This is a genomic window from Saccharopolyspora elongata (genome assembly GCF_004348985.1).
Taxonomy (GTDB): domain Bacteria; phylum Actinomycetota; class Actinomycetes; order Mycobacteriales; family Pseudonocardiaceae; genus Saccharopolyspora; species Saccharopolyspora elongata.
In genome coordinates this window covers 1-57,128 of the sequence record NZ_SMKW01000024.1, presented here as the reverse complement: position 1 = coordinate 57,128, position 57,128 = coordinate 1, and the positions used below count along the sequence as shown (strand labels likewise).

The window sequence follows — 57,128 nt, the reverse complement described above, 5'->3', positions numbered from 1 at the left end:
GCGCAGCGCATCAATCCCGAGGCGCGGGTGGTCTACTTCGACATCGACCCGTCGGTCGTCGCGCACGGCCGGGCGCTGCTGGTCGACAACGAGTACACGCATTTCGAGTTCGGGGACATGCGAAATCCGGCGGAGATCCTCGAAAACCCGGTGGTGACCAAGTACCTGGACCTGAGCCGCCCGGTGGCGCTGATCCAGGGCAACACCCTGCACCACGTGGCGGCCGACCGGGACCCGGTCGGCATCATGTCGACCTACGTCGACGCCCTGGCCCCGGGCTCGTTCCTCGCGATCTCGCACCTCTACGACCCGGACGACGGCACGTCCCGGGCCAAGCTGGCGGAGGAGGCGCAAGCGGCGTTCAAAGAGACGATGGGCACCTGCTACTACCGGAAGCGCCACGAGATCCAGGCGCTGTTCGACGGCATGGAAATGATCGAACCAGGCCTTACGTACCTCTTCGACTGGTGGCCGGACGGCCCCCGCCTGACGGAACCCTCCGACGCGGAGCGCAACCTCCTCGGCGGAGTAGCCCGCAAGCGCTGACCTGATCGGGGGCGTCGGTTGTTCCCGGCCGATGTCACGTGCGGGTAGACGCATCGTGGACGGATCGGCCTCGGCTCAGCCGGATCATCCACAATGGATTTGCAGGCGACTTCGGCTGCTCCCGGCATGGGATGCGCGTCGCTACAGCAGCCAGGTGGCGAGCCCGAGCACGATCGCCACCGCGAGCAGGACCAGGCCGATGACCAGGACCGTCCGGCTCGGCGTCGGCCCCGGAACGCGCGTTTGCCGCATCGGCGGGTAGCCGAAGCCCTGGTCCATTCCCGAGAACTGTCCGGACGGCAGGTATTCCGACGAGGGCACCCAGGCGGAGCGGGCCGGGACCTCCAACCGGGTCGGATCGGTCGGCGCCGGGGGAGGCGGGGGAGCGGTCGGCCGCGTCGCGCGGCGTTGCAGCCGAAGCCCGTACACGGTCAGGCCCAGCCCGAGGAGCCCGATCAGGGCCGAGAGCACCGAGCCCAGCTTGTCCGCGATCTCCAGCACCCGGACAGATTGCCAGACCGGTGCGCGGAAAAGCGCTAGGCGAGCCGGATCCCGGGCCACTCACCGGCGGCGGCCATCTGCCGCGTCACCACCGTGATGCCTTCCTGCACCGCCGCCACCGCGTCCCGGGACGGGTAGTACTCGACGGCGTTGCAGACCGCGACGCTGCGCGAGATGACCGGGTTGCGGATTCGCCGAACGCCGAGCTCCCGGTGGTTCTCCTGGTCCGCGACGCTCGACAGCGGCAGGATCGTGCACGCCTCGCCGCCGGCCGCGATGCGGATCATCGAGCCCAGCGAGTCCACGTCCGCGACGATCGACGGCACCAGGCCCTGCGCGGCGAACGCCCGGTCGATCAGCGCCCGCAGGTTGCTGCGACCGCCGGGCACCACCAGCGGCGTGTCGTGCAGGTCTACGAGCCGGATCTCGTCCTCGTCGGCCGCGGGCGGTTTCGGCTGCCCGATGAGGAAGAGGTCTTCCGAGTACAGCGGGGTTTCGGCCGGCCGGACGGTGTCGTCGTCGCGGTAGAGCACCGCCAGGTCGAGGCGGCCGAGGGTGAGCAGTTCCTGGATGTAGCCGCTCATCGACTCGAACAGCTGGAGGTGGATGCCGGGGTGGTGCGCCTTCGTCCAGGAGAACAGCGCCGGCGCCAGGCGCACCGAGACGGTCGTCGGCAGCCCGACGGCGACCGGGCCGTGGATCTGGTCGCCGCTGAGCACGTCGCCGGCGATCCGGTCGAACTGCCGCACCAGCCGCTGCGCGTCGCGGTAGAGGGCGCGGCCGGCGGCGGTGGGCGTCACGCCGCGCGGCCCGCGCTCCAGCAACCGGACGCCGAGCTCGGCCTCCAGGTGGGCGATCCGCTGGCTCAGCGCCGGTTGCGAGACGTAGAGCCGGCCGGCGGCGCGGGTGAGGCTGCCGGAGTCAACGACGGTGATGAAGTCGCGCAGGTGAGCGATGTCCACGTCGCCCCCGTTCCAGCTGCCTGTCCACTCGTCCGGGATTCAACCACGCATCGCCCGCCCCGTCCCAGGACGCCGGTTTCGCGCGAAACCGCCACTCGTACTCACGGGGGACGCCGGTTTCGCGCGAAACCGGCGAACCGATCTCCGCTCGGCTACTCCGCCGCGCGCAGCAACCGCCGGGCGCGCTCGACCACGGGCCGGTCGATCATCGCGCCGTCCAGCGACACCGCCGCGCCGTTCGCCTGCTCGTCCGCGTCGACCACGCGTCGCGCCCACGCGATCTCCTCGGCGCTCGGGCGCATGGCCTCGCGGACGATCGGCAGCTGCGCGGGGTGGATGCACAGCTTTCCGCCGAAGCCCCATTCCTTGGCGCGGCGCGAATCCCGCTCGACGGCATCGGTGTCGCTGATCGACGGCGTGACACCGTCGACCGGCGCGGGCAGCCCGCTCGCCGCGGACCAGCGGACCAGGTCCGCCCGCGAGGCGTCCAGCGCCGCGTCGGCCGTCACGCCGAGGTCCAGCGCCAGGTCGATGCTCCCGAACACCAGCCTGGTCAGGCCGGGAGCCGCGCAGATCTCGCCGAGGTTCACGAATCCACGCGCGGTTTCCACGAGGCCGAGCACCGGCCGGCCGGTGGCCTCGGCCGTCACCCGCACGTCCTCCGCGCTCTCGGTTTTCGGCAGGACGACCGCGTCGGGACCGAGCTCCCGGCAGAGCTGCACGTCGGCGTCGAATTCCGGGCTGCTGCGTGCATTGATGCGCACCGCCACGCCGGAGCCGATCGGCCACGCGGCGCGCAGGTTCTCCCGCGCCGATGCCTTGGCGTCCGCCGGGACCGCGTCCTCCAGGTCGACGATGACGGCATCCGCCCCCGCACCGACGGCCTTGGTGAACCGCTCCGGACGCGACCCGGGCACGAACAGCCAGGTGACCGCGTTCTCCATCACACCACCCCATCTCGAACGAGTTCGTCCACATCGGACTCACCATGGCCGAGCTCGGCCAAGATCTTCCTGGTGTGCTCGCCGACGTCCGGGATCGGATCCATCCGCGGCGCGGGATCGACCGGCCCGGGGGGCGCCAGCGCGGGCACCGGGCCGCGCGGCGTCTGCACCTCGTGCCACCGGCCGCGCGCCGCCAGCTGCGGGTGCTCCCACACGTCGGCGAGGGTGTTGACGCGTGCGCAGGCCACCGGCACGGCGGTCAGCAGCGCGGTCGCCTCGTCGCCGGTCAGGGCCGCGAAGCGGGCGGCGATGATCCGGCCCAGCTCCTCGCGGTTGGCGTTGCGGTTGGCGTTGCCCGCGTAGTCGGGATCCTCGGCGAGCTCCGGCCTGCCGAGGAACCGGTCGCAGAACGCCCGCCATTCCCGCTCGTTCTGGATGCTCATCATGATGACCTTGCCGTCGCCCGCGGTGAACGGGCCGTAGGGGTAGATCGTGGCGTGCGCCGCGCCGGCGCGCGGCGGCGGCTGGGCGCCGTCGTAGGTGTAGTAGAGCGGGAAACCCATCCACTCGACCGTGGATTCCAGCATCGACACGTCGATGTGCGCGCCCCTGCCGGTGTTCGCGCGTTCCAGCAGCGCCGCGAGGATCGAGCTGTAGGCGTACATCCCGGCGGAGATGTCGGAGACGGAGATGCCGACCTTGGCCATGTCCTCGCCGGAACCGGTCACCGACAGCAGCCCGGCCTCGCTCTGCACCATCAGGTCGTAGGCCTTCATCGACTCGTACGGGCCGCCGCCGCCGTAGCCGGAGATGTCGCACACGACCAGCCCGGGGTTGCCGGCCTGCAGCTCGTCGGCGCCGAGGCCCATGCGGGCCGCCGCGCCCGGGGCGAGGTTCTGGATGAACACGTCCGCGGTGCCGAGCAGCTGCCGCAGCACCGCCATGCCGCGCGGGTCCTTGATGTCGAGCGTCAGCGATTCCTTGCTGCGGTTGACCCACACGAAGTGCGAGCTCAACCCGTTGACGCGGGAGTCGTACTGGCGCGCGAAGTCGCCGGCCCCCGGCCGCTCGACCTTGATCACCCGCGCGCCGAGGTCCGCGAGCTGCCTGCTGGCATAAGGCGCGGCGATGGCCTGTTCGAGGGCCACCACGGTCACGCCGCGGAGGGGTTGCACTGGCTTTCCACCTCTCAGGACAGGTTGGCGTGCGCGATGAGCGCGATGGTCACCGTGATCGCGCCGCCGATGCGCGTCGCGATCTGCGCGAACGGCATCAGGGCCATCCGGCGGGTGGCGCTGAGGATCGCGACGTCGCCGGTGCCGCCCATGCCGGTGTGGGTGCCGACGACGATCGCGGTGTCCACCGGGTACATGCCGATCCAGCGGCCCACCAGGAATGCCGTGGCCATCATGGTGATCACGGTGGCGACGATGGTGACCACGGTGCCGACGGTGAACGCCTTGAGCAGCTCGTTCCACGGCGTGGACGACACCCCGATGGCGAACAGCAGCGGGTAGGTCACGGCGGTCGACATGAAGCCGTAGACCAGGCCCGAGTGGTGCTCCAGGCTGCGCGGCAGCCAGCGGGTCAGCTTCAGCGCGACCGCGGCGACCAGCATCACGATCGGCGCCGGCCAGTCGAACAGCGCGTGCGTGGCCTCGCCGAGCAGGTACAGCGCGAGGGCCATGAACCCGGCGGCCGCCAGCTGCCGGATGTCGAACGCGGGCTGCTCGCTCGCGGCGATGTCGAGCCCGTCGCCCTCCGCGGGCTGGATCTTGCCGAAGCCGGTGGTCCGCGGGAAGCGCTGCCCGATCATGGACAGCACGCTGGAGAAGACGATCGCGCAGACGTTGGCCAGCAGCACCACCGGAAGCACCTGCGCCAGCAGTGTTTCCGCCGGTCCCGCGCCGGATTGCGAGTAGCCGAGGGTCAGCGGGATGGCGCCCTCGCCGAGGCCGCCGCCCATCACCGGCACGACGATGAAGAAGACGGTGCGGTGCAGGTCGCCGGTGATCGCCCAGCCGACCAGCGAACCGACCACCAGCGCGGCCACCGAGCCCGCGGCCAGCGGCACGAAGATCTTGAGGAAGCCCCTGATCAGCACGGTGCGGTTCATGCTCAGGATGGAGCCGACGATGATCCCGGCGATGAACACGTACAGGAAGTTCGTGGACTTGTAGAACGTCGAGATGCTCTTGGCCAGGTCGGCGGGGATCCACTCCGCGGCGACGAGGAAGGCGGGCAGGAAGGTCACCAGGATGACGGGCCCGCCGATCGAGCGGAAGCCGGGAATGCGCCTGCCGACCTCGTAGCAGGTGTAGCTGCAGACGCCGAGCAGCGCGGCCATCGTCGGGATGTCGGCCTTCAGGTCGTCCTGCCAGGCGAGCACCGCGAGCACGACGACCAGCAGCGCGTAGAACGGCAGCGGGATGACGCCGATCCGGACCGACCAGATGGACCGGTGCCGCTCGGCGGGAACCACGTGCTCCGCCGTGTCCGGGGGTGATGCCATCGCGCTACCTCCTCGTAGGGATAGCAGGCATCAAACCTCCGGCCGCCGGGCCCGAGTAGGGGCCGAATCCCGAGGTGGGCATAAGCCGCGCTTATGGCCCGGAGCCGGTTCAGGGCTCCTGCGGCGGGTCCGGGGCGAGGGTTCCGTCCGGGGCGATGTGGTCGAAGATCTGGTCCACCAGCGCCACGACGTGCGGGTCGTCGACGGTGTAGAGGTGGCGGCGGCCGTCGCGGCGGGCCGTGATGACACCCGCCAGCCGGAGCTTGCTCAGGTGCTGGCTGACCGTCGCGATGCTGATGCCGACCCGCTTCGCCAGCGTGCCGACGTCGTACGAGCCGTGTGTGATCAACCACACGAGGTGGAGCCGCGGCGGGCTGGCGAGCAGGGCGAACGTCGCCGCTGCGGCGGCCAGCTGGGCCTCGGTCGGTTCGGCTTCCTGCCTGGGCAGGCCGGGTTCTGCGGTGGGCAGCGCGGGATTTTTCGGCATGGCGAGTTCGATTCTTCCGCATCGCACAACCCCGGGGTGGCCGCCGCGCAAACACTTCGTTGGTTGCGAAAACTACGAAATGACTGCGAGGGTGGTCCTCGTTCCGAAGGGGAGTAGTCCGCAAGACCACCGTCGACACGCTGAGATCCGTCTCCGGCGGTGGCGCCCGCGATGCGGGTGGACGAGACCTTCGGCCAGCTGATCTGTGCCTGGCCGAGACCCCTGGACGTCCCGGCCGAGGCAGACCGTGGCCCGGGAAGGTGCTCGATGTCCACCAAGTTGCTGCGTCCGCTCGCGCTCTGCGGAGCCCTGGCGGTGCCCGCGTTGATCATCCGGTTCGCCGGGCTGCCGGTGACCCCGGTGCTCGGCCTGCTGCTGTTCGGCATGGCCGTCGTCGCCTCGTCGTTCGTCCTGGCCTGGGCCGCGGAGGCGGCGCAGGTCGACATCTCCGGCGGCCTGGCGATCGCCATCCTCGCCGTGATCGCCGTGCTGCCCGAGTACGCGGTCGACCTCTTCTTCGCCTACACCGCGGGCAGCGATCCCACCTACGTCGCCTACGCCGCGGCGAACATGACCGGCTCCAACCGGCTGCTGCTCGGCCTGGGGTGGTCGCTGGTGGTGATCGTCACGCTGGCGCTGGCCAAGCGGCGCACCGGCAAGACCGTGCGGGAGCTGACCCTGGAGTCCGGCAACCGGGTGGAGCTCGGGTTCCTCGCGATCGCCTCGGTGGTCGCCTTCGTGGTGCCCGTGACCGGGCAGATCTCCCTGCTGCTCGGGTTCGCACTGCTCGGTTTCTTCGTGTTCTACCTGTGGAAGGTCTCGCGCGCGGAGGCGGCGGAACCTGACCTGGTCGGCACCGCGGCCACCATCGGCGGGCTGCCCAAGCACGTCCGCCGGCCGCTGGTGATCGCGCTGTTCGTGTTCTCCGCCGCGGTGATCGTCGCCTGCGCCGAGCCCTTCGCCCACTCGCTGATCGAAACCGGCACCCAACTGGGCATCGACGAGTTCCTGCTGGTGCAGTGGCTCGCGCCGCTGGCCTCGGAGGCGCCCGAGTTCATCGTGGCGATCCTGTTCGCGGTCCGCGGCAAGGGCGCCGACGCCATCGGGACGCTGATCTCCAGCAAGGTCAACCAGTGGACGCTGCTGGTGGGCAGCCTGCCGGTGGCCTACCTGCTCGGCGGCGGCGGAACGGCGCTGCACCTCGACGCCCGCCAGGTGGAGGAGTTCCTGCTCACCGCGACGCAAACGGTGCTCGGCGTGGCCGCGTTGCTGGCGTTGCGCTTCCCGCGCTGGGCGGCGTGGACGCTGCTCGCGCTGTTCGCGGCGCAGTTCGCGCTGCCCGGTCAGACCGCTCGCTACGTCCTGTGCGGCATCTACGCCGTGATCGCGATCGCCGCGCTCATCCGCAACCGCCGCCACATCCTGCCGACCCTCGCGGCGCCCTTCCGGCGCGAGGTCGCCGAACCCGAGGTGAAGGAGCCGGCGTCCGTGGGCTGAGCCGTTCATCAGCGGGCGCACCCCCAGTCTCGCGCCCGCTGGTGAACCCTCAGGTGCTGCGCAGGGCGACGCAGCACTCCCCGGGCCGCGGTTCGAGCACCGCCTCCACGGACCGGGCCTCCAAGCCGGCGAGGAATCCCCGCAGGAAGGCGTGGTTGAGCCCGCACACCAGTTGCGGCGACCTGGCGGTCAACGGGTGGAACGGGCAGTTGCGCAGCCGGACGCAGGTCGGCGTCTCCCGGTCCGGTTCGAAGCCGTAGCGGGCCAGCACGTCCTCGGTCCTGGTCAGCGCGCGTTCGGCGCCGAGCCGACCGGGGCGGCTGCGGATGCGCTCCTCGGTGCCCAGGCGGTGCCCGCGTTCGTGCGCGGTGCGCATCGCCGCCTCGATCGCGGTCTCCTGGTCGCCCTCGCTGAGCACCGCGTCGAGCAGGATGTCGGCCAGCAGGTCGGGGCGCCGAGGCGGGATGCTCACCCCGATGTGGGCATCGGTGGGCTCGTAGACCTTCGGCGTGCGGCCGACCTTGCGGATGCCGCCCACCGGCTCGAACCGCGCGCACAGCAGCCCCGCGTCGACGAGCTTGTCCAGGTGGAAGGCGGCGAGCTTGCGGGAGATGCCGACCGCGGCGGCGGCCTCGTCCCGGCCGATCGGCCGCCGGGCGCGGCGGATGAACTCGTACATCCCGCGTCGCAGGTCGTCCGCCAACACGGCGATCGCCGCCATCGAGCCCGCCACCGGCTCGTCGCTGGACACCATGTCCTAACGGTAACGCTTCCCGCGCCCAATGCGGTGTCCGAAATCGCACCGGAACATCGGCATGCTGCTGCATTGACCCGGCTTCCGGAATAAGACTAACGTTCGTTGGTGAAACCAGGTCCGGCCTGGCACAACCGACCGGAGGAACGCCCGATGTCCGCCCTCTCCCCGCACGTCGTCCACGAGTCCGATGGCGAGATCGACCTCGCCGCCGCCGAGAAGGCCGCCGGCGACCTGCTGCGGGCGCTGGGGATCTCCACGGACTCCGAGAGCCTGGTCGGCACGCCCGGCCGCATGGCTCGCGCGTACGCCGAGCTGTTCTCGCCGCGGCCGTTCGACCTGACGACCTTCCCGAACGAGGAGCAGTACGACGAGCTCGTGCTCGCGCGGTCGATCCCGGTGCGCTCGGTCTGCGAGCACCACCTGCTGCCGTTCGTCGGCGTGGCGCACGTCGGCTACCTGCCGGGCGACCGGATCCTCGGGCTGTCCAAGCTGGCCCGGATCGTCGAGCACTTCGCCTGCCGCCCGCAGGTCCAGGAGCGGCTGACCAAGCAGGTCGCCGACTGGCTGTGCGAGCAGCTCGACCCCAAGGGCGTCGGCGTCGTGATCGAAGCCGAGCACACCTGCATGACCCTGCGCGGCGTGCAGGCCACCGGCTCCAACACCGTGACCTCGACGCTGCTGGGCACCCTCCGGCAGGACGCGCGCTCCCGGCAGGAGTTCTTCGCCCTCACCGGCGTCAACGCCTGACGCGCTCAGTCCGAACGTGCCGCGTGCTCGGGTGTGTGCGTGACTCGGCGGAACAGCGCATCGAGCGCGAACGGTCCGGCACCGAGCACGGCGATCAGCAGGAAGAACCAGGCGTAGAGCGCGGCCGGAACGCCGGCGTTCTGGATGGGGAGCAGGCCCCGGGGCTGGTGCACGGAGAAGTACGCGTACGCCATCGCGCCGGAGCAGACCAGCGCAGCCGGCCTGGTGAAGAGCCCGAGCAGGACCAGGCCGCCGCCGACGAACTGGATGACCCCCGCCCACCAGGACGGCCAAGCGAACAGCGGCGCGGCGTACGGCGCGCCCAGCACGCCGAACAGACCGGCCGCACCGTGCAGCATGAACATGAAGGACACGACGATCCGCGTCACGGACAACGCGATCCCGCCCAGTCGATCCGAATGGTCGTGCGTCACACGACTGCCCTCCTCCGCGGTGTTGCCTTGACCACGTAGGCGTTTCCGCGCGAGGAACTTCCCAATCCGGACGGGCCCGTTCCAGTGGTGGTCGTGCCGCGGACTTCAGCAGATCTGCCAGCGACAACGCCGAAATCGATTAGGGTGCATTTCTTGAACGGCCGGTCGGGCCGGTCGCGTTCACCGAGCCCGTCGTGCTCGCGCTCGCCGCCTCGCGCCCGCTCGCCGACGCCGAGTCGGTGTCCTACGAAGACCTCGGCGACCAGACCGTCGTCGACGCGGTCGTCCCGGCCTACTGGCGCGAGGTGGTCATCCCCAGCCACACCCCCAGCGGGCGGCCGATCAAGATCGGGCCGCACGTCAACGATCTCCTGGAGCTGATCCCGGTCCTCGCCTCCGGGGAAGCCGTGTCACCGGTGCACGCCCAGACGGCCCGCTACTTCGCCCGGCCCGACATCGCCTTCGTCCCGATCCGCGACGCCGCGTTGGCGCACTGGGCGCTGGTCTGGCGCACCGCGAGCCAGACCGACCTGATCCGGGACTTCGCGCAGATCGTCGAAGAGCACGGCCCGCTCGCCCTCTAGACGGCGATGGCCCTCCTCTCGCCGGATCTTTCGCTGCCGGGACCAACGATCGCGCCGGGAGTCGGAACGATCAATGCGCGATCGGGAAACGACCGTGAACTCGAACTCAACGATGCAGCCAGGCCCGGCTTCTTCAGCACGGCTCGGGCGCGTGCCGATCGTTGATCGCGGCTAAACGGACGTTTCGATTTGTCGTCTTGTTCGGACGCATCGCGATTCCGCAGGCTTTGCGCAGCATCGGCACGGCGAGGGGCGATTCGCGCTGATCTCCAGGGGCCCGATCCTGCGAGCGGACGGCTGAAGCGAAGGTGGGGGATAAAGTGGGGGTTGATCTTGAACCGGATCAACCCCCGTTTCGCACACCTGCGCCGTTGCGCCCCCAGCAGGACTCGAACCTGCGACCTAAGGATTAGAAGTCCTTTGCTCTATCCAGCTGAGCTATGGGGGCCGATCGGGTTGCGGCTCGCCTGGGCTGCAGCAAGCAGGGTAGCCGTACGCGGGGGCAGGTGTGGGACTGACGCCGCACCGTTGCCGAGCCGGTACCGAACGGCAAGCTGATCGACTGCCGAACGCGACCCGATCAGGCGGGCGGCAGCTTGTGCAGGGCGGCCGTGGTGAGCCGGAACAGCTGGTCAGCGGTATCGGCCGCAGAGGCGCCCTGCATCGAGAGCATCGTCAGCAGCGTCCGGTCGGACCGGATCGCGGTGGCCGCGGTGCAGGTCTGGTGGTTGCTCACGAGTTCGCAGTACAACAAGGCCGTATGTCCCTCGATGTCGCTGGGCACGCCGCGGGGTTGGCGGCGGAAGGCGGTGTCGAAGGGTTCGTAGAAGCCGGCCGCGGCGGTGTTCTCCGGGCCGCTGGCCAGCAGGTGGGCGCAGGCGCCCGCGATCGGGTTGTCCGCGTGCGGCGGTCCCACCGGGCCGCCGACCTCCGCGAGATCCACCGGCGTCAGCAGACCGCAGGCGTCGATCCCCTCGATGTTGCGCGGGGTGGCGATGCGCACTTGGGTCACGGCGGTCGACGGCGGTTCCGAAGGCGGCGTCGTGTTGTCGTAGAACCCCGCTGCCGGTACCGGCTCGCCGGAAACCTGCGCGGCGCAGGCGGTCGCCGCGAACAGCAGCAACATCGGCAGCAGGAACGCACAGCGACGGACAATGGTCACGCGGTAACCGTAGCGGCCCGCGGGTGCGGCAGACCACGTTCCCGCGCGCCATCCTGCGGCGTGGCCGCCACGCGTCGGCCGTTACGCTCGGTGTGTGCCATCCGAAACCCCCGTACCAGCACCGGAACGGCGCGGCACGGCCAGCGCGGTGGGCGTGCTGGTCGTCACCGCCGGGGTGCTGGCGGCCCTGATCGCCGCCGCTCTCACCACGCTTTCCGCCGGTGCCTCATACGCCCTGCTCGGCCTGCCCGATCCCGGGCCGATCACGAAGTACGGGTTGCCGGTGGTCCGGGTGCTGGCGGAGTCCGGCGCGGTGGTGTGCATCGGCTCGTTGCTGCTGGCGGCGTTCGGGATCCCGGCGAAGCGCTCGGGCGCGCTGGCCGCCGATGGGTACGCGGCCGTGCGGACCGCCGGCTGGGCGGCGGCCGTCTGGTGCCTGGGCGCGGCGCTGATGGTGCCGTTCATCGCCGCCGACGCCACCGGGCGCCCGGTGTCCGACGTGCTCAGCGCCGAAGTGCTGTTCGGCCTCGTCGATGCCTTGGAGGAAGCCAAGGCCTGGGCGCTGACCGCGCTGTTCGCGTTCATGGTCGCGCTGGTCTGCCGGGTGGTGCTGTCCTGGGGCTGGACCGTGGTGACCTTCGGCCTGGGGCTCGCCGGGCTGTTCCCGGTGATCGCCACCGGCCACTCGGCCAGCGGTGGCGCGCACGACATCGCGACCAACAGCCTGCTCTTCCACCTGTTCGGGGCGGTCATCTGGGTCGGCGGCCTGGTGGCGCTGCTGGCGCACGCCGCCCGCGGCGGCGCCCACCTGCCGCTGGTGGCCAGGCGGTTCTCGCTGGTCGCCCTGGTCTGCTGGGCGGCCATGGCGCTGTCCGGCGTGATCAACTCGCTGGTCCGGGTTTCGCCGGAGCAGCTGTTCACCTCCACCTACGGCGTGCTGCTGGTGCTCAAGACCGTCGGGCTGGTGGCGCTCGGCGTGTTCGGCTTCTTCCAGCGCCGCAGCGTCGTGCAGCGGCTGGACGACGGGGCCGGAAGGTCGGCGCTGCTGCGGCTGGGCGCGGGCGAGGTGCTGGTCATGTTCGCCACGATCGGCATCGCCGTCGCGCTCGGGCGCACACCGCCGCCGGACGGGGCCAAGGAGGTGCCCGGCCGGACCGAGCTGCTGATCGGCTATCCGCTCGACGAGCCGCCGACGTTCCTCCGCCTGCTGTTCGACGGCCGGTTCGACCTGGTCTACGGCACGCTCGCGCTGACCCTGGCCGCGCTGTACCTGGTGGGCGTCCACCGGCTGCGCAAGCGCGGCGACGCCTGGCCGGTCGGCCGGACCATCGCCTGGCTGTGCGGCTGCGCGACGATCCTGGTGGCCACCTCGTCGGGGATCGGCAAGTACGCGCCCGCGGTGTTCAGCGTGCACATGGGCCAGCACATGCTGATGTCCATGCTGGCGCCGGTCTTCCTGGTGATGGCCGGGCCGACCTCGCTGGCGCTGCGGGTGTTCAAGCCCGCCGGGAAGTCGCAGCCCCCGGGGCCGCGCGAGTGGCTGCTGGCCTTCGTGCACTCGCCGGTGACGCGGCTGCTGACCAACCCGATCGTCGCGTTGGCCCTGTTCGTCGGGTCCTTCTACGCGCTGTACTTCACCGGCCTGTTCGACGTGGCGCTGACCGAGCACTGGGCGCACCTGGCGATGAACGCGCACTTCCTGCTGGTGGGCTACATCTTCTACTGGCCGGTGATCGGCATCGACCCGGCGCCGCGCCCGCTGCCCTCGCTGGGCAAGGTCGGCCTGGTCTTCGCCTCCATGCCGTTCCACGCGTTCTTCGGGATCGCGCTGATGATGTCGCAGACCGTCATCGGGGCGAGCTTCTACCGCGGCCTGGACCTGCCCTGGATGACCGATCTGCTCGCCGACCAGCGGCTCGGCGGCGGACTGGCCTGGGCGTCGGGCGAGGTGCCGCTGGTCGTGGTGATGCTGGCGCTGCTGATCCAGTGGTCCCGCGCGGATTCCCGGGCCGCCCGGAGAATCGACCGGAAGGCCGATGCGGACGGCGACGCGGATCTGGCCGCCTACAACGAAATGCTCAAGCAGCTCTCCGACAAGGACACCCCTCGGCGTAGTTGACCTGGCCGATCGGCCGGAGTTGTCACGGAACGCGGTAAATCGGTCGCGCTGCGTGACGATCTTCGGGCAGTCTTGGTTCGCGGGCCGGGAGTCGGCCGCGCAGGACCGAGAGGAGCGGCAGAGATGTTCGAGACCCAGGTGACGGTGGTGGGCTACGTCATCACCGAGCCCGTCGTGCGGGAGACGCAGAACGGAAACCGGGTGGTGAGCTTCCGGGCGGCGGCGACCTCCCGCCGGTTCGACCGGGACACCGGGGAATGGGTGGACGGCGACCGGTTCCTCGCGACGGTGAACTGCTGGAAGCGGCTGGCCGACGGGGTCGCCGCGGCGTTGGGCAAGGGCGACCCGGTGGTGGCGACCGGGCGATTGCGCACTCGCGAGTACGAGGCGGGCGGGCAGTGGCGCACCGTCGTCGAGCTGGAGGCCACCGCGATCGGCCTAGACCTGGCGCGGGCCGCGCCACCGGAGACGCCGGGCGTGCCCCGACCACGGTCGGCGACGGACCGCGGGCTCGTCTCTCTGCCCGGCGGTTGATCGCGATTCTTTCTTCCCGATCATTGCGGATTTCGGTTCCGAGGAGGTGATAACCGCCGGTGCGGGGCGGCCGGGCGCCGTCGGCGAGGTGCTGGGGGACCGCGTGCGCGGTCCGCCACGGGGCGCAACTACGATTCATGGCATGGCCGAGTTCATTTACACCATGAAAAACGTGCGCAAGACGCATGGTGACAAGGTCATCCTCGACAACGCGACCATCCAGTTCTACCCGGGCGCCAAGATCGGCGTCGTCGGGCCGAACGGGGCTGGCAAGTCGACCGTGCTGCGCATCATGGCGGGACTCGACCAGCCGAACAACGGTGAAGCGTTCCTCACGCCGGGCTACACCGTCGGCATCCAGCAGCAGGAGCCGCCGCTCAACGAGGAGAAGACGGTCCTCGGCAATGTCGAGGAGGGCGTCGGGGAGATCAAGCAGAAGCTCAACCGCTTCAACGAGATCGCCGAGCTGCTCGCGACCGACTACTCCGACGAGCTCATGGAGGAAATGGGCAAGCTCCAGGAGGACCTGGACCACGCGGACGCGTGGGAACTGGACTCCCAGCTGGAGCAGGCGATGGACGCCCTGCGGTGTCCGCCGCCGGACGCGGAGGTCAGGAACCTCTCTGGTGGTGAGCGCCGCCGCGTCGCCCTGTGCAAGCTCCTGCTGAGCAAGCCCGACCTGTTGCTCCTCGACGAGCCGACCAACCACCTGGACGCCGAGAGCGTGCTCTGGCTGGAACAGCACCTGGCCACCTACCCGGGCGCCGTCCTCGCCGTCACCCACGACCGGTACTTCCTGGACAACGTCGCCGGCTGGATCCTGGAGCTGGACCGCGGCCGCACCTACCCGTACGAGGGCAACTACTCGACCTATCTGGAGAAGAAGGCCGAGCGGCTCGCCGTGCAGGGCAAGCGCGACGCGAAGCTGCAGAAGCGCCTGAAGGACGAGTTGGAGTGGGTCCGCTCCAATGCCAAGGCGCGCCAGACCAAGTCGCGTTCCCGACTGGGCCGCTACGAGGAGATGGCCGCGGAGGCCGAGCGCACTCGCAAGCTCGACTTCGAGGAGATCCAGATCCCGCCGGGCCCGCGCCTGGGCAACGTCGTCGTCGACGTCGAGAAGCTGAAGAAGGGCTTCGGCGACAACCTCCTCATCGACGGCCTGTCGTTCACGCTGCCGCGCAACGGCATCGTGGGCGTCATCGGCCCGAACGGGGTCGGCAAGACGACGCTGTTCAAGACCATCGTGGGCTTGGAGCAGCCGGACGCCGGCACGGTCAAGGTCGGCGACACCGTCAAGCTGTCCTACGTGGACCAGAACCGGGCGAACATCGACTCCGCCAAGAACGTCTGGGAGATCGTGTCCGACGGGCTGGACTACATCCAGGTCGGCCAGGTCGAGATGCCGTCGCGCGCCTACGTCAGCGCCTTCGGGTTCAAGGGCCCGGACCAGCAGAAGCCGGCCGGGGTGCTCTCCGGTGGTGAGCGCAACCGCCTGAACCTGGCGTTGACGCTCAAGGAGGGCGGCAACCTGATCCTGCTGGACGAGCCGACGAACGACCTCGACGTGGAGACGCTGAGCTCGCTGGAGAACGCGCTCGAACAGTTCCCCGGCTGCGCTGTGGTGATCTCCCACGACCGCTGGTTCCTGGACCGCGTCGCCACGCACATCCTCGCGTGGGAGGGCGACGACGAGGACCCGGCGAAGTGGTTCTGGTTCGAAGGCAACTTCGAGGGCTACGAAGCGAATAAGATCGAGAGGATGGGCGCGGAGGCGGCCCGTCCGCACCGAGTGACGCATCGCAAGCTGACCAGGGGCTGAACGGAGGCGCTTTGGCGAGCGTGCCCGCTTCACCGAACACAAGCTCGGCACAGGGATTGCTCGAACCCGCACGGCAGATGCGGTGGAGAGTGCCCGAGTTGGCATTGGTGCTCAGTGATCGTGCGGTCGCGCTCGCCAGGCGCACCGGTGACCAGGCGGCTCGCCTGAGAGCCGAGGCCCTCGCGTTGTTCGCCTCGAACCGGCTGGGCCAGGGCGTCCCGGCCACCGTCCGGGCGCTAGCGGCGGTCCGCGACGCGGAGGTGGCGGGCGACGCCGAGGTCGTGGCGGAGCTGCGGGTCGAGTTGGCGTGGTGCGCGCGCAGCGCGGGAAACTGCGAGGTCTCGGTCCGGGTGCTGAACCCGGTGCTGGAGCAGGAGCGGATCGAGCCCGAAGTGCGGGCGCACGCCCTGCTGGCGTTGGCCGCGTCGTTGCCCGCGCACCAGCAGGACGGGCAGCGTTCCGAGGCGCTCGACGAGGCCGAGCGGCTGTACGAGACGTGCGGCCTCAGCCGGGACACCGCCCGGCTGCTCAAGGCTCGGGTTCGCGCTGCGCGAGCGGGGCATCACCGCAGGCTGGGCGAGTTCGGCGAGGCCGTCGCCGCAGCCGACGCCGGTCTCGCGCTGCTCGGGCAGCTCGGCGATCCGGCCGCGGACAGCGGGGAGATCCGGACCCGTCTCATCCTGGAGCGGGTGCAGTCGTTACTGGAGCTGGGGCGCCGTCCTGAGGCCGTCCAGGCGACGGAATCCGTGCTGGCACAGCCGGTTCGCGCCGCAGCGGCCGGGCCGGTCGGTTGGCTGGGGCTCGCGATGGCGACGCGTGTGCACCTGCCGGACGGCAACCACGGTGCGGCAGTGCGGACGCTCAACGACACCGCGGCCATCTCGGAGCGGCACAAGCTGGACGGTCTGCTCGCTGAGGCGCTGAACGCCCTGTCTCACGTGCACGAACGGGGGGCGGAGTTCCCCGAAGCGCTTCGCGCGCTGAGGGGCGCGTACGCCGCCGACCGGCGCTGGCGCGCGGCCGTGCACAACGCACGGGTCCGATTGCTCGCGGAGTACCCGGTGCTCGCGGGCGACGTCGAAGTGCCGCTGCGTTCGAGCGGTCCATCCCGGCCCGCACCGCACGAGCCGGTGCCGCAGGGCCCCGATCCGGTTGGGGCCCGAGCGGTCGTGCCGGAGCAGCCAGCGTACTGGCCGCCGGAACCTCGTCAGCCCGAGCGGGACGCTGTCGAGCCGGCCGAATCGGAGCACGCGAAGTCCGAGCAAGGAGATGCGCACGACGCGGCGCGTCGACTGATGGAGACCCTCACCAGCAGGGCCGCAGGGAAGAGCGAAGGCAGGCGCCGTCGGCAGGAGATGCCCGAGCCCCGGATTTCCGAGGAGTCGGCGCAGCCGACGGTCGTGCTCGACCCGGCGACGATCCAACCGGCCGAGCCCGAGGCGGACCAGCTCGGTGCGGCGGCGTTCCCGGCCGCCGAGCCGGTGGAGGCCGAGGGCGGCGGCCAGTTCGCACACGCCGAGACGGTGGAGGCCGAGGGCGGTCGGTTCGCACCCACTGAGACGGTTGCCTTCCCGCCGCCCGCCGACCAGGGCGTTCCCGGCGGGGAGTCCGAGCCGGAGGAGCACGCCGACCAGGCTTCGGCCTCGTCGCAGGCGAGTTGGTGGCCTTCGGAAGGTTCGGACCAGCCGTCCGGCGCCGAGCGCACCATTCCCGAGGTGCCTGTGGCGTACGAGCCGCAGCAGGACCAGCCGGGTGACGCAGGTCTCCAGGCCGAGACGAGCGCGCTCGCTGCGACGTTGGACAACCTTCGCCGGACGGCGGCCGCTGCCGGCCGCGACTCGAGTGCCGCGGATCTCACCACGATCATGCCGGTGATCGGGGGTCCAGCCGGGCCGGGCGACTGGTCAGGAACCGGACAGACGGCGGATTCCCCCGTGGCCGATCCGCTGCCGGAAGCGGCGCGAGCTGATTTCGAATCGCAGTACGGCCAGGACCCGACGGCAACCGAGCCCGCCGCCGGACGGCCGAGGGGCCACCGGGCCGACCACGCGCTGCCGCTCGAACCGTCCTACGGCGAGAGTGAAGCCGCCCCGGCAACCGAGCCCCCGACGATCCAGACATCGACGATCCAGACATCGCCGGCAGACGTCCTGACCCCGGACACACCGGCGGCGGACGACCCGGCGGTCGAGTCGGCTGGGGCTTCTGCGGCAGGGACGGAGCAGCGCGAAGGTGGTCGCCGATCGCGTGGCAAGTCGCTGGCCGAGATCCGCGCCGGTCTCCAGCTGTCCGCGGAGCCCCGCCCGGGCCGCCGCCGCGCCCGGCACGCCGAACCGGCCGAACCACCAGAACCGATCGAACCACCAGAACTGTCCGCCCCCGCGGTCACATCGCCGACACCCGCCGCGGAGCTGCTCGGCAGGCACCGCCAGGACTGGGCGACCGAGCCGAACCTCCCGGTCGTCGAACCGCAGCCGTCACCGCCCGCCGCGGGAACGTCCGAACCGGCAGGAGACCGCGAGGCCCCGGAACCGCTCGCCGCAACGTCCCCTCCCGCAACACTGCCCGCAGTGGAACCACCGGCGGCGGATGCGGGGGCGGCGGAGAAGATCGGCCTCGCGGAACTGCTCACCGAGGCGCTGATGGCCTACGAGAGCGGTCGGCGCGAGCAACCCGAGGTCGAGGAGGCCGCGCCGTCGGGCCGGCACAGCGAAGCGCGTGTGTCAGGAGTCACCGGCCGTCCCCAGGTTTCCCGTTCCGCTCATTCGTCCACATCGGACGATCGGAGTCCCGCCGTGGCCCCTCGGCACCGCAGGGCGGCGGGCGACTCCACGGCGGTGGATCCGCTGTTCTGAAGCCGTTTCACCGAAGCGGCGCAACGGCTTGGTCCGAATGCGCAGGCGCGCGTCGACGTGCACCGCGGCTGCCCGGATGTGACGCGCGACATTCCACGCCACCTCCCGGCGGCCGGGTGGGAATCGCGATCAAGACCGTTTTCTGAAACGTCAAAGTCATCGATCATTGTGCCGCTTTTCACGTGCCCGACCGCGCTACCGCCCTCTGCCGGGCGCTGGAACTGGCAGTCTTAAGGTGGAACCTGTTGGCACAAAGAGGTGCCGTCAAGCGTGGAGCTGCCTGAAGATGACCTCGAACCCCGGACAGTTGAAGACCGGAGAACGCCCGCGAGCCGATGGGGACGACGCGGTCGGCGAGCGGTCCGAGAACCCCGAACTGGCCAAGCGCCGTCTGCTGGACAGAGCGGTTGAGTCCGCACCGGAACTCGCCGAGCTGTTGCGCGCCTACTACCGGCACGTGCCCGCCGAGGAGCTCGTCGACGACGAGCCCGCCGACCTCGTCGGGGCACTGCGGTCGCACCACCGGCTCGCCGCGGAGCGGGTCGCGGGGCGCCCGCTGGTGCAGATCTTCAACCCGGATCGGGCCGAGGACGGCTGGGGGAGCCAGGCCACGGTGGTCCAGACCGTCACCGACGACATGCCGTACCTGGTGGATTCGGTGATCGCCGAGCTCGGCCGCTACGGCGCCGAGGTGCAGCGCATCATCCACCCCATCGTCGTGGTGCGCCGCGACGTGGCCGGCGAGCTGCTGGAGGTGCTGCCGGACGCGGACCCGGCGGCCCCGCCGGCCGACGCGATGGCCGAAAGCTGGATGTTCGTCGAGGTCGACCGGGTCGTCGACACCGACCGGATCGCCGACCTGAAGCAGGGCCTGGCCGACGTGCTCAACGACGTGCGCGAGGTCGTCGAGGACACCGAGCGGATGCACGCCACCGCCCGGTCGCTGGCCGACGAGCTGGACCAGACCCCGCCGCCGCTGCCGGGCGCCGACGTCCACGATGGAGCCGAGCTCCTGCGGTGGTTGGCCGACGGGCACTTCACGTTCCTCGGCTACCGGCACTACGAGCTGGTCGACGACGGCACCGAGCCCGCGCTGCAGGCCGTGCTGGCCTCCGGACTGGGCGTGCTGCGCAGCGACAGCGTCGCCGCGCGCAGCCTGACCGCGGGGCCGGACGCCCGCGCCAGCGCGCTGTCCAAGGACCTGCTGGTGCTCACGCAGGCCAGCGCACCGTCCACAGTGCACCGTCCGGTGCACCCGTTCTACGTGGGCGTCAAGACCTTCGACGAGGCCGGGAACGTCAACGGGGAACACCGCTTCCTCGGGCTGTTCACCACCACCGCGCTGCACGAGAACGTGCTCGACATCCCGTTCATCGAGCGGCGGGTGCGGGAGATCATCCACCGCGCCGGGTTCCCGATGGAGTCCTACTCCGGCCAGCGGATGCTGGAGGAGATCCAGAACTACCCGCGCACCGAGCTGTTCTCCACCGACGCGGACACGCTGCAGGACACCATCACCGGCGTGCTGGCGCTGGCCGAGCGCCGCAAGCTCAAGCCGTTCCTGCGCCGCGACACCTACGGCCGCTTCTACTCCTGCCTGGTGTACCTGCCGCGGGACCGCTACACCACCAGCTCGCGGCTGGCGATGCAGGAGGTGCTGCTGGAGGAGCTCAACGGCACCGGTCTGGAGTACAGCACGCGGGTCGGCGAATCCACCCTGGCGCGGGTGCACTTCGTGGTGCACACCGACCCGGAGGACCAGGTGGAGCCGGACCTGGTGCGCATCCAGCAGCGGCTGTCCGACGCCATCCACACCTGGGACGACCAGATGATCGAGGAGGTCGACGCCGAGCAGTCCGGCGGCGGCCGGGACGGTCACGCGGGACGCAGCCTGTCGGAGGCGATCAGCCAGCTCGGCCAGCGCTACGCGTCGAGTTTCCCGGAGGCGTACAAGGAGGACTTCACCGCGAGCGAGGGCCTCGTCGACCTCCGGCGGCTGGAGTCGTTGTCGGGTGCGCGCGACCTGAAGATGTCGTTCTACGCGCCGCGTGACGCCAGCGCGGGGCAGCGCCGCTTCAAGCTCTACGTCGGCGGCCGGGTGACCCTGTCGCGGGTGCTGCCGGTGCTGCAGAGCATGGGCGTCGAGGTCGTGGACGAGCGGCCCTACGAGGTCATCGTCGGCGACACCGACCAGCAGTTCTGGATCTACGACTTCGGGCTGCGGCTGGACCCGGCGACGCTGGACACCGCGACGAGCGACGGCCTGCTGGAAACCCTGCGGGAGCGCTTCGAGGACGCCTTCCGCGCGGCCTGGCTCGGCGACGCCGAGGTCGACCGGTTCAACGCGCTGGTGCTGCGCGCCGGGCTGAACTGGCGGCAGGCGTCGGTGCTGCGCGCCTACGCCAAGTACCTGCGGCAGGTCGGCGTGGCCTACAGCCAGGACTACATCGAGGACGCCATCCTGGCGCACCGCCTCACCACCACGACGCTGGTCAGGCTGTTCGAGACGCGGTTCGACCCGGCGCTGGAGGCCGACGACCGGGCGGCCCGCGAGGCGGACCTCACCGACGCGGTGACCAAGCTGATCGACGAGGTCACCAGCCTGGACGCGGACCGGATCCTGCGCAGCTACCTGAGCCTGATCCGCGCCACGCTGCGCACCAACTACTTCGCCGCCGACGGGGAGCGGGAACGCTCCTACCTGGCGCTGAAGCTGGAGCCCAGGGAGATCCCGGGGCTGCCGGAGCCGCGCCCGCAGTTCGAGATCTTCGTGTACTCGCCGTGGGTGGAGGGCGTGCACCTGCGGTTCGGCTCGGTGGCCCGCGGCGGCCTGCGCTGGTCGGACCGGCGGGAGGACTTCCGCACCGAGATCCTGGGCCTGGTCAAGGCGCAGGCGGTGAAGAACGCGGTGATCGTGCCGGTCGGCGCGAAGGGCGGCTTCGTGGTGAAGCGCCCGCCGATGCCCACCGGCGATCCGGCGGTGGACCGCAAGGCCACCCTCGACGAGGGCATCGCCTGCTACCGGATGTTCATCTCCGGCCTGCTGGACCTGACCGACAACCTGGTCGGCGGCGAGGTGGCCCCGCCGAAGGACGTGGTGCGCCACGACGGCGACGACACCTACCTGGTGGTCGCGGCGGACAAGGGCACCGCGACGTTCTCCGACATCGCCAACGACGTCGCCAAGTCCTACGGCTTCTGGCTGGGCGACGCGTTCGCCTCCGGCGGCTCGGTGGGCTACGACCACAAGGCGATGGGCATCACCGCCAAGGGCGCGTGGGAGAGCGTCAAGCGGCACTTCCGCGAATTCGACGTGGACACCCAGTCCGAGGACTTCACCGTGGTCGGCGTGGGCGACATGGCCGGCGACGTGTTCGGCAACGGCATGCTGCTCTCCGAGCACATCAGGCTGGTGGCCGCGTTCAACCACATGCACGTCTTCATCGACCCCGATCCGGACCCGGCGGTGTCCTTCGCCGAGCGCCGCAGGCTGTTCGAGCTGCCGCGGTCGACCTGGGACGACTACGACCGCAGCAAGATCAGCGCCGGTGGCGGCGTGTGGTCGCGGTCGCTGAAGTCGATCCCGCTGAACCCGCAGATCCGGGAGGCGCTGGGCATCGACGAGTCGGTGCGCAAGCTGGCGCCGGCCGAGCTGATCAAGCGGGTCCTGCTGGCGCCGACGGACCTGCTGTGGAACGGCGGCATCGGCACCTACGTCAAGGCCGCGACCGAGACGCACGCCGACGTCGGCGACAAGGCCAACGACGCGGTCCGCGTCAACGGCGCCGACCTGCGGGTGAAGGTCGTCGGCGAGGGCGGCAACCTCGGTCTGACGTCGCTGGGCCGCATCGAGTTCGCCCGCGCGGGCGGCAAGGTCAACACCGACGCGCTGGACAACTCCGCCGGGGTGGACTGCTCCGACCACGAGGTCAACATCAAGATCCTGCTCGACCACCTGGCGGCCGACGGGCGGTTGACCGGTGAGCAGCGCAACGAGCTGCTCGCGGACATGACCGATGAGGTCGGCGAGCTGGTGCTGGCCGACAACCACGCGCAGAACGCGGTGCTGGGCATCTCGCGGGCGCACGCCGCCCCGATGGTGTCGGTGCACGCCCGCCAGGTCCTGGCGCTGGAGAAGAACGCCGGCCTGGACCGCGCGCTGGAGGCGCTGCCGACGTCGAAGGAGTTCCGCGACCGGGAGAAGGCCGGCGAGGGCCTGAGCTCGCCGGAGCTGGCGACGCTGATGGCGCACGTCAAGCTGGCGTTGAAGCGCGACGTGCTGGCCAGCGCCCTGCCGGACACCGAGGCGTTCAGCAACCGGCTTCCGGAGTACTTCCCGAAGCCGCTGCGGGAGCACTACTCCGACGCGATCGCGGCGCACCCGCTGCGCCGGGAGATCATCACGACGCTGCTGGTGAACGAGATGGTCGACGGCGGCGGTATCTCCTTCGCCTACCGGCTGTCCGAGGAGATCAGCGCTTCGACGACCGATGCGGTGCGGGCGTTCGCGGTGGTCAACGAGGTCTTCGGGCTGCAGGAGCTGTGGGCGCAGATCGATGCGCTGGGCGGCTCGGTGCCGAGTTCGGTGGCCGACGAGCTGGTGCTGGAAAGCCGCCGCCTGCTGGACCGGGCGGCGCGCTGGATGCTGACCAACCGGCCGCAGCCGCTGGCGATCGGCGCCGAGATCGCCCGCTTCCAGCCGGTGGTCGCGGAGCTGTCCGCTTCGGTGCGCGGCCTGCTGCGCGGCCGGGCGGCCGAGGGTGCCACCGAGATGATCGACCGCTGGACGGCGGCCGGCGTCCCGGCGGACCTGGCGGAACGCGTCGGCGTGCTGCTGGATTCGTTCGCGCTGCTGGACGTCCGGGAGATCGCCGAGCTCGCGGAGCGCGACGCCGGGGTCACGGCCGAGCGCAGCCCACGGGAGAGCGCCGACCTGTACTACTCGCTGGCCGAGCACCTCGACGTCGAGCGGATGCTGCTGGCGGTCAACGAGTTGGAGCGCGGGAACCGGTGGCACTCGCTGGCCCGGTTGGCGTTGCGGGATGATTTCTACGCGTCGCTGCGTGCGATCACCACCGACGTCCTGCGGACCAGCGATCCGGAGGACGACCCGGAGGAGAAGATCGCTCGTTGGGAATCCACCAACGAGTCGCGACTGGCGCGGGCCAACTCGTCGCTGGAGCAGATCAAGAACTCCGGTCGGCTGGATCTGGCCACGCTGTCGGTGGCGGCCCGCCAGCTGCGCAGCATGGTGCGGTGACGGCATGATCGGGTGGCTTGCGGTCGCACCGGCCGCAAGCCACCCGAACGGCAGAAAGGAAGCTCGCCGGTGGGCGCGTTCGTAGCCGAGGTGGCCCTGCGCTGGTCCGACATGGACGCGTTCGGTCACGTCAACCACGCCAGGACGATCACGCTGCTGGAGGAGGCGCGGGCCGAGCTGCTGTTCACCGAGGCGGAGCGGCAGGGCCTGCTCGGCATGGCGGAGGGCATGGTGGTGGCCCGGGTCGTGATCGACTACCACAGCCCGCTGGTCTACGCGTCGAAGTCGCTGCAGGTGCAGATGTCGGTGCGCGAGCTCAAGGCCGCGTCGTTCATCCTCGACTACACCGCATACGCGCAGGAAGCGGTCGCCACCGCGGAAACGCTGATGGTGCCCTACGACCTGCGGGCGGGGCGGCCCCGGCGGATGACCAAGGAGGAGCGCGACTTCCTCGCGGAGTGGCGGCTCGATGCGGAGAAGCCGGAGTTGGGTCGTGTCTGAGCTGCGGATGCCCGATGCGGTGGAGCGCGAAGACCTCGGCGCGTTCGTCGCCCGCGCGGTGCGGTTGGACGGCCAGGCGCTGGTGCGCCTGCGCAACCGGCCGGGCGCGGGCCGCGTCGACGTCTGGGCGGCGACGCCGTTCGACGCCCTGTCCACCAGGTCGGTCGAGGGCGAGGTGGAGCCGGCGGACCTGACGGTGTCGGGCAACGAACTGCTGGCGACGCTGACGGTGGCGGGTGCCCCGGTGATGGATCCGGGCCCGCCGCGGGATCTGATGTGGCGCTCGGAGCTGCCGCCGGCGGTGGGCTGGCAGCGGGTGGACGACCTGCCGGCGAAGCTGGTCGGCGAGGTCGCGGAGCGCGGCATCGACGTGGCCAAGGACAACGTCGGTCCGAAGGGGACACCGCCGGCTTCCCTGCTGGACCAGGAGGTCTTCACGGTCAGCGGCGCGGGTTACCAGGTGAAGGTCCCGCTGCGCTGCCTGTTCGTGCTGTCGGGCATGGGTTTCCTGGTGTCGAAGCCGGCGGAGTCCGAGATCGTCCGGGTGAGCGCGACGGACGCCTGGCTCCGCCTGGACTCCCGCTACGGCGCGGTGGTCCGCCGCCGCCACGCCCTCCTCCCGCTGCTGGTCTGACAGGTCCGCAATTTCCATTGAAATCGAACCTTCGATTTCAATGGAAATTGCGGCCCGCCGAGGCCCTCGGCACCCGGGCGCGGGTCAGCGGGACCGTTCTCGGCGGTGACCTTCGCCGTCTCGACGGACGGGCACGTCGGTGGGGAGAACTGCGCCGATCAATTCGAGCCGACGAACGCGGGTCTCATCGCGCTCTGAGCGGGGAACAGGCGTGAAGCCCCTGGCAGGACGCGACAAGATCGTCCTGAGCCAGGAGCTCCACCACCGGAGATCTCAGCAACCGACGGCTCGTTCACCTTCCGGCGTCCGTTCGACCAGTTGGACGTCCGTTCTCCCGAACCGGTTCACGGCCCACCACAGCCATTCCGGGCTGTACTCCTCCTCCGGCACCACCGCGTGCGCCGGGAGGTCGGCCAGCGCGGCATCGCTGATCCGTTCTCCCGCCGCGATGCCGGCCCCGGGCGCCGGCCGGACGCCGATCTCGACCGTGCCCGGCCGCGTGCCCGCGGCGATGACGAGCTGCCCGATCTCGGCCCAGGAGACCTTCGTCGGTCCGAAGACGGCTCCGTGCGCGTCGGCTTTGAACGCGAGCCATTCCTTCTCGTGCTCGTTGCGCAGCCACACGATGACGCCGATCAACCCGCCGAACAGCACCACGCCCAACACCGATGGCGCATCGATCGCCTGCATGAGCGCCGAGACGGCGAAGAACGCCGCGATCGCGGCGACGATCTTCCCGGCGATCCGCGGCGACGAGCCAGGCTTCATGATCCGGTACTGCGTGCTCTGCACCTTCTTGCGCGCCCGCACGATCACGAATCCCACCACGAGGAGAACCGCGCCGATCAGCACGAAGAAGCCCGCGTTGGAGCCGGGCCCGGCGAACAGCAGCGGGGCGATTCCGAGCAGGACGGCCGCGCCGAGCATGACCAGCGAAACCGTCGAATCCGCCTTCTTCAGCGTGCGGTTCTGGTCGTTGATCGCGTCCTGGTTCAGGAATGGATTGTTGTGCTCTGTTGGCATTTCTAGTCCTACGTGGGTAGTCGATTCTCGGGAACGGCTTACCGGCCGCGTGCTCCCGCGCTGCGCTGCTTCTGGCGGCGATCCAGGTAGAAGAGCAGACCGCTGGCTGCGAAGCCGATGATGGCGTAGATGATGTCGTTCTGGCCTGCGTCGGTGTCTCCCGCGGAGAAGTCCATTCCCGCGAACACCAGAAAGAGGAAACCGGCGATGGCGCCGACGGCCATGTAGATCTTGTTGGTCATCTTCCCCGACCTCGTCTGATTTGCCGAATGGAACTCCACTGCGTGGCGAACCGGAACGGAGTAGAGCACGGGCGCGGGCGGCGAAACACCGGCAAGGCAGGTTCATGCCAGTTTCCGGTGCGGCGCGGCGGAATCCGAGGCCGTCCTCAGTCGAGGAAGGTGACGGTCTCGGCGAGCGGGGCGCGGTCGATGCGGGCGTGTTTCGCCGAGATGTCCTCGAATCCGATCGACATGCCGCAGAACAGCACGAGTTCGTCCGGCGGCGAAACGACTTCCGCGACGGTTCGGCGGTAGACCGACCACGCCATCTGCGGGCAGCTGTGCAGCCCTTCGGCGCGGAGCAGCAGCATGACGGTCTGCAGGTACATGCCCATGTCGGCCCACTGCGCCGAGCCCAGGCCGCGGTCGATGTAGCAGAACAGCGCGGCCGGAGCGCCGAAGCAATTCCAGTTCGCGGCAACGGCTTCCCGCCGCGCCTGCTCGTCCCGCCGCGGGATCCCGAGCGCGGCGTAGCGCTGCTCACCGGCGGCGATCTGGCGCTCGCGGTAGGCGGATTTCAGATCGGGCGGATACATCTCGAATTCGCGCTCGTCGCCGGGATCTCCCGCGGCCAGGCGCTCGGCGGTTCGCTCCTTCACCTCGGCCAGCGCTGTGCCCGTCAGCACGAAAGCCTTCCATGGCTGGAGATTCCCTCCGGACGGCGTGCGGGCGGCAGCGGTGAGGACGCGCACGAGCAGCTCTTTCGGCACCGGCTCGTCGGTGAATCCCCGCACCGCCCGTCGACTTCGGACCGCTTCGTACACGTCCACAGACCGCCTCCCGAGTCGCTCGAAGTTCGCCACCACGTCGACACCTGGCGAAGGGAGAACGTGACCGATGAACCGGGACCTAGACTCGATGTCGATCCGACGCGGCGAAGTGGGGCGGGCATGGGTGCGACCGAGGAGATCGAGCGGATCGCGCTGGATCCGGCCCTGTCGGTGCCGGAGAAGGACGAGCGCATCATCGCCTTCCTGGCCCAGTCGGAAGATCGCGGGGTGCCGGCGGCCGTCGAGTGTCTCATGACGACCTCCGATCACCGCGTCTCCGAGTTCGTCGCCGCCTACCTGGAACTGATCCACGGGGCGCGCGAGGAGAAGGCGCGCGTGGCGGAGAGGTTGCGCGGTGCCGGTGAAGTCGCGGCGTCAGCGGCGAGGCTCGTGCCCTGGATGCCGGATGCCCTGATCGACGCGTTCATCCAGGACCACCTGGCGTCGCCGGACCCGAAGTCCCCGGTGTCCAGCGTCGTCTTCACCATCGCGATGCACCGCCCGGAACGCCTCCGGCCCTACGCCGACCGCGTCGAAAGCGCTTCGATGAAGCGGAGTCTGCTGTCCGGTGCGCCCGACGAGTTCGCCGACTCGCTGCTGGAGAGGTGGCGAGCGGAGCAGGATCTGAACGACCTCTGGACGCTCGCGCTGATCCGCACCTCGCACGCCGCCGATCTCATCGAGTCCGTGGTGGACGAGGTCGCGGATCCGGACGACTGGGACTGGCTGATGCCGCTGGCCGGCCGCCTGCCGGACACCCGGAAGCCCGCGGGTTTCCCGCCCGCTTTCCTGGGTTTCGTGGCGGATGCCGGCGAGAGCGCCCACGTCATGGGCGGAGACCCCGGCGGGGATGTTCCGCTCTGCGCGGACTGCCGGATGCCCGCGGAACGGATTCTGACCCTTTCCGCCGAGGCGATGCCGAACGCGCTGAGCCGGGACCCGTCGTTCTACTGGTTCACCTGCGACTGCGCCGAAGTGGATCGCATCACCGTGCGCTTCACCCCGGCGGGCACGGAGGTCTACTTCAACCCCCAGGGGCCGAGCAGCGGCGAATCCCGCCTGATCCCGGGGGAGCGGTCGCTGGTCCTGGAGCCGCACCCCAACCAGCACGGCGTGAGCCTCCCGGCGTTGCCGAGGACGAAGCACCAGGTGGGCGGGCTGCCGCGCTGGCCGTCGCCGGAGACGCACCCGATCTGCCCGGTGTGCGGCAACTTCATGCCGTTCCTGGTGTCCATCGAAGGTGGCCCGACGCCGTTCGGCCGGATGGGATTCGAGGAGCTGCTCTTCGGCTTCTGGTGCGACTCCTGCGCCGTCTCCAGCACCCAGACCCAGTACTGAGCACCGCTCCACGACGCCCCGCGCGGGGGTGAGTCACCTTTTGCGCCGCTCGCCCGTCAGACAGGTAGAAGTTGTGCGTGGCGGGAGGCGGAGAACGCATGTTCGGGTTCGAAACGGCGTCGGGCGGGGACGAGGTGTTCCACCGCGAGCGACCGCACCTGCTCGCGGTGGCGTTCCGCCTCCTCGGGTCGGATGCAGATGCCCAGGACGTCGTGCAGGAGGCGTGGATCAGGTACCTGCGGGCCGATGTCGATGGCGTCGAGAACCTGCCCGCCTGGCTGACCACCGTGGTGACCCGGTTGTGCCTGGACCTCCTGCGCCGATCGCGCGAGGTTCTGCAGGAGCCGGCCGACATGCCGGAGCCGGCGGACCCCGTCGGTGGTCCGGAGGAGGTCGCGCTCCTCGCCGGAGGCCTGAGCGAGGCCATCGCGATCTTGCTGGACCAGCTGACGCCGCCGCAACGGGTCGCGTTGATCCTGCACGACGTGTTCGGCACGCCGTTCGACGAGGTGGCGCACGTGCTGGGCACGACGCCGGGGTCGGCCAAGAAGCTGGCCAGTCGCGCGCGGGCGCGGGTGCGGCCGGCCAGTGCGGCGGACGCCGATCCCGGCGCCGCGCGGCACGTGGTGGCTGCCTTCCTGAAAGCGGCGCAGCAGGGCGACATCGACGGCCTCGTCGAGGTCCTGCACCCCGAGGTGACGAGAACGGCCGACCCGCAGGCGCTTCCGCCCGGAGCGGAGCTGCGGGTGCGGGGCGCGCGAACCGTCGTCGACGAGACGCGGGCGTTGCGGGCCAACGCCCGGCAAGCGCGCGTGGTGTCGATCAACGGGCGGCCCGGAATCGCGGTCATGGCCGATCGCGGCCCGCGCATCGCGTTGCTCTTCCGCATCGCGGCCGGGCGAATCGTCCACTACGACGTCGTCGGAGATCCCGCCCGCCTCGCCCGGCTGCACATCACCGACTAGCGAGGAGAAACCATGTTCATCACCTATGTCGTCGTCACGGCCGTCACCATCGCGGCGAACGCCGGGATCGCCATCGCGGACCTGGCGAAGGCGGACTTCGTCCTCGCCAACTCGGCCAAGGTGGACGTCCCGAGATCGTGGCTGCCGATGCTGGGAACGCTCAAGGCGGCCGGCGCGGTGGGACTCCTGCTGGGCCTGCTCGGATTCCAGGCCATCGGCGTCGCGGCCGCGATCGGGCTCGTCGCGTTCTACGTGGGCGCGATCGTCGCCCACGTGCGCGCCCGGCAGATCAACACCATCGCGGCCCCGGGAGTCTTCCTAGCCATGGCCGTCGCGTCGCTGGCCCTCGCGATCGCCGGGTGATCAGTCGCGGAGGTGATCGGCGGTGGAGATGAGCTCGTCGAGCCGGTGCAGCGCGCGCGTCATCTCGTCGACCTTGGTCGCCAGCCGGTCGCGTTCGGTGTGGAGCATGCGGCGTTGTGCCGGGGTGGTGCGGCTGGTGTCCACGCAGGGCACAGCCGGTGAGAACCACGGCGGGGGACGTTCTCCGCGCTGGCCTCAAGCGATGGCCTGGGGTTGTGCAGGGCTGAGGTGGTGCACGGCGGTCTGTTCGGTGTGCGGGGCGAGCAGGGTGCACAGCTCGTCCACTGCGGCTTCGAGGAGGTGGCCGTCCCGGGTGGCGTGGAGGGTTTCGAGGACGAAGGCGACGCGTGCGGAGTCCTCGGTGACGCGGGTGCGGTGGGCGTCGCGGTGGTTCCAGTGGCGGGTCAGGACGCCGGTGGTGTCCGCGTAGATGACCTCGCCGGGCTTGGGGGTCTCGATGACGTCGGGTTCGCCGAGCGGGGTGAAGGATTCGGTGCCGTCCGCGTGGCGGATGACGACGTCGCCGGTGACGTGGTCCAGGTCGAAGGCGCCGGCGGGCAGGCCGCGGTGGACGGAGACGGCGTTGTAGGAGTCGACGGCCGGGTTGATGCGCGGCAGTGTTCCCCTCTTGGACAGGCGGCGGCCGAGCGCGTCGACGCTGGGGCGGGTGCGACGGGGGTTGGTGCCGAAGGCGCGGTAGGCGGTGTGCCATGCCTCGATGCGGGGGTCGGTCTCGTCAGCGGGGTGCCAGGTGCCGTCGGCGAGCTGTCGTTCCAGTTCCTCCAAGGCGCCGGCGGTGCGGGGCCAGGGTTCGCGGCCGCGCAGGCCGGTGGCGGTGACCAGGGCGATGCGGGTGTCGGGGAAGGCGTCTGCGATGGCGGGGGCGAGGCGGAAGGCGGGCATGGGCTCCGTTTCTTTCCTGCGTGCGGTGGTGGGCTTGGTCAGGTCAGGGCGAGGAGGCTGACGGCGACGGCTGCGGTGCCCAGGCCGACGAGCTGGCCGCGGTGGATCCGCTCGGCGACCACGCCGCGGGCGAGCAAGATGGTGCCGGCCGGGTAGAGAGCGACGATCACCGCGACGACGGCGAGGTCCCCGCTCCGGGCGGCCAGCAGGAACAGCAGGTTCGCCACCGAGTCCAGCGCGCCCGCGGCCGCCGATATCGCGTACGCGGGCCGCTCCGGCCCCAGCCTGCGGCGCATCAGCCCCGCCGCGGCCAGGACGGTGGCCGACGAGACCGCGCGCCCCACGATCAGCGGAGCCACCCCGCTGTCGGATGGTGCCTGGTGCAAGAAGATCAGCTGGAGCGCAATGGCGGTGCCCGCGCCGAAAGCCAGCAGCAGCGCAGTGCGCGAAGGGCGTGACGACCTCGCGCCGTGCCCGGCGCTGACCAGCACCACCGCCACCAGCGCGAGCGGCAGGCCGACCATTCCGGCGGCGGCCAGGTGCTCGCCCTGCAGCAGCCCCACGCCGACGGGCAACGCGGCCGACACCAGCGCGGTCACGGGCGACAGCACGTTCATCGGGCCGATCGCCAGGGTGCGGTAGAGCAGGGCGAACGCGGCGGCCGAGGCGACCCCCGAGGCCGCACCCCAGGCGAAGGTCGCGGTGCTGAACGAGGCGCCGAGCAGCGGCCACAGGAGCAGTTCGACCGCGAGGCTGGCCGGGGCCGCGATCATCACGGTGCGCAGCACATGAGCCTTGCGGGCGCCGAGGCCGCCGAGGAAATCGGCGCACCCGTAAGCGAGCGAGCTGCCGACGGCCAGCAGCAGAGCGAACACGGCGAATCCCCTACCATTTCATTGGAACGACTACACGGTACAACAGATTGACCGTCGGGCTCAATCGACCGACCGCGAAGTTCATTGGAATGGTCCAGCCCCGAGGATGGTGCTCAGATGACCGAGACGGCCGCAGCCCTGCGGACGGTCGCGCACAACGTCCGGGCGGCCCGCGTCCGCGCGGGGCTGTCCCTGGAGGAGCTCGGCAGGCGCGCCCAGGTCAGCAAGGGCGCCCTGGTGGGGCTGGAGAAAGCCCAGGGCAACCCCAACCTGGCCACCCTGGTCCGGCTGGCCGACACCCTCGGAATCTCGGTGTCCGCCCTGATGCAGGGGCCGCCCGAGGGCCGCGTCCGCGTCGTGGCCTCCGACGACGTGGCGCCGCTGTGGACCGGGGAGCGGGGCGGCGAGGGACGGCTCGTCCTGACGACCTCGGGCCCGGCCCCCGTCGAGGTCTGGCGCTGGCGCCTGGAGCCGGGCGAGGAGTACCCCAGCCACCCGCACCAGGCCGGAGTCGTGGAGACCGTCAGCGTCACCGCCGGCCGGATGACCCTCGTGGTGGACGGCGAGGAGCACATCGTCGAAGCCGGGCAGACCGCGACGTTCGACGGCGACGCCCCGCACGCCTACCGCGGCGCGGGCGCCGAAACCTGCAACCTGATCATGACGGTCCACCTACCACCGGACCCCAGGTGAAGAACTGCTCGAGGACCGAGGCGAGGACTTCCGGGGCGGCGTCGTGGGGGGTGGTCGAGCGAGGTGGGGTTCCCGGTGTGCGAGTGTGAATTCCGGTAGGCACCGGCTTTTGTGCTCACGACACCTCAGCTGACGAGGCGAGGGGCACCCGTGACCGGTTGGTCGGTCACGGGTGCCCGTGGCCGGGCGCGGGGAGGGGGCGGTGCGCCCGGCCACTGACGGACCGGTGCCGGGGTCGGGGGAGGTTGCACCGGTCCGGCTTCAGGGCGCTAGGTCGGCTCGCGAAGGCGATGTCGCCCGGTGCCGGATTCCTCTTGCGCCGCTTGACGTTCCGCCTCGACCTGTGCGATCAGGTGCCAGACCGTGTAGTCGCTCTCGCCGCCGCTGTGCCGAGCCCGGGGTAACCGCGAGAACACCATGCCGAAGACGAGGACGTTGATCAGCACGAGCGTCGCGAGCTGGAGCCAGAACATGGTGAACCCTTTCGCCGTCGAATCCGGTTGCGGTTGAGCACTACTGGAGGGATGCGAGGACCTGCCAGCACGCCATGCAGGTGTCCTCGCGTATCCAGGCGATCTCCGGCGCGATCCGCTGCAATTCGTCGGTGCTGACCTCGACGCCGCACAACGCGTTGACGGCCAGCCCAGGCTCCGCGTTCCGCGCAGCCGAATCGAAGGCGTGCCGACCACTGATGACCGGCTGCCACCGCCCGATTTTCGCGCCACCAGGCAACATCTCGACTCCTTCCATCCGATCAACGCTTGCTTCCTAATGATCGACGTAGGAATTTACTGAGGTCTATACTTCGATCGAGTGGAGTTGCTCGGAGTAGCGGCGTGCACACTGTTGGTATCCGCTCAAGAGGGAGTCGAACCGTGGCGCAGTGGACTGATCCGGCAGCTCAGCGATGGCTTATCGGCGTTGAGCTTCGGCACTATCGGCAGTTGGCGAACCGGCCTGCTGTCGCTGCGGCGGAGGCGATCGGTTGTACGGCGGGGAAGATCAACCACCTTGAAAGCGGGCGGAATCGGCAGCAGCCCGACGAAGTAGCGGCCTTGCTGAGGTACTACGGCGCGCCGGACGATGTCGTGCAAAGGCTCTCGCAGTTGGCGGAGCGGGATGACCAACGTGCGTGGTGGTCGCCCTGGAACGATGTCACCGCGGCCTGGTTCCAGTCCTTCGTCGGGTTGGAAGGTCAAGCTTCGCACGAGTTCCTCTATGAACCCGTGTTCGTGCCGGGGCTGTTGCAGACGGAGGCGTATGCGCGTGCTGTCACGTCTGCTACGCCTCGGGTGCGCCCGGATCATGTTGACCGATTCGTGGCGTTCCGCCAGGCGAGGGCGGCGGTGCTGACCGATTCGGAGCCGCTGGAACTTGCTGTCGTCGTGGGAGAAGCTGCGCTGCGTCTCGACGTCGGTGATCCCGAAGTCCTGCAAGATCAGTACCGGCACCTGATTCGGTTGGCGGCGTTGCCGAATGTCGAACTGCAGATCCTGCGCCCGGAAGACGGTATCCACAGCGGTTTCACCGGAGCCTTCGCGATCCTGGGCTTCGATCACGCGCACTCCGTCGGGTACGTCGAGCTCCAGGACGATGCCGTCTACATTCATGATCAAGAACGCATGCGCGGATATAACATGGCAGCCGAGAACCTGCGGGAAGTCGCGTTGTCGCCAGCCGATTCGGTGCGGTTCATCGAATCGCTGGGGCGTGACTGATCAGGAGAGGGGCTGTCATGTCAACGGCCGAGTTAGCCGGGGCGCGTTGGATTACGAGCAGCTACAGCGGCGGTAACGGCAACTGCGTTGAGGTAGCAGTGGGGGTTGAGCGCATTGGGGTGCGGGACACGAAGGATCGGGCCGGCGGTGCCTTGATCGTGTCAGTACTCCAGTGGCGGAGCTTCATCGCTGCCGTGAAGTCCGCCCATTACGAGCTCTGAAGCGACGATGTTGTCCGCGATCAGATAGCGGCAGCGCAACGGCCTCCGCCGCATTTGCAGCAACCGTGATGGCGCCATGCCCATCGGCGGTAGCGGGCTTGGCGCGGGATCTGCCACTCTGGCTGAATTGATCAACGATCTGGGGGGACTGGTGACCGCGGGCGACGGAGTGCACAACGAGTCGGCTGCCCAGATCGGTGGGCACAGCGTGCAAGCCGGTCAGATTCACGGCGACGTGTACTTCCACCATGCGCCTGAGGAAAAGCTGGTACCTCGGCAATTGCCGGTAGCGGCCCGTCACTTCGTGAATCGGGCGGTGGAACAAGACGTGCTGACGACGCTGCTCGGTGGCGCGACCAGCGATGGTTTCGTGCTGATCTCGACGGTTGATGGGGTTGCGGGAGTCGGCAAGTCGACGTTGGCCGTGCACTGGGCGCACCGCATGAGGGATCGGTTTCCGGACGGTGACCTCTACGTGAACCTACGGGGCTTCGACCCGGTCGCCGAGCCCGTAGATTCCACCGACGCCTTGGGCTCTTTCCTGATCGCTTTGGGGGTTCCGACGGAACGAGTGCCTCAGGGCTTGGAAGCTCGTGCGGGGCTGTTCCGTAGTCTGGTGCACCGAAAGCAAATGCTTATCCTGCTCGACAACGCTCGCACAGCCGAGCAGGTCCGGCCCCTGCTTCCCAGCAGTCCGAGTTGCTTGGTGCTGGTCACCAGCCGGAATCGGCTGCATGAGTTGGTCGTTCGGGAGGGCGCGAGTCGTATTTCCCTGGACGTCCTGACAGCGGATGAAGCAGAGCTGATGCTGGCTTCGTACCTCGGCGATCAGCGGGTGGCAGTAGAGCACGAGGCGGTGCGTGACCTCATCCGGCACTGCGCAGGGCTCCCGCTCGCACTAGGGATCGCTGCGGCCCGAGCAGTCGAGAACCCGGACTTCCCACTGATCGAAATAGTTTCGCAGTTGCAGGACGAGCGGGAACGACTCGACGCCTTGGATGCGGGCGGGGTAACCGGCTTGCGCTCGGTTTTCTCCTGGTCCTACCGCTCGCTCTCGCCTGAGGCGGCACGTCTGTTCCGCCTGCTCGGCCTGCCGACAGGGCCGGATATCAGCCTCCGGGCCGCAGCGGACCTGGCTGGACGCTCGCACCGCGAAACTCGTGCCTTACTTGCTGAACTGTCGCACGCCAGCCTTCTCGACCAGCACGAACCAGGCCGCTACCGATTCCACGACTTGCTCCGCGCCTATGCTGCCGAGTGCGCAGCCGCAGACGAAGCTGCTCCGGACCGCGATGCCGCCATCCGTCGACTGCTTGACCACTACCTTCGTACGAGCCACTTGATCGACCGTCACCTAGTCGGACACTCGCGCAAGTTTGCTCTTGCACTGCCGCCATCGAATGTGATTGGAATCGCCTTTGACAGTGAAGATCGAATGCTCGGCTGGTGGGAGGAGGAGTATGCAAATCTAACTGCCGGCATCGGGCAGGCGCATCGGCGAGGCTTCCGGGCCCACGCGTGGAGCCTGGCGTTCACGTTGTTCTACTTCTTTCGGCTTCGCGGGTACTTGGCTGAGTGGATCAGGAACTTCGAGCTGGCGTTGGAAGCCGTGCGTGAGCTTGGAGACCGGCGGGCCGAGGCGCAGCTGTTGCATGGCCTCGCGATCGCTTACTTCGAAGCGAAGCAGCACGAGAAGGTCGTGTTTTACCGCGGTTTGGCGCGTGAGCTCTTCGAGCAGGCCGATGACCACTATCACGCCGCCATGTCCCTTTTGATCGGCAGTGAGTCGAGCAGCGTCCTCGACCGGCACGACGTAGCGCTGGCGATGGCCGAACGAGGCCTTGAGTTGCAGGAAGAGGTAGGGGACCTCAACGGGCGAGGTTACGGAAACGGCTGCCTCGGCGTGGCGTACATGGGACTACGCGAACACGAGAAAGCACGTTCGCACTTCAGCGATGCGTTGACCCTCTACCGAGAAGTCGGCGAGGTGTATGGAGAGTCGTACATCTTGAACGAGCTCGGTGAGCTGCACCTCGCTTTGGACGAGCCGGCCACGGCCTTGCTCATGTACCGAGAGGCGCTCCGAATACGTCAAGGAATCGGGTATCGGCGAGGCGAAGGACAGAGCCTCAGAGACTTGGGCAGAGCCCAGTGCGCCGCCGGTGACCGCGAGCAGGCCCGCGCTCACTGGGAAAAAGCGTTCACGATCTTCGAGGAACTCGGTGATGCCGAAGCCGATTCCGTGCGGCAGGAACTGGACTCGTGCTGAGAAGTGGCGGCGGCAACTGCGTTGAGGTGGCTGTGAGGGTTGGGCACATTGGGGTGCGGGACACGAAGGATCGGGCTGGCGGTGCCTTGATCGTGCCGGCAGGGCAGTGGGGGAGCTTCATCGCCGCTGCTAAGTCCGGTCGGTGCGACCGCTGATCAGTGCAGTTTCTGCTGGTCAAGGCTCGTGAGGGATTATGGTCGCCATAGCGGCCAAAAGCCCTCACGACACCTCAGTCCTCGACGGTGGCCAGGTGCTCGGCGACTTCGCTCCGGGCCGCCTTTTCCTGCGGGCTGGCCTGTTCCGCTTGGGCCTTGGCCTCTTCGGCGGCTCGGGTCGCGGCTCGGTCGGCTTCCGCGGCATCGGGCTCTTGTCCATTGAGGACATTCGCGATGATGCTGGCTTCGGCGGCCATCGCCGATGCGAACGGGTGGTACGGCGCCGCGTCCGGCCGCAGCTGCTGGCCGTTGATCCAGGCCGCCCCGCCGGTGGCGCAGGCGTCGTGGCCCAGCGAAGGCCCGTAGGTGTCGACGAACGTTGCGCCGGTTCGCTCGGCAGCGCCCTCGATGGCGCTGTTGAGCGCCAGCTCGATCTCGTCGGCGTAGCGGTAGTCGCCGTCGGCCAGCGGGAGGACGTCCGGGCAGTAGTCCGTCTCGGGCACGATGCGCGGATAGCCGATGACCAGGATCTTCGCGTCCGGCGAGCGTTCCTGGACGCCCTCGACGACGTCGGCGACCCGGTGCCCGGTGATCTCGATGCGGCGGAGCAGGTCGTCCCCGTCGTCATCGGCGAAGTGGTCGCGGCACGGCGATCCCGTCGGGTCCGCGGCGCGCAGGGCCGTGCAGGTGGCGATGGTGTCGCCGAAGACGCCCAGGTCGTTGCCGCCGATGCCCAGCGTGACGAGGTCCGTGTCCTCGTCGAGGGCGTCGAACTGCGGCCCGGAGTACCAGTCCTGGGCCCGGAGCATGTCCGTGGTGTCGGCGCCGCCGCAGCTGACGTCGGTGAACTCGGCCGGCCCGATCTCGCGGGCCAGCAGCGCCGGGTAGTTGTTCGTCGAGCGCCCGCACAGCAGCGGGTCGAGGCGCATCCACGGGACCAGCGGGGCGGAGGTGAAGGAGTCGCCGAGGGCCACGTAGTGCCGGTACTCGGGCTCGGCGGTCGCGGGTGCGGCGCCGAGTGAAAGGCCCGTCAATGCCGACAACGTGATCGCACCAGCTCTGCGTGCAAGCCCGGACCGACCCATCTGAGTGCCTCCACTCTTCGCCTACAAATGAGTAGGGAGTGAAGACGATCACAGTGCCCGGCGGCAAGGTTCCGGCCGGAACTTCCCAATACCTGAGAAAGTTTCACGATTTAGTCGCCGCTGGGCGGCTCCGAGGGCGTGCCGGGACCGGTGGTGCTCGTCGGCTCGCCGGTGCTGGTGGGCGTCGCCGTGGTGGTGGGCTCGGTCGTGGTCGGCCCGGTTCCGGTCGTCGTCGGCTCCGTCGTCGGTTCCTGCGTCGTGGTCGTCGGCGGATCGGTGGTCGTCGGGTTCGTCGTGGTGGTCGGCACCGTGGTGGTCTCGGTGATCGGCGCAGGGGCGACGGGTCCCGGGGCCACGGGCTTCGCCGGAGGCACCTGGTGCTGAGCGGTGTCCTCGGCCGTTCCCGGAGCCTGCAGCGGCACCTGGGTCACGGTCTCGTCCGATCCGCTCGTGCCCTGAGTACCGGGGCTGACGCCCGACGTGCCGATCCCCGGTGTCCCCGGGGTGCCCGGCGTGCCCGGTGTGAGCGGCGCGCCCGGCGGCTGCTGATCACCCGAGGACGGGGGCGGAGCGGGCGGCGGGGGAGTGTCCGGGACCTGGCCGGCCAGCGGCAGTTCCGGGGCCGCCGCGTCGGGCGAGAACTGGGGCGCTTCCGGCGTGGTGTTCTCGGCGAACGGCGGAAGCCGGTCCAGCAGGCCCGGCGGGATCAGGCCGAGGAACGGATCCGGGAACGGCGCCGTCAACGTGTAGCTGGCCGCCGCCACGGCGGCCCCGAACGCCGCCGTCGCCAGCGAGAGGCGGAACTGCCTCCGCAGCGGCAGGGGCTTGAGCGCCTCGCCCGGGACGGGCGAGGCCAGCGGTTCGTCCACCAGCCACCGCCGCACCGCGGCGCCGTCCCGCGCGAACCCGGCCCACACCCGGCCGAGCCACGTCGTCGCGTTGCCCAGGTGGTCCTGCAGCGCCGCCACTGGAAGCGGGCTGGTCGACAGCGGTCCGGCCATCTCGGCCGGAAAGGGGTCGGCCGCCTCGCGCACCAGGCCGGCCAGGTGGTCGAGGCGTTCCCGGAGGATCGCCGGATCGGTCGGCTTGGACATGGCTCAGTCCTCGGCTTCCCCGAACCGGATGCTCGACAGCGCCACACCGTCGTAGCGCCACCACCGCTCGGTCGAGAGGTCCAGGATCCAGGCGTCGTGCTCGCGCACGATCAGCCCGATGCCCAGCGCGCGGCGGCGGAAGGTCGAGTCGTCGATGCTGCCCGCCTCCAGCTCGTCGAGCAGGGAGCGGTAGTTCGCCATGGCCTTGCCGAGCGCGGGTGGGATTCCGACCGCGTCCGATGCGTTGTCGGTCCGGTGCCGGAAATTCATTCGAGATCACCTCCGGATGAGCGACGCCATCCGTCCACGCAACGATGCGCGCCGCGCGGCTGTTAAGAGGCGAAAGTCCCTCCGGTGCCGAAACCGGGCTCAGTGCCGCCGGAACAGGTGATCGGTGATGCGCCGGACGCTCTCGCTGACCGCCGCCTCCAGCGGCCCGCGGCGGAAGAACCGCCGCCAGATCAGCGGGAAGGCGATCGAGAAGATCAGGAACACCTCGGGCATGTAGGTGTTCACGAACGCCACCACGCCGTCCGGGTGGTGGCCGTCGCGCGGGAACGCCGGCATGTTCGGGACGTCCGTGGGCAGCGCCGGGCCCATGCTGGCCAGCTGCGCCAGGGTGTCCGGCACGCCGCTGAGCGGCCAGCCGCCGACCACGATCTGCCAGGCCAGCACCAGCGCGTGGATCGCGTACAGCGTCAACGCCATCGAACCGGCCGCGGCCAGGGGCTTCAGCAGCCGCCCCGTCCGATCGGCCAGCTCCAGGCACACCGCGACGAACACCAGCGCGATGCCGCCGGAGTCGAGCAGTTCGAACGTCGTGCCGCTGTGCGCGGCGGCGGCCACCAGCCACTCCGGGTGCTCGATCGGGACGGTGCCCTCGATCTGCCCCTGCGGCACCCCGCCGACGGTCTCCACCAGCCAGCTCGACACCTGGTAGCCGACCGTCGTCACCGCCAGCCCGGTCGCGGCCAGCCAGCACCGCACCTTGGTCGACTGCAGGTCCAGCCGCCCGACGGCCATCCCCGCCAGCACCAGCGGCAGGTACGACGCGGCCGGGTAGAAGCCGAGCAGCAGCAGGTCGAACAGCCCGGCGTCGGCGATCAGGTGTGCCGGGTCGACCAGGTTGACCGCGTCGACGATCGCGCGCATCGGCGTGTCCCCGGCGATCCAGGTCCGCAGCACGAACGACAGCTGCGGGCCGACCGCGGCCGCGACCACCGCGGCGATCAGCAGGCCGCGCGCCCGCAACCGGATTAACGGCACCGCGAGCAGGAAGTACAGCCCGTAGAACGGGATGATCACGGTGAGCAGGAAGCCCGTCGCCGCGGTCGCCTTCGCCAGCGCGATGCCGACCACCAGCAACAGCAACGCGCGCACCGCGATCCGGATGCGGGCCTGCCGCAGCGCCTCTCCGGTCGGCGGCTCGCTGCGCCCGGTCATCATCGCCAGCGACACCCCGGCCAGCAGGGTGAACAGCGCGGTCGACCGGCCGCTGGAGAACTGCGCGATCCACACCTCGACGTCGCCGTGCGCGAACGGCACGCCGAAGTGGATGCAGAACATCCCGAACACCGCGAAGAACCTGGCGATGTCGATGCCGACCAGCCGACGGGTGCGTTCCGTCCGAGGAGAGCTCAGCGCTGGCGCGACGGCAGTCATAGCATCCAGTGGGTGTCAGCGGGGTGGTTTTACCAAAATTTACCGCCACCCGTTCCGGCTCACTCGCGCCCGGTCGCCTTTGGAGGCCAGACTCACACCAGCCAGGCCGCGGTCCCCGGCGGCAACTCACCGGGGCCCACCGGCCGCGACGACAGCAGCACCTCGCCCGGCGGCAGCGGCACCGGCTCCGGCGAGGTGTTCAACGCGCAGATCAGGGTGGTGCCGGTGCGCCGGAACGCGAAGCATCCCGCCGGCGCGCCGAACCACTCGACCTCGTCACCGTCGAACGCCGGATGCGTGCCCCGGGTCTCCAGCGCGTGCCGGTACAGCGACAGCGTGGACGCCTCGTCCTCCAGCTGCGCCTCCGCGGTGAAGGACACCCAGTCGGCCGGGATGATCGACGACCAGTCGGCGTCGGCGGTGGAGAAGCCGAACGGCGGCTGGTCGCCCTCCCACGGCATCCGGACGCGCTGCGTGCCGGGCAGGCCGAGCTCCTCGCCGTGCCGCAGGCAGACCGCGCCGGGCAGCGCCAACTGCACCAACGCCATCGCGCGCACCGGCGTCAGCGCCGCGTCGTCCCGGCTCTGCTGGGTGTCGCGGCTGGCCATCGCCCACGCCGGGCGCGGCCCGGGGGCGGCGAGCACGTCCGTGATCGCCTTGCGGACCTGGTCGGCGTCGAAACCGGCGACGGCCAGGTCGAGGTTGAACGACAGGTGCCAGTCGCCAGGGCCGCTGCCGATCACCACGCGATCCCGGTGGCCGGCCAGCGCGGCGCCGATGGCATCGGCCGGATCGGGGCGCGGGGCCAGGTGGAAACCATCGGCCCCGTGCTCCAGCCACGGCAACAACACCGATGCCGGGTCGCTGCGCGCGGGATCCACGTCGAGCGAGAGCATCACCCGCATCCCGGAGTCGTGCGCCTCGCCGAGCAGCTCGGCGAAGGGGCCCGCCGCCGGATCCAGCCCGGCCGCGCCGGCCAGCACGATCGCGTCGACCTCGAGTAGTTCCAGGTAGCCGAGCCGGCCCGTCAGCCCGGCGAGGTCGCCGATCCCGTCACCATCGCCGTCGGCGAACGAGCCGACGTCGACCTGGTAGCACACCGCATCCCACCACCACGGCCGCTCGCCGTGGCCCGCCAGCGCGTCTGCCCGCCGCATCACCAGGTCCTTCTGCTCAGAACCACGAATTGATCATGCTGTTGGCGGCCATTTCCATGTACTGCCACAGCTGGTCGCGGTGCTCCGGCCGGAGATCGACCTCGTCGACCGCGATCCGCATGCAGCGCAGCCACGCGTCGCGCTCCGCCGGGCCGATCTTGAACGGCGCGTGGCGCATCCGCAGCCGCGGATGACCGCGCCGGTCGGAGTAGGTGTGCGGGCCGCCCCAGTACTGGATCAGGAACAGCCGCAGCCGCTCCTCGGCGGGCCCGAGGTCCTCCTCCGGGTAGAGGGGCCGCAGCAGCTCGTCCTTGGCCACCTCCTCGTAGAACCGCGCCACGATCCGGTGGAAGGTCGCCTCGCCGCCGACCTGCTGGTAGAAGGTCTCCACGGAAGTCACGGCTCCATCCTCTCAGGGGCGGCTTCGATTTTGGGCGGCCCTGTGGCCGAACGCCTCACACCGGGGTCGTGGGCCCGATGGACCGCTGTCGCGGTCCGAAGTGCGCACGACCCCGGTGACCGGCGGTTGGGATCAGGCCACCGGCGTGGGAGGCAGCGGGCGGCCGTACGGGTACGGCGGCTCGATGTCCTGTTCGTCGTAGGCGCGCTTGATCTCCGCGCGCAGCCGCCGCTGCACCGACCACTGCCGGCCCGGCCGGACCTTGGTCGTCAGCCGCAGCGTGATGGTGTCCGAGGTGATCTGGTCCACGCCGAGCATCTCCGGCGGGTTCAGCACGTCCTTGGACAGCGGCTCCCGCGACGTCGCCTCGGTGGCCACCTTCGCAGCGACCTCGATGGCCTTCTGCACATCGCTGGTGTGCGAGATGGGGAAGTCCACCACGGCCACGGCGAAGCCCTGGCTGGAGTTGCCGACCCGCAGGATCTCGCCGTTGCGGACGTACCAGACGGTGCCGTTGATGTCGCGCAGCGTGGTGACGCGCAGGCCCACCGCCTCGACGGTGCCGCTGGCCTCGCCGAGGTCCACCACGTCACCGACGCCGTACTGGTCCTCGACCAGCATGAACATGCCGGACAGGAAGTCCCGGACGAGGTTCTGCGCGCCGAAGGCGACGGCGACACCGAGCACACCGGCGGACGCCAGCACCGGCGCGATCTGGATGCTCAGCACCTGCAGCACGTAGATCGCGGCCAGGCCGTAGATCACCAGCGAGGCGATCGACTTGAGCACCGAACCGATCGTCCGCGCCCGCTGGAGGCGGCGCTCCGACAGCAGCTCGGCGGTCAGCGTGTCCGCCCGGCGCTCCCGCAGCGGGGTCAGCAGCTTCGGGGGCTTGCCGTTGCCCTGCGTGAGGCGGTTGATGGTGCGGTGCACCAGCCATCGCACGATGAACGCGACGATCAGGATGAGGAGGATGTTCAGGGGTTTGGCGATGAGCAGGTCGGCGTAGGAAGCCAGCCACTGGTTGCCGGTCCAGTCGGAGATCGTCTGGCACCAGAACGCATCCTGCTCACAGTTCGGTTGGGTCATAAGCGGCAGATCCATGGGTCGGGGGTCTCCATGCTGTCGTTCAGGGCCCGCGGTGGTTACCCGGCACGGGGGTGCCGGTGCTTTGGGGCGACATCACCGGGTGGGCAACCGGACAACTCGAGCATCGTGCGCACCCCGCTGCGCACGAGACTCGAACAGCTGACCGCCGGGACCGAGTTCGGGGCTCAGTCCAGGGCGAGTCCGGTGGCCTCCGCGAGGAAGGCGAGCTGGTCGGTCGCAAGCCCTACGGTACGGGACACCGAGCGCGCGGCATGGCCGACCTCGGTCTCCCTGCGCAGCAGGATCGGCCGCTTAGCCGGGTCCGAGCTGGTGGCCTGCTGCAGCGCCGCGCACATCTTGCGGGCGTGGTTCGGATCGACCCGGGAGTCCGACTCGAAGACGGTGAACAGCACCGACGGGTAGTCGGTCTGGTCGGCCACGTTGTGGTACGGCGAGTAGGACAGCAGCCAGCCCAGTTCCTCCGGGTCGTCGGCGGTGCCGTACTCGTCGTTCCAGGTCCGGCCCAGCAGGAACTGCTCGTAGCGGACCATGTCCAGCAGCGGCGCCGAGCACACCACTGCCCGGTAGAGGTCCGGGCGCTGCGTCAGCGCCGCCCCGACCAGCAGGCCGCCGTTGGAACCGCCGGAGATCGCCAGCTGCTCGGAGGTCGTCCAGCCTTCGTCGATCAGGTGCTGCGCCGCCGCGTGGAAGTCGTCGAAGGTGTGCTGCTTCTGCTCGCGCATGCCCGCGACGTGCCATTCCTCGCCCTCTTCGCCGCCACCGCGCAGCGAGGGCAGCGCCCAAACGCCGCCGGCGGCGACCCACGCCAGCGCGGACGGCGTGTAGCCGGGCTCGCGGGACAGCGAGAAGCCGCCGTAGCCGGTCATGAACACCGGCCGCGGGCGGTCCGGTTCGGCGCTCGCGCTCAGCAGGAACATCCGCACCGGGGTGCCGTCCAGCGAGCGGTAGGTGACCTGCTGGGTGTGCACCGCGGGCAGCTCGACGGTGCCCGGCGCCTGCTGGTCCAGCTCGGTGGTCCCGGTGCCGCGCGAGTATGCGTGCACGCAGGGCGGGGTGGCGAAGTCGGTCCAGCCGATCCACAGCCGGTCCCGGTCGCGGTCGGTCGATTCGTCCACAGTGGTCAGCGAGGTGACCTGGCCGGTGCTCGGCAGCGGGACCTCGGCGGTCCGCCGCCCGGTCGCCGGGTCGTGCAGCGTCACCTCGGACACCGCGTGCCGGGTGCGGAGCACGACCAGCTGCGGGTCACCGTCGCCGGTGTCGAACCAGCGCACCGCCTCCAGCACCGAGTCGGGCTCCTCGGCGATCAGCTCCGTCCAGTTGGCCGGCTCCGGCCGGGCCGGGTCGGCCACGCACAGCCGCCAGCGCGGCGCGTCCAGCGTCGTCATCACGTACAGCCGGCCGTCGCGCTCCACCCAGGCGCCGACGCGGTACCCGTCGGAGGTGTCCACGACCTGCCGGAGCTCGGGGACGTCGCCGGCCGCGAGATCGGCGATCCACACCGAATCCCGCCGCGCGGTGCCCGGGCTGCCCTCGATGACCAGCCAGCGGCCGTCCCGCGACACCCGGGTGCCGTAGTAGAAGGTGTGGTCCAGGCCCTCGCCGTGCACCAGCAGGTCCTGGTCGGGGTCGGAACCGACCCGGTGCCGCCAGACCCGGCGGTGGAACAGCTCCTCGCCGTCGGGCACCAGTTCCGGCGCCAGCCGCCGGATGTAGAAGAACTCCTCGCCGCCGGGCAGCCACGAGATCGTCGAGTAGCGGCACCGGTCGATCGGGCCCTCGACGAGTTCGCCGGTGGCGACGTCCAGCACGTGCAGCAGCGATTCCTCGTCGCCGCCGACGGAGATCTGGTAGGCCAGCCGGTCGCCCTCCAGGCTCGGGGTCCAGCTGTCCAAGGTGGTCAGCCCGGACGGGTCCAGCTCGGTGACGTCCAGCAGCACCCGCTCGGTGCCGTCGGCCTCGCGCACGTACAGCACCGGGAACTCCTGCTCGGGCTCCCGGCGGGTGAAGAACGCCCGGCCCGCGCGCCACGCCGGTGCCGAGACGGAGCCGGACGACAGCAGCGACCGCATCCGCTCCGCGATCGCCTCCCGGCCGGGCAACTCGTCCAACCAGGTCCGGGCGAGCGCGTCCTGTGCCGTCGACCACGCCTCGGTGCGCGGCTCGGCCGGGTCTTCCAGCCACCGGTACGGGTCGGCCACCTGGTGGCCGTGCAGGTCTTCGACGATGTCGTCGCGGTCGGCGCCGGGGTAGGTCAGCTGCGAGGCTTGCACGTCGGTCACGGCAGCGACGATACGTGCATCCGGCGACCGTTCGTCGATCTCGGAGTGATCATTCTTCCGGAAACGAAGGTCGAATCACCCGGAACGATCATTGTTGTTCTGCGGGCGTGTGATCGGGAATGATGGCGGTAATCGATCACTCGACGTCGAGTGTCGAATCACACGTGCGTTCGGGCGGGGTTCTATGTTCGACTATGCCCGACACCGGTGGAGGTGGTCGCGTGCCCGACCGACAACCGACCCGACAACCGGCGCTGAAGGCCACGAGCCTCGCGCCGCGGGCCCCGCTGTGCCCGCCGAGCCGCGCCGGCACGTCGCCGCCGCAGGCCGACCGGCCTCCCGGTCACGCGCCGTCCTGGCGAAAACGCCGGGTGCTGCTGCTCAACACCACCTTCGAACCGCTGACCGCGCTCCCGCTGCGCCGGGCGATCGTGCTGCTGGTCTGCGGCAAGGCCGAGGTCGTGCACGGTGACTCCGCAGGCATGGTGCTGCACTCCGCCGCCGCCAGCGTCGAGGTCCCGTCCGTGATCAGGCTGAGCAACTTCGTGCGAGTGCCGTACCGCGGCCGGGTGCCGTTGACCCGTGCCGCGCTGATGCTGCGGGACAACTACCGGTGCGTGTACTGCGGTGCTCGCGCCGAAACGATAGATCATGTCGTCCCGCGCAGTCGCGGGGGGCCGCACACTTGGGAGAACTGCGTCGCCTGCTGCACCAAGTGCAACCACCGCAAGGCGGACAAGACGCTGAGCGAACTGGGCTGGCGCCTGCCGGTGGCGCCGCACGCGCCGCGCGGGCGGCATTGGCGGCTGCTGGCGGGACTGTCCGAAACGGACCCGCTGTGGTTGCCGTACCTCGGTGAGCCCGCGGCCTGACGCGCCGGTCGGGCCGGTCGTCGAGCTGCGGTGCCGCGAGATGGCGGGAGGTTCCGCTGCGCCGAGCCTGATCAGCTGATCCGCACGCCCTGCCGCCCGCTTATCCGCACCCCGTTGGAAATCCGCACGCCCTGCTGCCGCCCGCTGATCCGCACCCCGCTCTGCCCGCTGATGCGCACACCGCGGCTGATCCGCACCCCGTTCGAAATCCGGACGCCCTGCTGCCGCCCGCTGATCCGCACACCGCTCCGGTTGCTGATGCGGACTCCGCTTTGGTTGCTGATGCGGACTCCGCTTTGGTTGCTGATGCGCACACCGTGTCGGCCACTGATGCGGACGCCCTGAAGGCATGCGCTGATCCGGACGCCGTGCTGTGCGCTGATCCGAACGCCCTGTCGACCACTGATCCGCACCCCGCGGCTGATCCGCACCCCGTTGGAAATCCGCACGCCGCGCTGCCCGCTGATGCGCACGCCGCGGTCTCGGCCGCTGATCCGGACGCCGTGTTCGAGCAGTGGCCGGTCAATCGTCGGAAGGGTGATGACGCTGCTCTGAGTGGCGGTTTCGATGATCGACATAGTGTGCCTCCCGCATTCAAATGACGCTTTGAACGCATGTGATCAAATATGCAAGACCCATACAGGTGAAAAACTAGGAGCAGGAACCCTCAGGGACAAGCCGCCAAGTCGCCGCGCATTGCAACCGTCTGGTTGGACCCCATTCGGGGGCACTGGTTACTCTGAACGAGTTACTTTAAGTGACGCATAACACTCTTGACTAGTAACCGTACGTAGTTCCTTGCGTCGCCCGATTCGCTCTCCACCAGCGGGAACCGCGCTCGGGGCGCTCACGGCGGCCTTCGGATCACTCGAACGTGTCCGGGTCGGGCTAGGTGACGGTTACCGACGCCGATCATGCGCGCCACAGGTCGGGCGCACGAAGCGGCGGTCATCGGATACCGTACTCGCGTGACTGTGGCGGAGACTGTTCTCTACCTGGCGGTGATCCCAACGGCCCTCTACGGCCTGATCGTGCTCATCGCGATGTGGCCCAGGCTCACCCGTCCGCGTTACCGCGCGGGGCAGGAGTGGGATTTCGCGCCGGTGTACTGGGTGGCCAACCCGACCGGCGTGAACACCGCCGTGCCGGTGGCAGACGTGGATTCGGAGGCCGCGCCGGCAGACGCGCGGCCGAGCACCGCTCGGGGAGGCGCACGTGGCAACTGGTGAGATCGCGGAGCGATCCGCCGTGGACGCTGGTGAGCTCGGCGTCGGCGAGGCGATGATGGCCACCGGTCGGCTGTCCGTCGCGCGCCACGTCGAACCGGACCGCCCGCGACTGCCGTTCGGCCCGGGCCAGCTCGCGCGGCTCGACGAGGCGCTGGCGCTGTCCAGTCGCAGCACCGGGCTGGAGTTCGCGATCTACCTCGGCGACCTCGGCGAGGACACCCGCAAGCAGGCGGAGGAACTGCACGCGAACCTCGGCTCGCAGGCCGGGGAGGGCGTGCTGATCGCGGTGTCGCCGGGCCAGCAGAAGTTCGAGATCGTCACCGGTGAGGAAGCGTACCGGCGGATCCCGGACCGCAGCTGCCAGCTCGCGGCGATGAGCATGGTGGCGTCCTTCAAGGAGGGCGAGCTGATCGACGGCCTCATCGGAGCCCTCCGAATGCTGGCCGACACGGCAGGCACCAGCTACCAAGAGTCCCGAGCCCGCCACTAAGGCCCGTTTCCAGACTCGACGGCCGCGCTCACGGAGCCCCAAGCGCGGGGCCGCGAGTCCCGCAGGGCGCGATGCTTGGTGTGGAGTGAACGGCCTGTTCGCCTCGATAGGTGAGGTGAACAGGCCGTTCGCTTCACCGCTTGAAGGCTCAGAGCAGGTCGAAGCTCTGGAGGTTCTGGAACATCTCGTAGGCCGACGACGTCGTGCCGACCGCGCCCAGCCGTCGCGCTTGGTCGCCGTACTGCTGCTGGGCCCGCTGGGTGCTGTACACGATCACCGGGGTGTCCACGCCCAGATCGCGCAGTTCGCGCAGCAGCGCCAAGCCCGCGTCGGGGCGCCACCGTCCGTTCTCCTTGCGGCCCATGTCCTCCACGATCAGCCGGTACTGGCGTTGCGAGAGCTCCGCCAGCGCCGCGTCGTTGTTCGTCGTCATCGTCACCCGCACGCCGTTGTCCCTCAGCTGCTCGGCCAGGATCGCGTGCGCCTCCGGCTTCTCCGAGACCCACAGCACCGCGAGCGGTTCCGAACCGACCGGCGGCACCTCGTCCTCGATGTGGCCGTCGCCGTTGCCGGAGATCTCGGGCGTCTCGGGCAGGGCCGGAACCGGGAGCGGCTTCGGGGTTTCCGCCGGGATGCCGATCCGGTCGCGGTCCGCCAGCTCCTTGCTGAGCATGCTCAGCTGCCGCTGCAGGTCCTGGATCATCTCGGTCTGCTGATCGTTGAGCTCGTGCATGGTCAGCTTCTGACCGCCGATCTCGAACTCCAGCTCCCGCTTCTCGGCGGTGCGCAGCACCCGCCCGATGGCCCGCCGGAACACCACGATCGCCAGCAGCGCGATCAACGGCCACAGCAGCTGCGCGATGGCGGTGATCAGCTCGGGCATCGACGCCCCCTCACGTCGGGCAGAACAACGAAATCTTACTCGCCGTGTCCATTTCGACACGATTCGTGTTCACCTGAAAAGGAAGCTCACCCAACGCGAAAGGGGCACCGGCGACCGAGTCGCCGGTGCCCCTCGACCGATCAGCTCAGGAGCGGTCGAACTCCCGGGCGGCCAGTGCGCGCACGATGCCCGCGCGGCCCTCCGAGACCAGGCGGTGCAGCGCCGACGGGTGCTCGCCGGCCAGCCAGGCGTCCGAGGCCGCGACCGTGTCGTCGGTGACCGCCCACGACGGGAACAGCCCGATCACCGTCGGCTGGGCCCGCTCGCTGGAGCGGCGCTGCCAGACCTCGTCGATCTCGTCGAAGTAGCGCCGCACGTACGGCGCCAGCAGCTCGCGCTGGGCCGGGTGCTGGAAGCCCGCGATGATCGAGTCGCTGACCGCGTTCGGCAGCTGGTCGTCGTGGACGGCCCGCTGCCAGGCCTTCTCCTTGGACTCGGAGGTCGGGATCAGCGCCCGCGCCCGCTCCGCGCGCCGCCGACCCGTCGCGGTCTGGTCCTTCTCCAGCTCCGCGTCGATCTCGGCCTCACCGGCCGCGCCGTGCGCGACCAGCGCCTGCAGCAGCTGCCAGCGCAGGTCGGTGTCGACGGCCAGCCCGGCCAGCGGCGCCGAGCCGTCCAGCCAGCCGCGCAGCTCGGCGACCTGCTCGGCGGAGAGCACCGAGCCGGCCAGCGAGTTGACGAACGCGAGCTGGTGGTCCGAGCCGGGCTCGGCCGCGCGGGCCAGCTCGAAGAGCCGGCCGGAGAACCGCCGCCAGCCCTCGCCCTGCCACGACGGGTCCACATAGGACGCGAGCGCGGTCTGGGTCTGCAGCAGCACGCGCTGCACCACGCCGATCTCGCTCTCGGCGCCGATGCCGCCGTCCACGGACGCGCCCAGCACCAGCGTCACGAAGTCGCGCGCCTTCAGCTCCGCCTCGCGGGTCATCTCCCAGGCCGTGGACCAGCACAGCGCCCGCGGCAGCGACTCGTCGATGTCGCCGATCCGGTCGATCAGCGAGGCCAGCGACTCCGGGTCGAAGCGCAGCGAGCAGTAGGTCAGGTCGTCGTCGTTGACCAGCACGAGCTTGCCCCGGTGCACGCCGACCAGGTCGGGGACCTCGGTGCGCTCGCCGGTGACGTCGAGTTCGACGCGGTGCTTGCGCACCAGCTTGCCGCCCTCGTCGTCGTAGATGCCGATCGCCAGCCGGTGCGTGCGCAGCTCGCCCGCGCCGGGCCGGGCGCCGTTCTGCACGACCTCGAACGAGGTGAACCGGCCCTCGTCGTCGGTGGTGAACCGCGGCCGCAGCATGTTCAGGCCGGTGGTCTCCAGCCACTGCGCGCTCCACCACGACAGGTCGCGGCCGGAGGCCTCCTCCAGCGCCCGCAGCAGGTCGTTGAGGGTCGCGTTGCCCCAGGCGTGCCGGTTGAAGTAGACCCGCAGCCCGGCCAGGAAGTTGTCCAGGCCCACGTAGGCGACCAGCTGCTTGAGGACCGAGGCGCCCTTGGCGTAGGTGATGCCGTCGAAGTTGACCTCCACGGCCTGCAGGTCCTGGATGTCGGCGGCCACCGGGTGGGTCGACGGCAGCTGGTCCTGGCGGTACGCCCAGGACTTCTCCACGCTGGCGAACGTCGTCCAGGCGTGGTCGTACTGGGTCGCGCCGACCTGCGCGAGGACGCTGGCCCAGGTCGCGAACGACTCGTTGAGCCACAGGTCGTCCCACCAGCGCATGGTGACCAGGTCACCGAACCACATGTGCGCCATCTCGTGCAGCACCGTCTCGCAGCGCCGCTCGTAGAGGTAGCCGGTGACCTTCGACCGGAAGACGTAGTCCTCCAGGAACGTCACGCAGCCGGCGTTCTCCATCGCGCCCGCGTTGAACTCCGGCACGAAGCACTGGTCGTACTTGCCGAACGGGTAGGGCACCCCGAACGCCTTGTGGAAGAAGCCGAAGCCCTGCTTGGTCTCGGTGAACAGCCGCTCCGCGTCGAGGTGCTCGGCCAGCGAGGCGCGGCAGTAGATGCCCAGCGGGATCTCGTCCTGGCCGTCCCCGCCGGGGAAGACGTCGCGCCACTCGGCGTACGGCCCGGCCACCAGCGCCACCAGGTAGGTCGACATCGGCTTGGTGGTGGCGAATTCGTGCCGCTTGCCGTTCGCCGATCCGGTGACCTCGGCGGTGGCGTTGGAGATGACCTTCCACGACTCCGGGGCGTCGACCGTGATCTGGTAGGTGGCCTTCAGGTCGGGCTGGTCGAAGCAGGTGAACATCCGCTTCGCGTCGGCGGTTTCGAACTGGCTGTAGAGGTACACGCCGCCGTCGACCGGGTCGATGAAGCGGTGCAGGCCCTCGCCGGTGTTGGTGTAGGCGCAGTCGGCGCGCACCACGAGCTCGTTGTCGGCGGCCAGGTTCGGCAGCCGGATGCCGGTGGACTCGTCGTAGTCGGAGACGTCGAGCTCGACTCCGTTGAAGACGGCGCTGTGGACCCGGTCTGCCACCAGGTCGATCCAGCTGTCGGCGCCCGCCTGGTTGCTGCGGAACCGCACCGTTGTGGTGGAACCGAACGTCTCCACGTCCGGCCCACCCGCGCCGGCAGTGAGATCCAGTTCGATCACGTACGACTGGACCTCCAGCAGGGCCGCGCGCTGCTCGGCCTGTTCGCGGGTGAGGTTCGGCGGGGCCACGGATCACCTCGTTGCTCGTCGGGGACTCGTCAGGCCAGGCACGCCTGGCGTACCTGGCGCAGGCATCAAATCACGTCCGCGTGCGGCCGTGCCGCCGGGCGGGTCAGGCTCCCCCCGTCGGCGTGTCGGTCCGGGCGGGAAGACAAACGGCTCTACCGGGGTTGGTACCCATGACGGGGCGCGCTGGAACGCGCCCGCGGGCTACTTCGAACGTTGGAGGCTTGATGACCGCCGCTGCCCGACCCAGGGTCGACTTCTACTTCGACCCGGTGTGCCCGTTCGCCTGGGTGTCCTCGCGCTGGATCCTGGAGGTCGCCAAGGTCCGCGACATCGACCTGAACTTCCGCGTGATGAGCCTGTCGGTGCTCAACGAGGGTCGCGACCTGCCGGAGGAGTACCGGGAGCTGCTGGACACGGCGTGGGGCCCGGTGCGGGTGGCCATCGCCGCGGCCAAGCACCACGGCGACGAGGTGCTGTCGCCGCTCTACACCGCGATGGGCACCCGGCTGCACGACCAGGGCAACAAGGATTTCGGCCAGGTGATCGCCGAATCGCTGGCGGAGGCCGGCCTGCCCGCGTCGCTGGCCGAGGCGGCCGGCAGCACCGAGTACGACGAGGAACTGCGCGCCAGCCACCACGCGGGCATGGACCCGGTGGGCGACGAGGTCGGCACCCCGACCATCCACGTCGACGGCGTGGCGTTCTTCGGCCCGGTGATCACGCGCATCCCGCGCGGCGAGGAGGCGGCGAAGCTGTTCGACGGGGCGCTCGCGCTGGCCAGCTACCCGTACTTCTTCGAGCTCAAGCGGACCCGCACCGAGTCGCCCAGGTTCGACTGATCACCAGCCTTTCGCGGGTTCCTCGGGGTTCGTCTGTTGTGACAGGCTCGCCGTGACGTCTGCTGCGTTGGATCAGGGAGGCTTCATGGCGCACACCGGCCACATCATCGGCGGTGCTCACGTCGAGGGCGGCGAGGCGCGGATCGAGGTGCTCAACCCGGCCACCGAGGAGGTGATCGGCTCGGTGCCGGCCGGCACGCCGTCCGATGTGGACGCCGCGGTAGCCGCGGCCCGGGCCGCCTTCGACGGCTGGGCGGGCACGCCGCTCGCGGAGCGCATCGCGGTGGCCCGGCGGATCTCCGCGGGGATCGCCGAGCGCCGCGACGAGATCGCCGCGACGGTGACCGCCGAGATGGGCTCGCCGATCAAGTTCGCCACCCAGGTGCACGCGAGCGTCCCGGTGGCGACCTCGGGCGGGATCGCCGACGTGCTGGAGAACGGCTTCGCCTGGACCGAGGAGGTCGGCAACTCGCTGATCGTGCGCGAGCCGATCGGTGTGGTCGCCGCGATCACGCCGTGGAACTACCCGCTGCACCAGATCGTCGCCAAGGTGGTTCCCGCGCTGGCGGTCGGCTGCACCGTGGTGCTCAAGCCCAGCGAGGTGGCGCCGCTGACGGCCGCGATCTTCGCCGAGATCGTCGCGGACGCGGGCGTGCCGGCGGGCGCGTTCAACCTGGTGCACGGCACCGGGCCGGTGGTCGGCGAGGCGCTGGCGGCGCACCCGGGCGTCGACATGGTGTCCTTCACCGGCTCCACCCGGGCCGGCCGGCGCGTGTCGGAGGTGGCCGCGCAGACGGTGAAGCGGGTGGCGCTGGAACTCGGCGGCAAGTCGGCGAACGTGGTGCTCGACGACGCCGACCTGGCCAAGGCGGTGAAGCTCGGCGTCGCCGGCTGCTTCCCGAACGGCGGCCAGAGCTGCAACGCGCTGAGCCGCATGCTGGTGCCGGAGTCGCGGCTGGCCGAGGCGGTGGAGCTGGCCGTCGCGGCGGCCGCGAAGTACACCGTCGGCGACCCCACCGACGATTCCACCCGGATCGGGCCGATGGTTTCGGAGGCGCAGCGGGACCGCGTCGTGGACTACATCCGCAAGGGCATCGAGGAAGGCGCGAAGCTGGTCGCCGGCGGGCCGGAGCGGCCGGAGGGCCTGGAGAAGGGCTTCTTCGTGCGGCCGACGGTGTTCGCCGGGGTGACGCCGGAGATGACCATCGCGCAGGAGGAGATCTTCGGCCCGGTGCTGTCGATCTTGCCGTACCGGGACGAGGACGAGGCCGTGCGGATCGCCAACGGCACCGACTACGGCCTGGCGGGCGCGGTGTTCGGTTCGGACGAGCGGGCCCTGGCGGTGGCCCGGCGGCTGCGGACGGGCCAGGTCGACGTCAACGGCGGCCGCTTCAACCCCAACGCCCCGTTCGGCGGCTACAAGCAGTCCGGCAACGGCCGCGAGTTCGGCCGCCACGGCATCGAGGAGTTCCTCGAGACCAAGTCCATCCAGCGCTGACGGCCAGGGACCCGTGAGCGCTTCGGGGCGTCATAGCACCCCCCGAAGCACTCACGGACTGCCCTAGCATCGGGTGCGTGATCCGAGTCCGTGAGCCGCACCCCTGGCCCTCGACGGAAGCCGAGGCTATTGCGATCCAGGAGAAGCTGCGCCCGCTCGTGCGCTTCGACGGCGAGCCCGCGGAGGTGCGCACGGCGGCGGGCCTGGACGTCGCCTACCGCGACGACTCGGACGAACTGGTCGCTGCGGTGACGGTCCTCAACGTGGCAGATCTGTCTGTTGTGGACAGTGTGGTCGTGTGCGGAAAGCCGGAATTCCCCTATATCCCAGGCTTGTTCGCATTCCGCGAAGCGCCATCGCTGCTAGAGGCGCTGAAGAAGCTGTCGGTCGTACCGGACGTCCTGGTCTGCGACGGACAGGGCCTGGCCCACCCACGCCGCTTCGGCCTGGCCTGCCATCTGGGCGTCCTGACGGACCTCCCGAGCATTGGCGTCGGCAAGACGGCAATGGGCCGCTACGAACCGCCAGACGAGCAGCGAGGGGAGTGGTCGCCGCTGCGGATGGACGACGAAGTCGTCGGCCGGGCGCTGCGCACGCAGCGCGGGGTGAAGCCGGTGTTCGTCTCCGTCGGCCACCGCTACACCCTCGACGGGGCCTGTGACCTGGTGCTCCGCCTGGCGCCGAAGTACCGCCTGCCGGAGACGACCCGCACGGCGGACCACCTGGGCCGAACCCAGGACTGAGATTAGGGGCACCCGTGACCAAGTAGCTGGGTCACGGGTGCCCCTCACCCACATCGAACGTCGAAGATGTTCGCCCGGAATCTTCCGAACAGCGCTTCGGGCCGGCGCAGCCCAGGTCCTTTGTGCCCGGACAGCTCCTGCTCCTCGACGAAGCTCACGGCGGACGCATCCTGAAGAACGAGGAGAACCCGCTGCTGTCCGCGGCAGCGCTCACTCGTCTTCGCCGTGGACTGGTCGAGGCTTACGCCTGGCCGGTGGACAGCTGCGCGCGGAACCAGTCGGGCGTGCTGTCCTCGGTGCGGGGGTAGCGCTCTAGGTCGACCTGGAACTCCTCGGCCGGTGCGTCGCCGAAGACCCGAGAGCATGTTGTCGATCTGATCACGCAACGCGGCGTTGCGCGCGGCCAGATCCTCGCGCCCCGCCCCGAAGTCATCCCGTCCAGACATCTCGCCTTGCACCTGTCATTGCTCGTCAAACCCGCGGCCGGCCTCCAGTAGGGAGGGACATCCCGGTCACCGCCCGGTGACCAGGAGCAAGCCCCCCTTGGCGCCGCCTTCGCGAGAATGACGCTCGCGTCGACACATCGGTGCCTTGGGGCGACGAAAAGCGTCTCAGGCGAAGTGTTGGGCTCGGGTAGTACCGCTTGCTTGCCCGGTGTCGCGATGGGTTGCTCTACAGTTCCTCGGACTGCCACTTAATGGATGTGGGTCGAGTGCCTGTCTCGAAGAATTCTACGAGCGCTTTTTTGATAACATCCTTGCCGACTTCGCAGTACGGCGGAAACTCGCGTTCATTGTAGAACGGTTCGAATTCGGGTGTGTCGCCTTTGCTGAAGAACTGGACGAATTTGGAATCCAGGAATGACATTGCGCCGTGGTTGTGGTTCCGAATGCCAACGGTCAGAAGATGGTCAGGCTTCCCGCTGGGTGATCGGCGCTCTGTGTGGTAGATGTGTGCGTCGTCTGTCGTGTCCTCGGATAGAAGTTCGACCAGCTCTTCGACGTCGGCGGCTGTGATTGCGGTGAAGGAGGTTTCGCGAAGTCGGCCATTGATCATTTTTCGGAAATACGCCTCGATTGGCATCTATGCTTCCCCTTCGTATCGGCGAATTGTTCCATCATGGTCGATGACCGTTAGCTTACTCCCTTGGGGTAAAAGCTTGGGAAGGTATTCGTGGCAGCTTGGGCTCCGTGGTAACTCGGAGCCGCACGGTGGGCGATCGATGATGATGGTGGCTTCGTCGCCGGAATTCATGCGCATCGCGAACTTCACCTCCAAGTGATGCGCCAAGGTGAGGACTGTTGGCTCGGCGAAGTCGGGATCACCGTTATCTATTCGCCTTCGGATCTCGGCTAGCGCCGCCCTGTTGTATGGGTCGGGGCCTTTATTTGTGGCGGGGTCCTTGGTGCCGCTAGATAGTGGTTCGTAGTTGCGTGAATTGGGGGAGTCGTAGACTCGTCCGACCGTTTGGAATCCGGGTGCACCAGGGGGCACTTCGCTTTGAAAATGCTTCCAATTCTGGTAGTGAGGTGAGTCCGGATTGATCTGCTCGTTGTCATCTCCCCGCGCTTCGGCGTCCTCCGGCCTTTCGCCGGGGTCCGCCCCGTCGCGGGACGGGTGGAAGGCGTCGTCGCTGGCCGGGGAGTTGGAGCCGTCGGGGTGGTGGGTGTCCCAACCTCCGTCCGGGGGCCAGGTCGGGCCGCCGTCGGGGGCCGTGCTGCTGGCGAAGACGTTTCCGTTTCCGTCGGACCAGGCTTTGCCGCTCGGGGCCGTGACGTCTACGTCGAGCTTCTTTGCGAGGTCGCTGGCGAAGTCGCCCGAGTCGCAGCTGAGCAGGCGGATCGGGCTCTTGCCGTCCCAGCCCGAGCGGCGCAGGACGTCCGCTAACTCGTCGGGTGAGTAGCTCCGGCCGCCGATCTGGATTCGGCCGTCCGGGCCCATGTGGGCATCGACCGTGAAGTGCTTGCCGTCGTTGGGGACCTTGTTGGCCAGGTCCTGCATGTTCGGGTCGGTGTGGCCCGACATGCCTGCGTCGGTCCGGTGCGAGTTGTTGACGCCGTCGTCGATCTTCTGGTCGTACTCGGGCGTGCCCTTTTCCGGATTGTCGGCGTCGGGGTCGTTCGGCTTGTCGCCGGCGTCCGGGGAGTTCGGGTCGGACTGCGAGTCCGGGCCGTCCTTGGACTTGTCGGGTGCGCCATCGGCGTCCGGTTTCTTCGTGCTTTCGGGCGAATCTCCGTCCGGCTTCTTCGTCGAGTCCGGTGGGGTGCCGTCGGGCTTCTTCGTGCTGTCAGGCGAACCGCTGTCGGGTTTCTTCGTCGTGTCCGGGGACGTGCCGTCCGGCTTCTTCGGTGAGCCGGGCGAGCTGCCGTCCGGCTTCGGCGAGCCTGGCGAAGCTCCGTCGGGTGTCTTTGTTGTGCTGGGGCCGTTCGTGTCCGGGCCTCGGCCGGGCGTGTTGGGTGTGCTGCCGCCTGGGGTTCGCGGGCTCGGGACCTCCGAGCTCGAAGGGCCGCCAGAACGTCCTCCCGGGGCGCCGGGCGAGCGAGAACCGCCGGGGGTGTCCGGTCCGCCGCGTGGCGGCGCGCCGCCAGGGCGGCTGCCGCCGGCATCGGCGCGGGGGCGTGGTGCGTCCGGGGTGGACG

Annotated in this window: 55 protein-coding genes, 1 tRNA gene and 1 pseudogene (1 of these 57 running past the window's edge); 25 read left to right on the top strand and 32 right to left on the bottom strand. The window is 69.7% G+C overall.

Translation table 11 applies throughout. The features are described from left to right. A protein-coding gene (locus tag E1288_RS19205; protein ID WP_132486979.1) for an SAM-dependent methyltransferase crosses the window boundary here: on the top strand, positions 1–546 show its 3' portion. The gene continues 270 nt to the left of window position 1, outside the view; the window shows 546 of its 816 coding nt (coding positions 271–816); its start codon lies beyond the left edge, outside the window; its stop codon occupies positions 544–546. Between the two features lie 141 nt (positions 547–687). Here the strand turns inward: E1288_RS19205 and E1288_RS19200 are convergent, their stop codons facing one another. The 6 genes from E1288_RS19200 to E1288_RS19175 all read right to left on the bottom strand — a co-directional run bounded on the left by E1288_RS19200 (position 688) and on the right by E1288_RS19175 (position 5,952). Next, the gene (locus E1288_RS19200; RefSeq protein WP_132486977.1) at positions 688–1,047 is read right to left on the bottom strand and encodes a hypothetical protein; all 360 of its coding nucleotides are present in this window, start codon (positions 1,045–1,047) and stop codon (positions 688–690) included. A 35-nt stretch (positions 1,048–1,082) separates the two neighbouring features. After that, entirely contained in the window at positions 1,083–2,009 is a 927-nt protein-coding gene (locus E1288_RS19195) for a LysR substrate-binding domain-containing protein (protein ID WP_132486975.1), read from the bottom strand. 152 nt (positions 2,010–2,161) lie between these two features. Then, positions 2,162–2,953, bottom strand: coding sequence for an HpcH/HpaI aldolase/citrate lyase family protein (locus tag E1288_RS19190; RefSeq protein ID WP_132486973.1), 792 nt, complete (start codon positions 2,951–2,953; stop codon positions 2,162–2,164). After that, on the bottom strand, positions 2,953–4,128 hold the full coding sequence (locus tag E1288_RS19185) for a CaiB/BaiF CoA transferase family protein (protein WP_132486971.1): 1,176 nt from the start codon (positions 4,126–4,128) through the stop codon (positions 2,953–2,955). Before E1288_RS19185 ends, E1288_RS19190 begins: the two co-directional genes overlap by 1 nt. 14 nt (positions 4,129–4,142) lie before the next feature. Continuing rightward, on the bottom strand, positions 4,143–5,465 hold the full coding sequence (locus E1288_RS19180) for a 2-hydroxycarboxylate transporter family protein (RefSeq protein ID WP_132486969.1): 1,323 nt from the start codon (positions 5,463–5,465) through the stop codon (positions 4,143–4,145). Positions 5,466–5,574: 109 nt separating this feature from the next. Beyond that, a complete protein-coding gene (locus E1288_RS19175) occupies positions 5,575–5,952 on the bottom strand; it encodes an ArsR/SmtB family transcription factor (RefSeq protein WP_132486967.1) in 378 nt (125 codons plus the stop codon). 267 nt (positions 5,953–6,219) lie between these two features. Between E1288_RS19175 and E1288_RS19170 the strand changes: the two genes are divergently transcribed. Next, entirely contained in the window at positions 6,220–7,449 is a 1,230-nt protein-coding gene (locus E1288_RS19170) for a sodium:proton exchanger (protein WP_132486965.1), read from the top strand. Positions 7,450–7,498: 49 nt separating this feature from the next. Here the strand turns inward: E1288_RS19170 and E1288_RS19165 are convergent, their stop codons facing one another. Beyond that, the gene (locus E1288_RS19165; RefSeq protein WP_132486963.1) at positions 7,499–8,203 is read right to left on the bottom strand and encodes a helix-turn-helix transcriptional regulator; all 705 of its coding nucleotides are present in this window, start codon (positions 8,201–8,203) and stop codon (positions 7,499–7,501) included. Between the two features lie 153 nt (positions 8,204–8,356). On the opposite strand from E1288_RS19165, the gene folE reads away from it, so the two are divergent. Continuing rightward, the gene (folE, locus tag E1288_RS19160) at positions 8,357–8,953 is read left to right on the top strand and encodes a GTP cyclohydrolase I FolE (RefSeq protein WP_132486961.1); all 597 of its coding nucleotides are present in this window, start codon (positions 8,357–8,359) and stop codon (positions 8,951–8,953) included. 5 nt (positions 8,954–8,958) lie between these two features. Here the strand turns inward: folE and E1288_RS19155 are convergent, their stop codons facing one another. Next, positions 8,959–9,387 carry a DoxX family protein gene (locus E1288_RS19155; RefSeq protein WP_235883660.1) on the bottom strand — a complete coding sequence of 143 codons (429 nt, stop codon included), beginning with the start codon at positions 9,385–9,387 and terminating at the stop codon, positions 8,959–8,961. Between the two features lie 191 nt (positions 9,388–9,578). On the opposite strand from E1288_RS19155, the pseudogene E1288_RS19150 reads away from it, so the two are divergent. After that, positions 9,579–9,971 (top strand): annotated as a pseudogene (locus E1288_RS19150) (LysR substrate-binding domain-containing protein); the annotation flags it as partial. 374 nt (positions 9,972–10,345) lie between these two features. On the opposite strand, the gene E1288_RS19145 reads toward E1288_RS19150, so the two are convergent. Together E1288_RS19145 and E1288_RS19140 are read right to left on the bottom strand one after the other, a co-directional pair. Continuing rightward, positions 10,346–10,419, bottom strand: a tRNA-Arg gene (locus E1288_RS19145). A gap of 132 nt (positions 10,420–10,551) precedes the next feature. Next, a complete protein-coding gene (locus E1288_RS19140) occupies positions 10,552–11,133 on the bottom strand; it encodes a DUF3558 family protein (RefSeq protein WP_235883659.1) in 582 nt (193 codons plus the stop codon). Positions 11,134–11,227: 94 nt separating this feature from the next. Between E1288_RS19140 and E1288_RS19135 the strand changes: the two genes are divergently transcribed. From E1288_RS19135 to E1288_RS19105, 7 genes are all read left to right on the top strand, one after another. Next, entirely contained in the window at positions 11,228–13,252 is a 2,025-nt protein-coding gene (locus E1288_RS19135) for a cytochrome c oxidase assembly protein (RefSeq protein WP_132486957.1), read from the top strand. A gap of 123 nt (positions 13,253–13,375) precedes the next feature. Further along, entirely contained in the window at positions 13,376–13,786 is a 411-nt protein-coding gene (ssb, locus tag E1288_RS19130) for a single-stranded DNA-binding protein (protein ID WP_132486955.1), read from the top strand. A 142-nt stretch (positions 13,787–13,928) separates the two neighbouring features. Further along, positions 13,929–15,605: an energy-dependent translational throttle protein EttA gene (gene ettA / locus E1288_RS19125; RefSeq protein ID WP_132486953.1), complete on the top strand. Its 1,677-nt coding sequence runs from the start codon at positions 13,929–13,931 to the stop codon at positions 15,603–15,605. Between the two features lie 107 nt (positions 15,606–15,712). Further along, on the top strand, positions 15,713–18,460 hold the full coding sequence (locus tag E1288_RS19120; RefSeq protein ID WP_165968176.1) for a hypothetical protein: 2,748 nt from the start codon (positions 15,713–15,715) through the stop codon (positions 18,458–18,460). Between the two features lie 286 nt (positions 18,461–18,746). Continuing rightward, on the top strand, positions 18,747–23,720 hold the full coding sequence (locus tag E1288_RS19115) for an NAD-glutamate dehydrogenase (RefSeq protein WP_235883658.1): 4,974 nt from the start codon (positions 18,747–18,749) through the stop codon (positions 23,718–23,720). 69 nt (positions 23,721–23,789) lie between these two features. Continuing rightward, positions 23,790–24,221 (top strand): acyl-CoA thioesterase, encoded by a 432-nt coding sequence (locus tag E1288_RS19110; protein ID WP_132486949.1) that lies wholly within the window; start codon positions 23,790–23,792, stop codon positions 24,219–24,221. Then, on the top strand, positions 24,214–24,855 hold the full coding sequence (locus tag E1288_RS19105; RefSeq protein WP_132486947.1) for a hypothetical protein: 642 nt from the start codon (positions 24,214–24,216) through the stop codon (positions 24,853–24,855). Before E1288_RS19110 ends, E1288_RS19105 begins: the two co-directional genes overlap by 8 nt. Before the next feature lie 273 nt (positions 24,856–25,128). Here E1288_RS19105 and E1288_RS19100 read toward each other — a convergent pair whose 3' ends face one another. From E1288_RS19100 to E1288_RS19090, 3 genes are all read right to left on the bottom strand, one after another. Continuing rightward, positions 25,129–25,878: a hypothetical protein gene (locus E1288_RS19100; RefSeq protein WP_132486945.1), complete on the bottom strand. Its 750-nt coding sequence runs from the start codon at positions 25,876–25,878 to the stop codon at positions 25,129–25,131. 38 nt (positions 25,879–25,916) lie between these two features. Then, positions 25,917–26,120, bottom strand: coding sequence for a hypothetical protein (locus tag E1288_RS19095; RefSeq protein WP_132486943.1), 204 nt, complete (start codon positions 26,118–26,120; stop codon positions 25,917–25,919). A 146-nt stretch (positions 26,121–26,266) separates the two neighbouring features. Further along, a complete protein-coding gene (locus tag E1288_RS19090; protein WP_132486941.1) occupies positions 26,267–26,929 on the bottom strand; it encodes a nitroreductase family protein in 663 nt (220 codons plus the stop codon). A gap of 120 nt (positions 26,930–27,049) precedes the next feature. Between E1288_RS19090 and E1288_RS19085 the strand changes: the two genes are divergently transcribed. The 3 genes from E1288_RS19085 (at position 27,050) to E1288_RS19075 (ending at position 29,595) form a co-directional block, all read left to right on the top strand. Beyond that, entirely contained in the window at positions 27,050–28,267 is a 1,218-nt protein-coding gene (locus tag E1288_RS19085; protein WP_132486939.1) for a hypothetical protein, read from the top strand. A 98-nt stretch (positions 28,268–28,365) separates the two neighbouring features. Then, positions 28,366–29,232, top strand: coding sequence for a sigma-70 family RNA polymerase sigma factor (locus E1288_RS19080; RefSeq protein WP_132486937.1), 867 nt, complete (start codon positions 28,366–28,368; stop codon positions 29,230–29,232). 12 nt (positions 29,233–29,244) lie between these two features. Beyond that, a complete protein-coding gene (locus E1288_RS19075) occupies positions 29,245–29,595 on the top strand; it encodes a DoxX family protein (RefSeq protein ID WP_132486935.1) in 351 nt (116 codons plus the stop codon). Here the strand turns inward: E1288_RS19075 and E1288_RS47020 are convergent, their stop codons facing one another. From E1288_RS47020 to E1288_RS19065, 3 genes are read right to left on the bottom strand one after another with little or no spacing between them, the layout of a single operon-like run. Then, a complete protein-coding gene (locus E1288_RS47020) occupies positions 29,596–29,739 on the bottom strand; it encodes a hypothetical protein (protein WP_165968175.1) in 144 nt (47 codons plus the stop codon). Between the two features lie 51 nt (positions 29,740–29,790). After that, a complete protein-coding gene (locus E1288_RS19070) occupies positions 29,791–30,498 on the bottom strand; it encodes a B3/B4 domain-containing protein (protein ID WP_132486933.1) in 708 nt (235 codons plus the stop codon). Positions 30,499–30,536: 38 nt separating this feature from the next. After that, positions 30,537–31,373: an EamA family transporter gene (locus tag E1288_RS19065; protein WP_132486931.1), complete on the bottom strand. Its 837-nt coding sequence runs from the start codon at positions 31,371–31,373 to the stop codon at positions 30,537–30,539. Positions 31,374–31,490: 117 nt separating this feature from the next. Here E1288_RS19065 and E1288_RS19060 point away from each other — a divergent pair, with 117 nt between their 5' ends. Then, positions 31,491–32,066, top strand: a complete 576-nt coding sequence (locus E1288_RS19060) for a helix-turn-helix domain-containing protein (RefSeq protein WP_132486929.1) — start codon at positions 31,491–31,493, stop codon at positions 32,064–32,066. A gap of 269 nt (positions 32,067–32,335) precedes the next feature. Here E1288_RS19060 and E1288_RS19055 read toward each other — a convergent pair whose 3' ends face one another. After that, positions 32,336–32,539: a hypothetical protein gene (locus E1288_RS19055; protein ID WP_132486927.1), complete on the bottom strand. Its 204-nt coding sequence runs from the start codon at positions 32,537–32,539 to the stop codon at positions 32,336–32,338. A 40-nt stretch (positions 32,540–32,579) separates the two neighbouring features. Next, the gene (locus tag E1288_RS19050) at positions 32,580–32,801 is read right to left on the bottom strand and encodes a zinc finger protein (protein WP_132486925.1); all 222 of its coding nucleotides are present in this window, start codon (positions 32,799–32,801) and stop codon (positions 32,580–32,582) included. A 140-nt stretch (positions 32,802–32,941) separates the two neighbouring features. On the opposite strand from E1288_RS19050, the gene E1288_RS19045 reads away from it, so the two are divergent. The 4 genes from E1288_RS19045 (at position 32,942) to E1288_RS19030 (ending at position 36,429) form a co-directional block, all read left to right on the top strand. Further along, a complete protein-coding gene (locus E1288_RS19045) occupies positions 32,942–33,784 on the top strand; it encodes a helix-turn-helix domain-containing protein (protein ID WP_132486923.1) in 843 nt (280 codons plus the stop codon). Between the two features lie 17 nt (positions 33,785–33,801). Next, the gene (locus tag E1288_RS19040) at positions 33,802–34,005 is read left to right on the top strand and encodes a DUF397 domain-containing protein (protein ID WP_132486921.1); all 204 of its coding nucleotides are present in this window, start codon (positions 33,802–33,804) and stop codon (positions 34,003–34,005) included. A 127-nt stretch (positions 34,006–34,132) separates the two neighbouring features. Beyond that, complete coding sequence (locus E1288_RS19035; RefSeq protein ID WP_165968174.1) at positions 34,133–36,274, top strand: ATP-binding protein; 2,142 nt, start codon at positions 34,133–34,135, stop codon at positions 36,272–36,274. Then, the gene (locus tag E1288_RS19030) at positions 36,268–36,429 is read left to right on the top strand and encodes a DUF397 domain-containing protein (protein ID WP_132486917.1); all 162 of its coding nucleotides are present in this window, start codon (positions 36,268–36,270) and stop codon (positions 36,427–36,429) included. Before E1288_RS19035 ends, E1288_RS19030 begins: the two co-directional genes overlap by 7 nt. A 74-nt stretch (positions 36,430–36,503) precedes the next feature. Here the strand turns inward: E1288_RS19030 and E1288_RS19025 are convergent, their stop codons facing one another. From E1288_RS19025 to E1288_RS18990, 8 genes are all read right to left on the bottom strand, one after another. Then, a complete protein-coding gene (locus E1288_RS19025) occupies positions 36,504–37,463 on the bottom strand; it encodes an SGNH/GDSL hydrolase family protein (protein ID WP_235883657.1) in 960 nt (319 codons plus the stop codon). Between the two features lie 161 nt (positions 37,464–37,624). Beyond that, entirely contained in the window at positions 37,625–38,608 is a 984-nt protein-coding gene (locus tag E1288_RS47015) for a hypothetical protein (protein ID WP_165968173.1), read from the bottom strand. A gap of 3 nt (positions 38,609–38,611) precedes the next feature. Beyond that, positions 38,612–38,878, bottom strand: a complete 267-nt coding sequence (locus E1288_RS19015; RefSeq protein ID WP_132486913.1) for a hypothetical protein — start codon at positions 38,876–38,878, stop codon at positions 38,612–38,614. A 99-nt stretch (positions 38,879–38,977) separates the two neighbouring features. Next, complete coding sequence (locus E1288_RS19010; protein ID WP_132486911.1) at positions 38,978–40,270, bottom strand: heparan-alpha-glucosaminide N-acetyltransferase domain-containing protein; 1,293 nt, start codon at positions 40,268–40,270, stop codon at positions 38,978–38,980. A gap of 92 nt (positions 40,271–40,362) precedes the next feature. Further along, positions 40,363–41,427 (bottom strand): alpha-amylase family glycosyl hydrolase, encoded by a 1,065-nt coding sequence (locus E1288_RS19005; RefSeq protein WP_132486909.1) that lies wholly within the window; start codon positions 41,425–41,427, stop codon positions 40,363–40,365. 16 nt (positions 41,428–41,443) lie between these two features. Continuing rightward, positions 41,444–41,827, bottom strand: coding sequence for a globin (locus tag E1288_RS19000; protein WP_132486907.1), 384 nt, complete (start codon positions 41,825–41,827; stop codon positions 41,444–41,446). A 132-nt stretch (positions 41,828–41,959) separates the two neighbouring features. Then, positions 41,960–42,931, bottom strand: a complete 972-nt coding sequence (locus E1288_RS18995; RefSeq protein ID WP_132486905.1) for a mechanosensitive ion channel family protein — start codon at positions 42,929–42,931, stop codon at positions 41,960–41,962. Positions 42,932–43,101: 170 nt separating this feature from the next. After that, positions 43,102–45,216 carry a prolyl oligopeptidase family serine peptidase gene (locus E1288_RS18990; protein ID WP_132486903.1) on the bottom strand — a complete coding sequence of 705 codons (2,115 nt, stop codon included), beginning with the start codon at positions 45,214–45,216 and terminating at the stop codon, positions 43,102–43,104. A 221-nt stretch (positions 45,217–45,437) separates the two neighbouring features. Between E1288_RS18990 and E1288_RS18985 the strand changes: the two genes are divergently transcribed. Continuing rightward, on the top strand, positions 45,438–46,088 hold the full coding sequence (locus E1288_RS18985) for an HNH endonuclease (protein WP_235883656.1): 651 nt from the start codon (positions 45,438–45,440) through the stop codon (positions 46,086–46,088). A gap of 71 nt (positions 46,089–46,159) precedes the next feature. Here E1288_RS18985 and E1288_RS18980 read toward each other — a convergent pair whose 3' ends face one another. Next, the gene (locus E1288_RS18980) at positions 46,160–46,666 is read right to left on the bottom strand and encodes a hypothetical protein (protein ID WP_235883655.1); all 507 of its coding nucleotides are present in this window, start codon (positions 46,664–46,666) and stop codon (positions 46,160–46,162) included. Positions 46,667–47,056: 390 nt separating this feature from the next. On the opposite strand from E1288_RS18980, the gene ctaJ reads away from it, so the two are divergent. Together ctaJ and E1288_RS18970 are read left to right on the top strand one after the other, a co-directional pair. Further along, positions 47,057–47,317 (top strand): aa3-type cytochrome oxidase subunit CtaJ, encoded by a 261-nt coding sequence (gene ctaJ, locus E1288_RS18975; protein ID WP_132486901.1) that lies wholly within the window; start codon positions 47,057–47,059, stop codon positions 47,315–47,317. Then, positions 47,304–47,807 (top strand): DUF5130 family protein, encoded by a 504-nt coding sequence (locus E1288_RS18970; protein WP_132486899.1) that lies wholly within the window; start codon positions 47,304–47,306, stop codon positions 47,805–47,807. Before ctaJ ends, E1288_RS18970 begins: the two co-directional genes overlap by 14 nt. A 148-nt stretch (positions 47,808–47,955) precedes the next feature. On the opposite strand, the gene E1288_RS18965 is transcribed toward E1288_RS18970, so the two are convergent. Together E1288_RS18965 and pepN are read right to left on the bottom strand one after the other, a co-directional pair. Then, a complete protein-coding gene (locus E1288_RS18965) occupies positions 47,956–48,690 on the bottom strand; it encodes a response regulator (protein ID WP_132486897.1) in 735 nt (244 codons plus the stop codon). A 145-nt stretch (positions 48,691–48,835) separates the two neighbouring features. Continuing rightward, a complete protein-coding gene (gene pepN / locus E1288_RS18960) occupies positions 48,836–51,409 on the bottom strand; it encodes an aminopeptidase N (RefSeq protein WP_132486895.1) in 2,574 nt (857 codons plus the stop codon). Positions 51,410–51,633: 224 nt separating this feature from the next. Here pepN and E1288_RS18955 point away from each other — a divergent pair, with 224 nt between their 5' ends. From E1288_RS18955 to E1288_RS18945, 3 genes are all read left to right on the top strand, one after another. After that, positions 51,634–52,248 (top strand): mycothiol-dependent nitroreductase Rv2466c family protein, encoded by a 615-nt coding sequence (locus E1288_RS18955; protein ID WP_132486893.1) that lies wholly within the window; start codon positions 51,634–51,636, stop codon positions 52,246–52,248. Between the two features lie 85 nt (positions 52,249–52,333). After that, complete coding sequence (locus tag E1288_RS18950) at positions 52,334–53,746, top strand: aldehyde dehydrogenase family protein (RefSeq protein ID WP_132486891.1); 1,413 nt, start codon at positions 52,334–52,336, stop codon at positions 53,744–53,746. Positions 53,747–53,826: 80 nt separating this feature from the next. After that, the gene (locus E1288_RS18945) at positions 53,827–54,489 is read left to right on the top strand and encodes an endonuclease V (RefSeq protein ID WP_408013598.1); all 663 of its coding nucleotides are present in this window, start codon (positions 53,827–53,829) and stop codon (positions 54,487–54,489) included. 241 nt (positions 54,490–54,730) lie between these two features. Here the strand turns inward: E1288_RS18945 and E1288_RS47010 are convergent, their stop codons facing one another. The 3 genes from E1288_RS47010 to E1288_RS18930 all read right to left on the bottom strand — a co-directional run. Continuing rightward, the gene (locus tag E1288_RS47010; RefSeq protein ID WP_165968172.1) at positions 54,731–54,871 is read right to left on the bottom strand and encodes a hypothetical protein; all 141 of its coding nucleotides are present in this window, start codon (positions 54,869–54,871) and stop codon (positions 54,731–54,733) included. Between the two features lie 290 nt (positions 54,872–55,161). Continuing rightward, a complete protein-coding gene (locus tag E1288_RS18935; protein ID WP_132486887.1) occupies positions 55,162–55,572 on the bottom strand; it encodes an Imm1 family immunity protein in 411 nt (136 codons plus the stop codon). After that, positions 55,573–57,128, bottom strand: a 1,556-nt coding sequence (locus E1288_RS18930; RefSeq protein ID WP_328592465.1) for a DddA-like double-stranded DNA deaminase toxin, incomplete at its 5' end; no start/stop codon positions are given. It lies immediately after the preceding gene.

Coding starts and splice junctions, on each gene's coding strand:
- E1288_RS19190 (WP_132486973.1), bottom strand. CDS start 2,953: ATGGAGAACGCGGTCACCTGGCTGTTCGTGCCCGGGTCGCGTCCGGAG.
- E1288_RS19180 (WP_132486969.1), bottom strand. CDS start 5,465: ATGGCATCACCCCCGGACACGGCGGAGCACGTGGTTCCCGCCGAGCGG.
- E1288_RS19175 (WP_132486967.1), bottom strand. CDS start 5,952: ATGCCGAAAAATCCCGCGCTGCCCACCGCAGAACCCGGCCTGCCCAGG.
- E1288_RS19170 (WP_132486965.1), top strand. CDS start 6,220: ATGTCCACCAAGTTGCTGCGTCCGCTCGCGCTCTGCGGAGCCCTGGCG.
- E1288_RS19165 (WP_132486963.1), bottom strand. CDS start 8,203: ATGGTGTCCAGCGACGAGCCGGTGGCGGGCTCGATGGCGGCGATCGCC.
- folE (WP_132486961.1), top strand. CDS start 8,357: ATGTCCGCCCTCTCCCCGCACGTCGTCCACGAGTCCGATGGCGAGATC.
- ssb (WP_132486955.1), top strand. CDS start 13,376: ATGTTCGAGACCCAGGTGACGGTGGTGGGCTACGTCATCACCGAGCCC.
- ettA (WP_132486953.1), top strand. CDS start 13,929: ATGGCCGAGTTCATTTACACCATGAAAAACGTGCGCAAGACGCATGGT.
- E1288_RS19115 (WP_235883658.1), top strand. CDS start 18,747: ATGACCTCGAACCCCGGACAGTTGAAGACCGGAGAACGCCCGCGAGCC.
- E1288_RS19100 (WP_132486945.1), bottom strand. CDS start 25,878: ATGCCAACAGAGCACAACAATCCATTCCTGAACCAGGACGCGATCAAC.
- E1288_RS19095 (WP_132486943.1), bottom strand. CDS start 26,120: ATGACCAACAAGATCTACATGGCCGTCGGCGCCATCGCCGGTTTCCTC.
- E1288_RS19085 (WP_132486939.1), top strand. CDS start 27,050: ATGGGTGCGACCGAGGAGATCGAGCGGATCGCGCTGGATCCGGCCCTG.
- E1288_RS19080 (WP_132486937.1), top strand. CDS start 28,366: ATGTTCGGGTTCGAAACGGCGTCGGGCGGGGACGAGGTGTTCCACCGC.
- E1288_RS19075 (WP_132486935.1), top strand. CDS start 29,245: ATGTTCATCACCTATGTCGTCGTCACGGCCGTCACCATCGCGGCGAAC.
- E1288_RS19070 (WP_132486933.1), bottom strand. CDS start 30,498: ATGCCCGCCTTCCGCCTCGCCCCCGCCATCGCAGACGCCTTCCCCGAC.
- E1288_RS19060 (WP_132486929.1), top strand. CDS start 31,491: ATGACCGAGACGGCCGCAGCCCTGCGGACGGTCGCGCACAACGTCCGG.
- E1288_RS19055 (WP_132486927.1), bottom strand. CDS start 32,539: ATGTTCTGGCTCCAGCTCGCGACGCTCGTGCTGATCAACGTCCTCGTC.
- E1288_RS19050 (WP_132486925.1), bottom strand. CDS start 32,801: ATGTTGCCTGGTGGCGCGAAAATCGGGCGGTGGCAGCCGGTCATCAGT.
- E1288_RS19040 (WP_132486921.1), top strand. CDS start 33,802: ATGTCAACGGCCGAGTTAGCCGGGGCGCGTTGGATTACGAGCAGCTAC.
- E1288_RS47015 (WP_165968173.1), bottom strand. CDS start 38,608: ATGTCCAAGCCGACCGATCCGGCGATCCTCCGGGAACGCCTCGACCAC.
- E1288_RS19015 (WP_132486913.1), bottom strand. CDS start 38,878: ATGAATTTCCGGCACCGGACCGACAACGCATCGGACGCGGTCGGAATC.
- E1288_RS19010 (WP_132486911.1), bottom strand. CDS start 40,270: ATGACTGCCGTCGCGCCAGCGCTGAGCTCTCCTCGGACGGAACGCACC.
- E1288_RS19005 (WP_132486909.1), bottom strand. CDS start 41,427: ATGCGGCGGGCAGACGCGCTGGCGGGCCACGGCGAGCGGCCGTGGTGG.
- E1288_RS18995 (WP_132486905.1), bottom strand. CDS start 42,931: ATGGATCTGCCGCTTATGACCCAACCGAACTGTGAGCAGGATGCGTTC.
- E1288_RS18980 (WP_235883655.1), bottom strand. CDS start 46,666: ATGTCGATCATCGAAACCGCCACTCAGAGCAGCGTCATCACCCTTCCG.
- E1288_RS18965 (WP_132486897.1), bottom strand. CDS start 48,690: ATGCCCGAGCTGATCACCGCCATCGCGCAGCTGCTGTGGCCGTTGATC.
- E1288_RS18955 (WP_132486893.1), top strand. CDS start 51,634: ATGACCGCCGCTGCCCGACCCAGGGTCGACTTCTACTTCGACCCGGTG.
- E1288_RS18950 (WP_132486891.1), top strand. CDS start 52,334: ATGGCGCACACCGGCCACATCATCGGCGGTGCTCACGTCGAGGGCGGC.
- E1288_RS18935 (WP_132486887.1), bottom strand. CDS start 55,572: ATGCCAATCGAGGCGTATTTCCGAAAAATGATCAATGGCCGACTTCGC.